At 42.6% G+C, this 44,999-nt stretch carries 33 protein-coding genes and 1 pseudogene (1 of these 34 running past the window's edge); 17 read left to right on the top strand and 17 right to left on the bottom strand.

From position 1 onward, the window contains the following. Positions 1–62 precede the first annotated feature (62 nt). Positions 63–785 carry a GIY-YIG nuclease family protein gene (locus H5181_RS09740; RefSeq protein WP_182750910.1) on the top strand — a complete coding sequence of 241 codons (723 nt, stop codon included), beginning with the start codon at positions 63–65 and terminating at the stop codon, positions 783–785. A 781-nt stretch (positions 786–1,566) separates the two neighbouring features. Here H5181_RS09740 and H5181_RS09735 read toward each other — a convergent pair. Beyond that, positions 1,567–2,661 (bottom strand): GNAT family N-acetyltransferase/peptidase C39 family protein, encoded by a 1,095-nt coding sequence (locus H5181_RS09735; protein ID WP_182750909.1) that lies wholly within the window; start codon positions 2,659–2,661, stop codon positions 1,567–1,569. Positions 2,662–2,736: 75 nt separating this feature from the next. Here H5181_RS09735 and H5181_RS09730 point away from each other — a divergent pair, with 75 nt between their 5' ends. Continuing rightward, positions 2,737–4,188 carry a RimK family protein gene (locus H5181_RS09730; protein WP_011636765.1) on the top strand — a complete coding sequence of 484 codons (1,452 nt, stop codon included), beginning with the start codon at positions 2,737–2,739 and terminating at the stop codon, positions 4,186–4,188. 87 nt (positions 4,189–4,275) lie between these two features. On the opposite strand, the gene H5181_RS09725 is transcribed toward H5181_RS09730, so the two are convergent. Further along, positions 4,276–5,157, bottom strand: a complete 882-nt coding sequence (locus tag H5181_RS09725; protein ID WP_011636766.1) for a GGDEF domain-containing protein — start codon at positions 5,155–5,157, stop codon at positions 4,276–4,278. 162 nt (positions 5,158–5,319) lie between these two features. On the opposite strand from H5181_RS09725, the gene H5181_RS09720 reads away from it, so the two are divergent. The 5 genes from H5181_RS09720 (at position 5,320) to mdoH (ending at position 15,894) form a co-directional block, all read left to right on the top strand. Next, positions 5,320–7,272 (top strand): monovalent cation:proton antiporter family protein, encoded by a 1,953-nt coding sequence (locus H5181_RS09720; protein WP_011636767.1) that lies wholly within the window; start codon positions 5,320–5,322, stop codon positions 7,270–7,272. Between the two features lie 386 nt (positions 7,273–7,658). Further along, a complete protein-coding gene (locus H5181_RS09715; protein WP_182750908.1) occupies positions 7,659–10,871 on the top strand; it encodes a DEAD/DEAH box helicase in 3,213 nt (1,070 codons plus the stop codon). 211 nt (positions 10,872–11,082) lie between these two features. Continuing rightward, positions 11,083–11,430 (top strand): hypothetical protein, encoded by a 348-nt coding sequence (locus H5181_RS09710; RefSeq protein WP_123884105.1) that lies wholly within the window; start codon positions 11,083–11,085, stop codon positions 11,428–11,430. Between the two features lie 736 nt (positions 11,431–12,166). Then, on the top strand, positions 12,167–13,759 hold the full coding sequence (locus H5181_RS09705) for a glucan biosynthesis protein G (RefSeq protein ID WP_182750907.1): 1,593 nt from the start codon (positions 12,167–12,169) through the stop codon (positions 13,757–13,759). Beyond that, complete coding sequence (gene mdoH, locus H5181_RS09700) at positions 13,756–15,894, top strand: glucans biosynthesis glucosyltransferase MdoH (RefSeq protein ID WP_182750906.1); 2,139 nt, start codon at positions 13,756–13,758, stop codon at positions 15,892–15,894. Before H5181_RS09705 ends, mdoH begins: the two co-directional genes overlap by 4 nt. A 149-nt stretch (positions 15,895–16,043) precedes the next feature. Here mdoH and H5181_RS09695 read toward each other — a convergent pair whose 3' ends face one another. Further along, the gene (locus tag H5181_RS09695; RefSeq protein WP_182750905.1) at positions 16,044–17,048 is read right to left on the bottom strand and encodes an NADH:flavin oxidoreductase; all 1,005 of its coding nucleotides are present in this window, start codon (positions 17,046–17,048) and stop codon (positions 16,044–16,046) included. 9 nt (positions 17,049–17,057) lie between these two features. Next, positions 17,058–17,672, bottom strand: a complete 615-nt coding sequence (locus H5181_RS09690) for a LysE family translocator (RefSeq protein ID WP_182750904.1) — start codon at positions 17,670–17,672, stop codon at positions 17,058–17,060. Positions 17,673–17,914: 242 nt separating this feature from the next. On the opposite strand from H5181_RS09690, the gene H5181_RS09685 reads away from it, so the two are divergent. Then, a complete protein-coding gene (locus H5181_RS09685) occupies positions 17,915–18,382 on the top strand; it encodes a DTW domain-containing protein (protein WP_182750903.1) in 468 nt (155 codons plus the stop codon). A gap of 218 nt (positions 18,383–18,600) precedes the next feature. Here the strand turns inward: H5181_RS09685 and H5181_RS09680 are convergent. The 10 genes and pseudogenes from H5181_RS09680 to H5181_RS09640 all read right to left on the bottom strand — a co-directional run. Continuing rightward, positions 18,601–19,134: pseudogene (locus tag H5181_RS09680) on the bottom strand (DUF6445 family protein); the annotation flags it as partial. Positions 19,135–19,146: 12 nt separating this feature from the next. After that, positions 19,147–19,362: a hypothetical protein gene (locus tag H5181_RS20760; RefSeq protein ID WP_259397019.1), complete on the bottom strand. Its 216-nt coding sequence runs from the start codon at positions 19,360–19,362 to the stop codon at positions 19,147–19,149. A gap of 9 nt (positions 19,363–19,371) precedes the next feature. Beyond that, positions 19,372–20,859 (bottom strand): tryptophan halogenase family protein, encoded by a 1,488-nt coding sequence (locus H5181_RS09675; protein ID WP_182750902.1) that lies wholly within the window; start codon positions 20,857–20,859, stop codon positions 19,372–19,374. 42 nt (positions 20,860–20,901) lie between these two features. Then, on the bottom strand, positions 20,902–21,921 hold the full coding sequence (locus H5181_RS09670) for a cupin-like domain-containing protein (RefSeq protein WP_182750901.1): 1,020 nt from the start codon (positions 21,919–21,921) through the stop codon (positions 20,902–20,904). Between the two features lie 5 nt (positions 21,922–21,926). Further along, entirely contained in the window at positions 21,927–22,649 is a 723-nt protein-coding gene (locus H5181_RS09665; RefSeq protein ID WP_101086663.1) for a SapC family protein, read from the bottom strand. Positions 22,650–22,759: 110 nt separating this feature from the next. Further along, positions 22,760–24,334, bottom strand: coding sequence for a tryptophan halogenase family protein (locus H5181_RS09660; protein ID WP_404948500.1), 1,575 nt, complete (start codon positions 24,332–24,334; stop codon positions 22,760–22,762). Between the two features lie 314 nt (positions 24,335–24,648). Then, positions 24,649–27,585: a TonB-dependent receptor gene (locus H5181_RS09655; protein WP_182750899.1), complete on the bottom strand. Its 2,937-nt coding sequence runs from the start codon at positions 27,583–27,585 to the stop codon at positions 24,649–24,651. A 493-nt stretch (positions 27,586–28,078) separates the two neighbouring features. After that, positions 28,079–29,086 carry a LacI family DNA-binding transcriptional regulator gene (locus H5181_RS09650; RefSeq protein WP_041412857.1) on the bottom strand — a complete coding sequence of 336 codons (1,008 nt, stop codon included), beginning with the start codon at positions 29,084–29,086 and terminating at the stop codon, positions 28,079–28,081. A gap of 55 nt (positions 29,087–29,141) precedes the next feature. Further along, on the bottom strand, positions 29,142–30,470 hold the full coding sequence (locus H5181_RS09645) for a glycoside-pentoside-hexuronide (GPH):cation symporter (protein ID WP_011636789.1): 1,329 nt from the start codon (positions 30,468–30,470) through the stop codon (positions 29,142–29,144). A gap of 91 nt (positions 30,471–30,561) precedes the next feature. Next, positions 30,562–31,893: a GH1 family beta-glucosidase gene (locus H5181_RS09640; protein WP_182750898.1), complete on the bottom strand. Its 1,332-nt coding sequence runs from the start codon at positions 31,891–31,893 to the stop codon at positions 30,562–30,564. A gap of 382 nt (positions 31,894–32,275) precedes the next feature. On the opposite strand from H5181_RS09640, the gene fucP reads away from it, so the two are divergent. The 8 genes from fucP (at position 32,276) to H5181_RS09600 (ending at position 41,800) form a co-directional block, all read left to right on the top strand. Beyond that, complete coding sequence (fucP, locus tag H5181_RS09635; RefSeq protein WP_011636791.1) at positions 32,276–33,583, top strand: L-fucose:H+ symporter permease; 1,308 nt, start codon at positions 32,276–32,278, stop codon at positions 33,581–33,583. A 9-nt stretch (positions 33,584–33,592) separates the two neighbouring features. Beyond that, positions 33,593–36,235 carry an exo 1,3/1,4-beta-D-glucan glucohydrolase gene (locus H5181_RS09630; protein ID WP_182750897.1) on the top strand — a complete coding sequence of 881 codons (2,643 nt, stop codon included), beginning with the start codon at positions 33,593–33,595 and terminating at the stop codon, positions 36,233–36,235. A 139-nt stretch (positions 36,236–36,374) separates the two neighbouring features. Continuing rightward, entirely contained in the window at positions 36,375–37,451 is a 1,077-nt protein-coding gene (locus tag H5181_RS09625; RefSeq protein ID WP_182750896.1) for a family 16 glycosylhydrolase, read from the top strand. 402 nt (positions 37,452–37,853) lie between these two features. Next, positions 37,854–38,654, top strand: coding sequence for a 3'(2'),5'-bisphosphate nucleotidase CysQ (gene cysQ, locus H5181_RS09620; RefSeq protein ID WP_182750895.1), 801 nt, complete (start codon positions 37,854–37,856; stop codon positions 38,652–38,654). A gap of 73 nt (positions 38,655–38,727) precedes the next feature. Then, positions 38,728–39,633: a fructokinase gene (gene mak, locus H5181_RS09615; protein WP_182750894.1), complete on the top strand. Its 906-nt coding sequence runs from the start codon at positions 38,728–38,730 to the stop codon at positions 39,631–39,633. Positions 39,634–39,799: 166 nt separating this feature from the next. Continuing rightward, a complete protein-coding gene (locus H5181_RS09610; protein WP_182750893.1) occupies positions 39,800–40,558 on the top strand; it encodes an ElyC/SanA/YdcF family protein in 759 nt (252 codons plus the stop codon). Positions 40,559–40,647: 89 nt separating this feature from the next. Then, positions 40,648–41,355, top strand: a complete 708-nt coding sequence (locus H5181_RS09605) for a DUF2982 domain-containing protein (protein ID WP_182750892.1) — start codon at positions 40,648–40,650, stop codon at positions 41,353–41,355. Positions 41,356–41,386: 31 nt separating this feature from the next. Next, positions 41,387–41,800 (top strand): GFA family protein, encoded by a 414-nt coding sequence (locus H5181_RS09600; protein WP_123776981.1) that lies wholly within the window; start codon positions 41,387–41,389, stop codon positions 41,798–41,800. On the opposite strand, the gene H5181_RS09595 is transcribed toward H5181_RS09600, so the two are convergent. From H5181_RS09595 to galE, 3 genes are all read right to left on the bottom strand, one after another. Further along, positions 41,797–42,156 (bottom strand): polymer-forming cytoskeletal protein, encoded by a 360-nt coding sequence (locus tag H5181_RS09595; protein ID WP_123776980.1) that lies wholly within the window; start codon positions 42,154–42,156, stop codon positions 41,797–41,799. The genes H5181_RS09600 and H5181_RS09595 overlap by 4 nt on opposite strands. 141 nt (positions 42,157–42,297) lie before the next feature. Beyond that, positions 42,298–42,783, bottom strand: a complete 486-nt coding sequence (gene napF / locus H5181_RS09590; protein ID WP_102037486.1) for a ferredoxin-type protein NapF — start codon at positions 42,781–42,783, stop codon at positions 42,298–42,300. Between the two features lie 323 nt (positions 42,784–43,106). Beyond that, on the bottom strand, positions 43,107–44,132 hold the full coding sequence (galE, locus tag H5181_RS09585) for a UDP-glucose 4-epimerase GalE (RefSeq protein WP_182750891.1): 1,026 nt from the start codon (positions 44,130–44,132) through the stop codon (positions 43,107–43,109). 352 nt (positions 44,133–44,484) lie between these two features. Between galE and phhA the strand changes: the two genes are divergently transcribed. Beyond that, positions 44,485–44,999 carry the 5' portion of a phenylalanine 4-monooxygenase gene (gene phhA, locus H5181_RS09580; protein WP_182750890.1) on the top strand. It continues 283 nt past the right edge of the window, so the window shows 515 of its 798 coding nt (coding positions 1–515); its start codon is at positions 44,485–44,487; its stop codon lies beyond the right edge, outside the window.

Raw genomic sequence — 44,999 nt, 5'->3', positions numbered from 1 at the left:
TTCATGGCATTTACTCGTGGTAATTTTTGTTTGGCGATAAATTTGATCACCAAATGCCATGAATGTTCCCACCTAATTTAAAATATCTTATTGTTCCTGTTTGTTATTTCATGGGGATTCGTCAGTATCTGAGTAATGAATACTTAAAGTTAAAAACTGAGGAGTTTCGGTTAAGTTATGAACTAAATCAATTGAATCTAGAAATTAAAGACATTGAACGTGAAGAGGCCAAAATTCTCCGTGAAGCAGAGCGCGAAGAAGGGCGAATAATCGCTGCTGCAGAAAAAGCAGAAAAAGAACGAATTATAATGGAAAAGCTAGTCGCTGAAGAATTGGCTAAATTAGAGTCGAGTACGGAAGAGCAGAGAGCGTTATATAAATTACATCAGCAGGAATTAGAAATTCTTCGTGAAAAAGAAAGACGAGCTATATCTTTAGCCCAACTGACTCGAGCTGGGTATGTATATGTCATATCGAATGAAATGTCATTTGGCAAAGGAGTCTGTAAAATTGGGATGACTAGAAGGGCTGATCCTAATGATAGGGTAAAAGAGCTTGGTGATGCTTCGGTACCTGAGTTATTCGATGTTCATGCTTTCGTTTTTACCGAAGATGCACCCACCCTTGAAAAATATTTGCACAATAGCTTTGCAGAACAAAGAGTTAATTTAGTTAATAATCGTAAAGAATTCTTCTATGTGATGCCCGCAGACGTGATTGAGCAATTAGAACGGTATGATAAATCAATTAATATCAATTACTTTGACGTTAATTTAAATAAATAGACTGGCTATGGTGTAGTCGTATTACTCTAAACCTAAATGTCAGAGTCATAAACAGTCAGTTAGATATTTTCCATAAACGAGTTAGTTTTTTACGGAAATGCATAGATTCAACTCTGAACTTGAGGCCGTTGAAGAAAATAGCGTGAAGCTCACATGGATGTGAGCTTAGCTTTCGCGGTACAGGATGTACCATCGGAAGCGTTAGCATTTTCGAGTAAGGCCGAAGCAGATTCCGAATGCAGGTCAAAGTTAAATCAATCCCCATGGCGACCTTTTCGCAGCTGTTGTTTTGTAAATAGCGAAAATGTTGCGGGGCGGCTGGGAGTTCCAAGAGGGAACAGCCGTTGGTTTCCTCTTGGTCTGGTGTGGGCGAAGCGCCACGACGTTAGTGGCCGCAGGCCATAAGCACAAACAACAAAAAAAACAGCTGGATTCCGGCTCAACAGCATTACCGGAATGACGTGAAATAAAGCTGGATCCCAGTTCAACAACACTACCGGAACGACAGTAAATTTGGCCCGTGCAGGGTGGAACCTTGCGATGTTAATCTGGTGTGGGTGAAGCGCCACGCCGTTAGTGGCCGCAGGCCATAAGCACAAGCAACAAAAGAAACACCTGGATTCCGGCTCAACAGCATTACCGGAATGACGTGAAATAGAGCTGGATCCCAGCTCTATTTCACCATCGAGAGAACGATGGTAAATTTGACCTTGCGATCTAAATTCAAACGAAGTTTGAATAAGTCAGTTGTGGTTGCAGGCCATAAAAAAGCTTAACCATCTTAAGCCAAAGATGATTTAACCACTAAACAAGAAACCTGTTTCTGCTTCCCATATTGCATCACTTGCGCCAGCTCTGACTGACTAATTGGTACATACGCCGCGTTAATCGCATCTTTTTGTGCTTCAACAAACGGGTCGTGAATAAACATAAACTGCTCGTTGTAACCGCTTAATACCACCCAATGTGGGCCTTTCTCACCATTAAAGCGATAAGTACTTATCATCAGCAAAACGGCATAACCACAATCTATCCAATTACGAAGTTGAGCCAAACTTGGTGAGGTATTGTGGATCTCAATACCTTGCGAAATCAATTGTTGGCAAAAGTCGTCATGCACAATCGTGATGACGGCTTTTTTATTACTATCACGAACGCTATCAATAAAAGGAACCGAGGTTGATTGGCTGTACATTTCAATTTGTAAGCCACGCTTAATTGCTGCTAAGGCTAAGCCATGAACACTGCAACCGCCGTGGCCGCTGGTCATAAAAATAGTGGTGGCTTCGCGCCAGATGCTCAGCTCATCAACTCGACTTGGATTATATTGCGGCTTTACCGCACTCATGGCCATCATTAAGCAGGCCGCGCCACAGGTAAATGGGGTGGTTTGTACATACAAAGGCATCTTGATGACTTTGCTTGGCCCTGGTGGGTCTAGGCGTTTGTGCATGCGCAGGCCATCGGCCAAGTCATCATAATAATGCACTAAGGTCTTTAGGACTTTATAACCCATTTTTAAATAAAGATTTTTGGCGGCGATATTGTCGTTTCGTACTTCTAGGCGTAATGTAATGAAACCACGCTCGACCACCGTGTGCTCACATTGTGTGACCAGTTCGAAGGCAATGTTGCGACCTCTAAATTCGCTTGCAACGGCAATAGAGTACAACCTGGCTAGCCGAGTACCACGATGAAACAGCACCAGAGCATAGCCTGCAAGTGTGCCGTCTATTTCGGCCACTAATAAGCTGTCCAGAGGTGAATTGATAAAGCGTTTCATCTGCCGAGAACTGATTTTATCGCCACTAAATGCATTGTTTTCGATGTGGTTTAGTTGCGGTAAATCGCTGGGGGTTGCTTGACGAATAAGCATGAGTCGGCTCGAGTTGGCAAAACATGATAGTGGCTTAATTTACGCGCTAAACCGCACAAGAGGCAACAGATATTTATGGCTCATTTTTTAATTGTCACCGACGATGTTAATGATTGGCGTCCCTATTTGCCCAGTGACCATATGGTCACGGTTCATGATTATTTAGAAATGGGCGCATTTGCAGATCAAAGCGCCATGCAAGTGATTAACTTGTGTCGCAGTTATGATTATTTAAGCACAGGTTATTATTGCTCGCTCATGGCGGAAGCTCGCGGGCATCGAGTGATCCCTCGGGTAATGACCATTAATGATTTATCTCAGGACCGCTTTTTTAGTTTGCCGCAATCAGGCCTAGATAAGTTGCCAGAGTCGGTGAATGAAATCAGCATGAAGCTGTATTTTGGCTATTGTGATAATCCGTCGCTAGACAAGCTTGCGCGTAAAATATTTGAGCGTTTTACTGTGCCTGTATTACAGGTGAGTTTGTTAAAAATGTCAGGTAAATGGCAAGTTAATACCATTGAACCGGCTGCGTTTCAGGATTTAACCGAGCCAGAACAAGATTTATTTGCCAAGTATCTTGAAGTGTTTTCACAAAAAGTATGGCGTTTACCGAAACCGTCGAAACGTTATCGTTACGAAATTGCCATGCTGGTGGATGAGCATGAGAAAATGCCGCCATCAGATAAAGCCGCGTTAAAGTTATTTACTAAGTCGGCTAATCGTATTGGCATGGATTTAGTCCAAATTGGTTCTCATGATCTGGCTCGGTTAAGTGAATTTGATGGTTTGTTTATTCGCTCAACCACTAATATCAGCAACTTTACTTATCGGTTTGCTAAAGCGGCTGAGCAACTTGGGCTAGTGGTAATGGATGATCCTGAATCCATTATGAAGTGTACTAATAAGGTGTTTTTAACCGAGCTATTAAACAAACATAAAGTACCCGTACCCAAAAGTTTGATCTTTAAAGCCTCAGATAAAAACTGGGCCGATAATGTTATTGATACCATAGGATTACCAATTGTACTGAAAGTACCCGACGGCGCATTTTCGCTCGGGGTTGTTAAAGTAAAAGACCGTGAAACCTTACTCGAACAAGCGGCGATAATCTTTGAGCACAGTGCGTTAATTTTAGCGCAGGCGTTTATGCCAACCGATTATGACTGGCGTATCGGCGTGTTAAATCGCCAACCTATTTATGCCTGTCGTTACTTTATGAGTCGCGGTCATTGGCAGATTTACCAACATCATCAAAGTGGTCGCGTCAGCAGTGGTGATTTTGACTGTATCGATTTGAAGATGGTGCCACAAAATATTGTCGATGCAGCGGTCAAAGCGTCTAATTTAATTGGCGCAGGCTTGTATGGTGTCGACTTAAAAGAAATTGACGGTAAAGCTTATGTGATTGAAGTGAATGACAATCCGAGTATTGATCATGGAGTAGAGGACTTGTTTTTAGGTGATTTAGTGTATGACCGCATAATGACTGAATTTTTAAGGCGTATTCAGCTTCGCGGCATGTAATTACCAGGCAATAATCAACCAATAAAAAAAGACCTATTAAGGTCTTTTTTTATTAATTAGTTGTTACTACATAAGTATAAGATTGTGCTAATTAGCGCAAATTCGGTAGCAGTTGCGTCCGGCAGCTTTCGCAGAATACATGGCTTTATCAGCACGCTCATATATATTTTCGGCTTGTTGCTGCGGTTTTGACTCCGCAATGCCTAAACTGCACTGAATATTATATTCGGTAAGCTCTGAATGTTTTGGCATCATATCAATGATACGTTGGCATACTATTGCAGCGGCCTGGGCATCCCCTTGGGTAACGATCACAAACTCATCACCGCCAATTCTAAAGGCTTGGTCTGTATTACGAATGGCTTCATTAATTAACGCGGCAAAGCCCACTAATACATAATCACCTACTTTATGGCCATGCGCATCGTTAAGTTGTTTAAATTTATCTAAATCTAATACAATCAAAGATACTTGGCCTTGTTGGCGATTAGCTCGCGCTAATGCGATGTCGATTGCCTGGCGGTAATAATAACGATTACCTAATTGGGTTAGTGCATCAAACATGGCTTGATTAGACATATTTTGATACTTCAACGCATTATTCAACGGTTGAATTAATATGCCTTCAAGTTGCCCTAAAGTGTGTTTTTGCGCCGAACTAAGTGGTACAGACAACTGATAGGTTATGATAAACGTATCTTGGTTATCGTTAATAGTACGTTGCAGTTCAATACCGTAGTGACGTCCCCAAACAAACTTTTGTTTGTCTAGGCTCAATTGTAGTCCTTTAATCGGCAAATGTTGTCCTAGGATTTTGCCGAAGCAGGCAAAAACTGTCCGAGGATCTAAACTTCCATGTAGTTGTTGAATCACTTGAATAAGGTCCAGTTCGGGTTCCATATTCAAGTAAGCGTCTGAACGGTACCAGTAATCTTCAGGATATAATTCTGTCGCTATTGAAAAATCCATTATATTGGTTCCAGTACGTTACAACTAATTACCGTATTAATAGCAATAATCGTGCCTATGAAAAATTTTCTATAGTTATTAATTGGTTGTTGTTTTACTGTAGTACTAACAAACCCTTTTATTTCCCTTTTGACAGTTTTTTGACAAGGAGCCAAAGCGACAATGGAACACAGCATTTTTATCCATATTTTGTTGATGCTTGTGATTGCTATTGTGGCGATTGCATTGTTACGTCGACTCGGCTTACCGGCCATTTTAGCTTATTTACTCACCGGGGTTGTCAGTGGCCCCAGCGGTTTTCATTGGTTTACCCAATTACAAATGCAATCAGTGGCAGAGTTAGGCGTAGTGCTACTGATGTTTACCTTAGGACTGGAGTTTTCGGTACCAAGGTTGTGGGCAATGCGCCGAACCGTTTTTGGTCTGGGTAGCGCCCAAATGCTGGTAACGGCCTTTGTGGCAGGCGGTATAGCCATGTTGGTTGGGCAAAACTTAGTGGCAGCGGTGGTGATTGGTTCGGCTATTGCGTTGTCGTCAACGGCCATTGTGTTGAAGCTGCTTAATGAACAAAACTGGTTAAGGCGCAGGCATGGCGAGCTGTCGGTCAGTGTGTTGTTATTTCAAGATTTAGCGGTGGTGCCGCTATTGATTTTAATGCCGCTGCTCGCTAAAGGCGGCGCTGAAATGAGCTTCAACAGTATCGCGTGGGGATTACTTACCGGTATTTTGGCGTTTCTAGGGTTAATGTCATTTGGTAAATGGATATTGCCACGTATTTTTGACGAAGTGGCCCGCTCACGTTCAAATGAATTATTTGTATTATCTACTTTAGTTGTCGCTTTAGTGACTGGCGCGTTTACCCAATGGCTTGGGTTGTCGATGGCATTAGGAGCATTTATTGCTGGGATGTTGCTTGGCGAAAGCCAGTATCGACGGCAGTTAGAGGCTGACATCAGGCCATTTCGTGATTTATTAATGGGCTTGTTTTTTATTTCCATCGGCATGTTGCTGGATTTCAATCTAGTGATGCAATATTGGTGGCAAGTATTATTGATTTTGGCTGGGGTGGTACTCACCAAAATATTAATCGTGCACGGTTTGCTCAAGCTTGTGGGTGAAAATACTAAGGTATCACTTAGTACGGCAATCAGTTTGGGGCAAGTCGGTGAGTTTAGTTTTGTGTTACTGGCATTAGCAGTTAATTATCAATTACTCGATACCGAAGTGAGCACTGTGTTAGTGGCCGTAGCCGTGATCTCTATGTCAATGGCGCCTTGGCTTATTCGCCACAGTGTTGATATTGCCAAAAAGGTTAGCGGCAATAAGCTGCCACCTAAAAATGAACCGATAGAAATTGTATTGCCTCATGCTGATGAAAGTGATGTGGTACTGATTTTAGGTTACGGCCGAGTAGGGCAAACGATTGCACGCTTTTTGAAAACAGAAGCTGTGCCTTATATGGTGCTTGATTTAGACCCCACCAGAGTGACAGAAGCGAGAGCCGCAGGCGAAAATATTCATTTTGGTGATGCTTGCAGAATGGCGCTATTGAAGAAGATGGGCATTCGCCAAGCGAGCTTAGTGGTGGTGACATTTTGCGAACCAAGGCAATCTGAAGAGTGTTTAGCAGTGGCGCGTAAACTGGCTCCCGATGTAAAAATATTGGTGCGCACTCGCGATGATGCCAACTTACATGAGCTTAAAGAAGCGGGGGCGACTCAAGTTATCCCTGAGTCACTTGAGGGCAGCTTAATGTTGGTGTCGCAAGTGTTGTTTAAATGTGGTGTCCCCTTAGCGCGGATTATTAAACGCTTGGAATCTGAACGACGTAATCATTACCAATATTTACACGGTTTCTTTTCAGGCACCGAAACTGATTTTACCTTAGATTTACTCCATGCTGTGTCACTGGCTTCAGGTGCTAGTGCGGTGGGTAAAACCGTTGCAGATATTCCATGGCAAGCTTTGGATGTTGAGTTACGAGCTGTGCGACGTAAAGGCGAGGAGATCGATCCACCACCCCCTGAGTGGATATTAAGGCGTAACGATATTTTAATGCTGGTGGGTAAACCGCGCAGTATCGAGAAAGCTGAAGAGTATTTACTGCAAGGTTAAATATAGCTTCATATGATTCTACCAAGCACCATGCTGAAAAGTGATGGTGCTTTTTATTTGGTTTTCTTATTCGTTATTTTCTTCTCGATTACGCAAGGTTAAAAATGGCTTGATAATATTTATCTAAAGTCATTTAAGTTAATGAGTTTTAGTGATGAGTAAACTGTTAGGGATGGTAATTCGTATGATGATCCAGATATTGCTGTATCTGAGCTTTAGCGACCACCTAAGGTGTGTGATCGCGATAATATAGCGTGTTTGAACGAGTTTTTTGTTCGAAAGATCAGCAAAGCCTAGATATTGCCTGCTTTCTTCCATAGAATGGCAAGTTAACTTTTTTATCAGCAGCCATTGTTTATTTTGCTGCGGTTTTATTAGGTGTATTGATGTCGGCGAAACTGTTTAATCTCCCCATTAAGCTTTCATTAGAGATGATTGCGAAACTGTTTTCGGCCACCCAAATTCAAAAAGCGCAAAACTATTTGATCCAAGGTCGAGTTCTAGAAGTTACTGCCAGCAGTAATAATCATGATATTGAGGCCTATGTAGAAGGCTCTGCTGCTGAACCCTATCGTCAAGAAATCACTCTGGTTAATGTTAATCACAAAATTGTGATGCGTTCACATTGTACTTGCCCTGTTAGAACAAACTGCAAACACGTTGCTGCTGCGATGCTGGCACTGGTCGATAAAAAGCCGGTTGAAGAGCAGCGTATCCACCAATGGTTACGCCAACTTGACGAGCAAAAAACGGTTGCCGAGTTTGAAGAAGAGGACGAAGAAAAAGATCGCATTATTTATGTGTTATCCAATGATCCTCATGGTATTTTTGTCGAATTTAAACGCAGTAAATTAAATAAAAAAGGCCAATACAATAAAGGCAGCAAGCTAGCATTAGCCGATATTCGCTATAGCATGCCGTGGTGGATAGACCCTGAAGATAAACAGATTATCAGCTTGTTATTGTCATCAAATAATCATGGTTCTAAAATTTATATTGAAGGTGAGATTTCATTTTTAGCACTGACTAAAATGCTCACAGCCGAAGTGTGTTTTTGGGAAGAAAACCGTATTCCCCTGACATGGGCTAAATCTGTTGTACCTGAATTTGTCTGGTGTGAAATTGATAAAAAACATACCCAAATGCAAATGCGCATGCCTGGGCTGGATAATTGGGAGTTTATTGCTACCGAGCCACCTTTGTATGTTGAATTAGACTATTTGCATCTAGGTAGAATAGAAACTGATTTACCCGTTAAAAAGTTAAGTTTATTGCAACACATGCCGCCAGTGCCCTTGGCTCAAGTAGATGCCATTAGTCATAAAATGCTCCAGCATTTTTCACCTAAAACGGTGCCTGTTCCTAGTGAAATTGATTTTTGCGAGATAACAGACTCACTGTTAACACGCTTAACCTTTACGCGTGAGCTCATTGCCAACAACCCGATTCTGCAACCGGTTATTCGTGTTGATCATTGTTACGGTGAAATTACCTTTAATGCATCGACTAAACCCGAACGCATAAGCTTAGTCAAAAAAAATCAAGTTCAATATCAAGTGCATAGACATGTCGAGCAAGAACTCGCGGCATTACAGTCATTAGCGGATTTAGGCTTAGTGACGCTTGAACCAGACGCTACGCTGGCCAGTTCACAACAACCCTATTATGTCAGTGTCGGGTTATTACCCGAGTCGATTTTTGAATGGTCTGAATTGACCGACAATGGTCTTGATGCGTTAACTGCGCTGGGGATGGAGATTCATTTTGATGATGACTTCGACTTACAAATTACCGATGCACAGTTAGATGTCGACTTAGTTGACGATGATGAGTCTGGCTGGTTTTCGTTATCGCTCAGTGCCGACATCGATGGCCAAAGTGTACCGTTATTAGCCTTAGTTGCTCGTTGGTTGCAGCAAAATGGTGAGCCGGCAGACGATGATGAATTGTTATTACCTGGCCCTAACGGTGGTTTTATTAAAATCAAAGCCAAAACCATTAAGCCGCTGATTAGTATTATCCAAGAATTATTTAATCGTCATTCTGGTGATGTCATTTCGATACCACGCAACCGTGCGCATATTTTGAATGATTTATCTGCCAGTGACGTGCGTTTACTCAATGGCGAACGTGTGCGCAATTTAGCCGCCAAACTCGCAGAGTTTAAAGGAGTGGTTCCGGTTGAGTTACCTGATGGCCTAAATGCGACATTACGTGATTATCAAAAACAAGGTTTTGACTGGTTGTGTTTTCTTAAGGAATATCAACTAGGTGGTATTTTAGCCGATGACATGGGCTTAGGTAAAACCGTACAAGCGTTGGCATTTTTACTCAAAGCCAAGCAAGACGCTACCGAGCGTCGCACCAGTTTAATTGTTTGCCCCACTAGCTTAGTGGGGAACTGGTTAAAAGAAGCTAATAAGTTTGCTCCGTCGCTGAATGTGGTGGTGATCCACGGCAATAAACGCCAACCTTTATTAGATCAAATTAATCAGTTTGATGTGGTCGTGACAACCTATCCATTAATGTTACGTGATGAAGCCATTTATTGTGAATATGTGTTTGAGCATATTATTTTGGATGAAGCACAACAAATTAAGAATGCCCAAGCAAAAGTCACCCAAGTGATTAAAACCCTAAGAGGTCGATTCCGCTTATGTTTATCGGGTACGCCGCTTGAAAACCATTTAGGCGAATTAAAATCATTGATGGATTTTTGTTTGCCAGGTTTATTAGGTCAGCATACCTACTTTAATAAGCAGTTCCGTGGTCCGATTGAGAAGCAGGCCGATGTTGAAAAGTCGCAGTTACTGAGTCAGCGTATTGCTCCCTTTATGCTGCGCCGCACTAAAAAAGAAGTGGTGTCTGAATTACCTGAAAAAACCGTGATTATTCAAACTCTGGAACTTGAAAGAGATCAACGTAATTTGTATGAGTCTATCCGTTTAGTGATGGAGAAAAAATTGCGTGAACTGTTTGCCAAGAAAGGGGTGTCGAGCAGTCATATTGAGTTTTTAGATGCATTGTTGAAATTACGTCAAGCCTGTTGCGACCCACGTTTAGTGAAGCTTGAACAAGCTCAACAAGTTAAAGACAACGCAAAAATGACCTGGTTAATCCAAAACCTGCCTGAAATGATTGAAGAAGGTCGTAAAATCCTTATATTCAGCCAATTTACTGGCATGTTAGCGTTGATTGAAGACGAACTAAAACGCTTAACAATTAGCTACAGTAAATTAACGGGACAAACTCGCGACCGTCAAACCCAGATTGATGCTTTTCAAGAGGGGGATAACTCGGTGTTTTTGATCAGTTTAAAAGCGGGTGGAACCGGGCTTAACCTCACTGCCGCAGACACGGTTATTCATTTTGACCCGTGGTGGAACCCTGCAGCGGAGCGCCAAGCGACCGATCGTGCTCATCGTATTGGCCAGTTAAACCCGGTGTTTGTTTATAAACTGATTGCCCAGGGCACCGTTGAAGAGAAGATTCAAGAAATGCAGCAGCACAAACAAGGTTTGGCTGACAGTATTTTATCTGATGGGACTCAAGGTCCATGGCAGGGCAGTGCGAACGATTTATTAGCATTGTTGAGTTAATCGTTGCGTTAATAGTTGAGTTAATGACACGGAAATCACTTGAACTAGCGTGTAGATTCGCGAAGCTCAAGTGATTTAGCGGTTATCAATTACCCTAGATGAACTCGATAACATTGGCTTAAAAACGTTGGCTCGATACATTTTGGCTCAATAAGCTTTGACTCGATACACTTTGATTAAATAAGCATGGACTCGAAAATGGAGATGAACCTTGGTTGCGGTGTACTTTAAACGTGGCTCATCAGCGCCAAGAAAACGGCGCTCATCCCGTGCAATCCCTGCTGAGCATACTGCTTATTTTGAACAGGTATTTGCCGAGCTTCGGCTTCATCCTGAAAAAATTGCTATTGTTAGACATAATATTGCTGAGTTCCAAGCTCAGCCTTATTTGAAAAAAGGTCTGCACACGGCAATTGATCGGTTACTGTTGGTGTTTGAAGACGATAACGACATCGAACTGTTATATCGGCAAGTGATGAGTGATGATATTGGCCAACGGGTAAGACGCTACCCGCTGATTTTTAAAGGCATCATTTCAATAGATTCAAATGCTGTGTAATCTCATTCAGCGAGTGCTTTATCAAATATAAGCACTAGTGCCATGAGCGTTCAATAAAGCTACCCGTCAGTCGTTTAATAAATGGTTATGCCAAATAGCTTTGCGCTATTCTTGTTCACTTTGCCATTATTAATAACGATGTTGTTTACTGCGCCAAAACCATACAGCACAGCAATCATGCCGTTGCCATTAAATACCTAAACCGATTATCTATATTTTGCCTATAACCCTATTGTCATTGCTCTTTTAGCTTGAGTCCTTTGACCGCTTTTAGTCGTTCCCCCGATACCGTGGTATCTAAAATATTCGTTAGGTTAATTTACCGGATGGCACGCTTCGCTTAGCAGCAATTATTTCGTTGTATTTATTTAGCTGTAATTATTGCTAGTAGTCATCATATGGCTACATATTAGCCATATATTTGAGCGAAATAGGATTGAGCGTTAAACAATATTCATATTGTGGATAAAATACTCAAAATATTTACGTTTGATGGTAATAATAGTTAAGTCGTAATGTTCAAGATGCTTGGGCTTCATCTTTTTAACTAATTGAAGCTATGCTCATCTTGAGAAATATTATCTACACGAGGTCGTTTAAATGATCTTTACTAAAGTCATCTTCGATTAATACCAGCGTTGATTAACACCACCCTAGATTAATATCCTAGGGACAGATCCGTTATTAGTACTATGTTGTGAAACTATTTTGTGAATTTTTAATAAGGAGTTTCAATATGTTAAGGATTGCTAATATATTTTTCAATTTACCCGTAAAACAAATGATTGATGATCGATTTTCTTTGAAAATTTTAGTAAATCTCGTGGTATCACTGTTTTTAGTTTCATCGGTAAGTATTGCTTATGCAGAAACGCCAGTATCCAAAACTGATGGCAAGTCGTTCTCCCATGACAGCGTCGTAGACGTTGCTCGAAAACTGTCCCTGACTCCCTTTATTGAACCCAAAAAAGCTCCTGAAGCGCTGGCTAAAATAGACTATTCAACCTATCGACAAATTAATTTCCAACAACATGCTGCTATTTGGGGTAATGCGCCCACGCCTTTCTCAATACAACTATTTGCTCCCGGGTATATTTATAAACAGTTAGTTGATATTGACGTGGTCGAGAATGGCAAATCATTTCCGGTAGAAGTATCTGAATCATCCTTCAGAGTGCCAGATGAATCAATTGGCAAATTACTGGAGCAAGTCGGTAAATATGCAGGGTTTCGTTTGCATTACCCGATCAATCGCGATGATTATAAAGATGAATTTCTTGTGTTTCAGGGCGCCAGTTATTTTCGTGGGGTCTCTAAAGGGCAAGCGTATGGGTTATCTACCCGCGGACTTGCCATCAATGTTGCCGATCCTAAAGGTGAAGAATATCCTTTGTTTAAAAAGTTTTGGATTGAACGTCCATCCAGCCATCAAAAGGCGATTGTGGTCCATGCGTTACTAGACAGTGTAAGCGTGGCGGGTGCATACCGTTTTGCTATTTACCCTGGCGATCCGACCCGAATGGGTGTCGATGTTAAGCTTTTCCCAAGGCAGGATGTTAAGAATGTGGGTCTGGCACCGTTAACGTCAATGTTTATGCATGGCGGCATAGATCGCGCTGATACTGCTGATTACCGTCCAGCGGTACATGACTCTGAAGGCCTGCTAATGGAAAAAGGCAATAATGAGAAAATCTGGCGGCCACTGAATAATCCTCGTGGATTACAAGTGAGTTCTTTTATGGATGAGAATCCTAAAGGATTTGGTTTGATGCAACCACATCGAAAATTAGATTATTATCAGGACCTTGAAGCAAATTATCATCTTCGTCCATCGGCTTGGGTTGAACCAACGGGTGATTGGGGCAAGGGCAGAGTCGAACTGGTTGAGATCCCATCGGATTCTGAAGCTAATGACAATATTGTTGCCTACTGGAAGCCAGAACAAGGCTTGAAAAAAGGTCAGCCATTCACTTACTCATACCAATTGACCTGGGTGGATCAGATCCCTAAAACCGAAGGCAAAGTAAAAGTGGTTCGAACTGCTGGTGGTCGTAAATTATCGACAGATAAAAATGAGATCGTTATCGATTACAGTCACATTAATGCCAACGATGTCAGTCATATTCGTGTCGATGCCAGTATCAGCAGCGGCGCTATTTTAGAATCACGTATTGAGTCTAATCCCAGTGTTGATGGTGCCAGAGTTTTTATCACGTTCGATCCTCAAGATGCTGAGGTTGCAGAGTTACGTGTACAGCTAAGCAACAAAGATAAACCGCTTGGTATGACATGGCTGTATCGATTTACTGCAGAGGACTGGCCTTTATGATAACAAATGATAATCCTCAGTCGGCTCAAATTACCGATACTGACCATGGTGAACGTGCATTGCCAGAGGAATCGCCACTGGAGATGCATCGTCATGAGGTTTCTGAACCGGGTCATAGATTAACTCCGAATCAACAAACTGTGTGGTTTACGCTGCGCACATTTGTTGCACAGTTATTTGTGTTTATGGTTACAGCAAGCTTATCGACTTATGGCATAAGAGAAATGTATTTGGTGCTTAACACCAATGCTATTACCAGTTTGCAAATGGTTTTTTTGGTGTTGTTTAGCATTAACTTTCTGTGGGTTACTTTTGCTTTTTCACAGGCACTAATGGGTTTTCTGTTGCATCTCAAACCGCGCCTAATTAAAGAGAAGGAGACAGAACCCGATTTCAAAACGGCGGTATTGCTGCCTATTTATAACGAAGATCCGCTGCGTATTCGGGCCACAATAGAGGCGATGAGTGCAGATTTAATCGCTACCGCACCGGGTAAGTATGCTTTCTTTATTCTCAGTGACACTAATCGAGCTGATGCATGGATTGCTGAGGAACAGACTTTTGTGGATCTTATCAATAACAGCCAACCACAGTGTCCGGTTTATTACCGTCGTCGTCACCAAAACAGTGAACGTAAAGCCGGTAATATCGGCGACTGGGTTCAGCGTTGGGGCGGAGATTATGAGGCAATGATAGTGCTTGATGCGGACAGCATCATGAGTGCAAAGTCGATGGTGACATTATCACGTCGTTTAGCTGGCGCACCTGGCGTTGGTCTTATTCAAACCTTACCGACACTGGTGTTTGCCAATACGCTTTACAGCCGTTTGCAACAGTTTGCCAATCAATGCTTTGGTCCTATTTATGCCGAGGGTTTGTCGGCTTGGCATGGTTTGTCATCAAACTTTTGGGGCCACAATGCCATCATTCGAACCAAAGCATTTGCTGAGTCCTCTCATCTACCTATTCTGTCCGGTAAAGCACCTTTTGGCGGCCATGTATTAAGTCATGACTTTATCGAAGCGGCGTTACTGCGTCGTGCCGGTTGGGGAGTGCGTTTTGATACCGATATTGAGGCTTCATTTGAAGAAGCTCCACCGTCGTTAATTGATGTGATGATCCGTGACCGACGCTGGTGTCAGGGTAATTTACAGCATTCAGCATTTATGTTTGCTCGCGGTTTCTCATTGCCGACACGGTTGCATCTTTTGTCTGGGGTGATGTCTTACCTGAGCGCCATTTTTTGGTTAGCGCTAATTATGGTCGGGCTTGCGATTGCGGTTCAGGCGGCATTTATACGTCCAGAGTACTTTGCCAATCCATCGCTGTTTCCAACCTGGCCAGTGTTTGATTCTGAGCGCGCATTAAGCCTGTTTGTGGTGTCAATGGCCATTGTGCTGGCACCTAAAGCATTTGGCTGGTTTGCTGCCTTGATTAATATTCCGCGGTGTTTACGATTTGGCGGGCCAATACTGTTAACTCTGAGTACCTTGTTGGAAATGATCATGTCCGCTCTGTATGCTCCTATTCTGATGGTGTCGCAGTTTGGCGTGGTGTTGTCTATATTTCGAGGCAAAGACAGTGGCTGGATGCCACAATCTCGAGACGATGGTGCATTGAGTTGGATGTCAGTGATGCGTGCTCATCTTGGTCATACCGTGTTTGGGGTTGTGCTTGCTTTGACCGCACTATCGCTCAGTACAGAACTCTTTTACTGGTTATTACCGATTACGATAGGGTTGATGCTATCGATCCCTTTGTCTTGGTTAAGCGGCGGCGCGAGGCGAACTAAATGGATTAAAACGGTCGGATTACTGCGAGCACCTGAAGAAAAAAAACCAGTTAACATTTTGGTTAAAGTGAAGGAAAACGAGGCTAACTTGCCCCATCTTCGACACATGCATCCGTTCAGTCGGTTGGTTAATAATCCTTTATTACTTAAATGGCACCTTGCTCAGTTACCTGATTTAGGTGAGCAAAAGCCGACGTTTTATGCCCCGAGAATTATTGCGGAATGGAAATTAAATCATGCTGAAAGCTTACCGCAATTAGAATCATGGTTGGAACCCGCAGAGGTGATAGCATTATTAAGCAATGCGGATTATCTACAGAAATTGAAAACAATCGGTAACTAATTTCTACAGTATGTATCTGTAACACTTACTAAAAAAGCCCCTCAACAATGCGTTGTTGAGGGGCTTTTTAGTACTTAATAATCAGCAATTAAGATTAGATTTAGGCTCCAGATCATCATTTAGCGCGAGCCATTGCTGACGTTACAGCATTATTTATGTTGAGCCATCACTCGGGTTGCAAAATCACTTGGTCCGGCCAAAATAGCCCGGCCAACTGCCACTAAATCGACTTGCTTAGTCGCTAAAATCGTTTCGATGTAATCAATACTTTCAATGCCGCCGACACCAATGACTGCAGCGGTGGTTGTGCCTGTCAGCGGTGCTGCATCTTCAACTAAAAAGCCCTCGCCGCGTTTGTCTTTAGGGCGATTCCAGCCACCAATGCCTGATGAAACATTAAGTATTTCAACCCCCGCATCAACTAGCCATTGGCTCATTTGGCCCATATCGTTATGGGACAAACCTCCGGGATAACCGTCTTGCCCAGGAATGCGTGTCATTACTGCTAATCTTGGCGTCGCTTGTTTTATTTTACTGACTATTTCGATCAATATTCTGGCGCGATTTTCAAGGCTGCCACCGTACTGGTCTTGGCGTTGATTGGTCAGCGGAGATAACCACTGATTAATGCCGTAACCATGGGCACAATGGAGCTCGACTAAATCAAAACCAGCTTTGTCAGCACGAATGGCAGCACTAACAAAATCCTGCTGCCATTGATTGATATCATCCAATGTCATGGCTCTAGGAGTGGGTAATACACGATCATATGCTGGCACGGTAATGCCTGACGGCCCCATAATATCAGCGCTAATACCTGCACTGTCTTTTCCGCCGCAATGGGTAATTTGTAAGCCTGTTTTTACCCCTGCATTATGTAACGTCGCGGCAATTTGGCTTAAGCCGGGTAAGCAAGTATCATCATGCGCCCCAAGCTGATTAGACTCACTTCGTCCAGCTAAGTTGATATGGCTGTATTCTACCATCACCAACCCTGCACCCGACTGGGCTAAATTATGGTAATGATTGATGGTCGTTTCAGTTGCTAAGCCATTTAAGTCTGCGGTTTGTGACGCCATTGGCGGGACCACTAAACGGTTTTTAAAGGTCAGTCCGTTTGTCAAAGTCAGTGGGGAAAAGCGTAACGCGGTCATTGCAACATCCTATATATTTATGGCGATCAATATGCCAGCAATCAACATAATACTGCCTGCAGTTCGATTCATTATCGTTGCCGCTTTAGGGGAGGTAAATACCTGTTTTGCACTTGATGCCAAATAAGCATAAGTGAGATTAATGGAACCAAAAGCCAAGGTTGCAGTGGCGAGTATGATCATCACATCGGTAAGGTCTACATGGGCCATTGGCACAAAAGCAGGAAAAAAGCTGACGTAAAATATCAACGCTTTTGGGTTGCCCACGGCAATAAGCAGCCCCGTGATTAAATTTTTAAATTGGCTCACTTTAGGTATGGTTGCTAATTGAACGCCTTTGGCCGTTGCACGCAACATACTGAAACCTAACCAGCATAAATAAAGCGCACTGGCGTACTTTATAAGCTCGAAAGCAGGGCCCATGGCATTGGCAATGGCGGCCAAACCGAACAAGGCTAATAGGATATAAGCAAAGTCTCCCATCAGCACGCCAAGGGTAATAAATGCGCCATGCTTAAACCCATTTGAAAATGCTCTTGATACCACGGCAAATACAGCCGGACCCGGCAGTATCGCCAAAATTAACATAGTGAAAAATAATGCAATAACTTGCTGTAGTATCATTAAAAACCTGAACTTGGGTTTATGGGTAGAATACGGTGGTTATAATCGATTAGGTCGCGACACTAAATCGATTTTTCGAGAGTATATCGTATTTTCATATTGTTAATGTATCGGTCTATAGTAAGCAGTCGTTTCAGTTGGTTGAATAGCGTTTATAGACGTTATAATTTTTATTACTTTGGTATTGCGGTATGTCATTACGGCGTTAAGCGGTTTATTTTATAGGTGTTATTTTTAAAATTATGTTGAAAATTATTTTACTAACGCATTCGCGAGAAATGGATCGTGCTAATAATACCGGCCAATTAGTCAAACAGGTTTTAGGCGATAACGCGCGAGTGGTTGAGTGGCACCGCAAACAGCCCGATGCTGAATTATTGGCTGCGATTGAAGCGGGTAAAGTAGGCTTAGTGTTTCCAAGTGATGAAACTACACAAGAGGCTGGCTTGTCATTAGCGTCGCCTGAATATTTAGTAATTATCGATGCCACTTGGCAAGAAGCGCGCAAAATGTTTAATCAGAGCCCTTATTTAAAGGAATTGCCTAAAGTGTCTTTAGTGAATCCACCTAAGTCGATATACCCACTTAGGCGCAATCAAATTGAAGGTGGTTTATGCACAGCAGAATGTGTGGCATTACTGCTTAATCATGCGGGTGAAAGCGCATTATCGACAAGGCTAACCGAGCAACTGATGACATTTGTTGGTTGAGTTTCGTTCGAAGTAAAAAGGTTGTAATTGAGGTGAGTAGATTGCCACCTAGACACCAGAGCAACATTCATTCAACAGCTCAATAAATAGTCGTTCAATAAAGAGCTAAAAAACCTTTTGCGCAACGATTCTCGATCATTTCTATAGCATTGTCAGCTTGTTACGTCTGATGGTTGAATCGTCCGGTGCCGTGGCTTAGCCATAACGAGGTCCCTGTGTTATTTGAAATTGATAAAGATATTCGCGGTAAGTCGTCCTGTTTTAGGACTGCTATCGATGTCGGTTGCTGAGTTGACTAACGTCGAGTGGAGTAGGTTACCGGGATATATGACTAAACGATTTGGCCGATATTGAACCTGATGATAAAGGGTGTAGTGATCATTACTATCGACCACATAATCAGGCGTCAGCGCTTGTTGTGCATCGACAACCGGTTGTGCCTGATTAAAGTAATGGTCAATGTTGTGTGGTGTTATCTGTTCATATTGCGTGGCGTTATGGCGAAAAAATCCAGTATCCCCATGAGAACCATCATTGAGATAGTGCAGAATCGCAAAATAGTGCGGGTCTGGGGTGTCAAAGTGTGGCATGCATTGCAGCGGCAATAAACGTTTTGCAGGATTGTCGATAACCGAAAACACGCATTGTTGGGGTTTTAAGCGTAACGAGTGTGACATCTTGTAGGTATCGTATATTAACTGGTATACCGCATTAATCACGTCTATTACATATTGCTTGGGCAGCGGTGCGCGCTGCCCTGGATACTATGAACCTTGGTCTTGATTAAATTGACTATCATCTATCGCAATATCGATTAGCGGCGAAAGATCAGCGCCAAAGTCATCAATGGTAATCACCGGCGTTTGCTGTAGGCCAATAAACTCAATGTGGGGCGTAAATGGCCCCACCTTGATAATACTCTTGCTTGATAGAGTATTCTTGCTTGATATCGTTTGGTTGTTAGATGACTCGGTTGTCATGTTACAACCTTACATGCTGGCTGATTTACAGTAATGCTGCACAAAATCATGGTGTGCTGGCAAGGTATCTACTTTACGTTTTACCGTTGCTTTAATGCTGTTTAAAAAGCTGGTTAATTCCGCTTCGTCCATCATGTCGACAATAGGATGATATTCTTTCGGCATTAAGCCTTGGCCCATCATCACTTGTATCCACGAGCTTTCACCAAACAATTCATTGCCGTATTTATAGACTTTGCCTGATTGGCTGAACATGTCGATACGATGTTGTAATGAGGCTGGAATTGGCATGTTTTTACAGTAACGCCAAAAGCGACTGTCTTCGCGATCAGTGACCTTGTAATGCAAAATAATAAAGTCGCGAATGTTATCCATTTCAACTTTAGTTTGTTGATTGAATTCAGCAATATCGGTATCTATAATGCCTTGTGATGGGAACAGCTGTAATAGGCGCACTATGCTGCGTTGGATCATATGAATGCTGGTGGACTCTAATGGCTCTAAAAAGCCGGCAGCTAACCCTATTGCTACACAGTTTTTGTTCCAATGTTGACGACGAGTACCCGTTTTAAACTTAATCACCCGTGGTTGATTGATCGGCGCGCCTTCAATGTTATTGAGCAATAATTCAGTCGCATCAGCATCAGAAATGTATTTACTGCAAAACACTAAACCATTGCCGGTGCGGGTTTGCAACGGAATACGCCATTGCCAACCAGACTCTCGGGCAATCGAGCGAGTATATGGAATTGGTTTTTGAACCGCTTCAGTTTGTACTGCTATCGCACTGTCGCACGGTAACCAGTGGCTCCAATCTTCAAAGCCAGTGTTTAAGGTTTGCTCAATTAGCAATGCTTTAAATCCGGTGCAGTCGATAAATAAATCGCCTTCAATTAACTCGCCATTTTCAAGTTTTAACGCGCGGATATTACCCGTGTCGTCGTGTTGTAATACGTCGGCAATTTTACCTTCGATGCGGGTCATGCCATGGTGTTCGGCAAACTTACGCAAAAACTTAGCGTAAAGGCTCGCATCCATATGGTAAGCATGGTTGTAGTCTTGATTGGGTAGCACGGCAAATCGGCCTTGGCGAGCAGCTAAATGCTCGGTGCAATAGTCGCCAATGTCACTAACTAGGCCTTGTTGCTTACCCTTAAGCCAAAAGTGTTGAAAGCCACAAGCCCAGCAGTCTTTACCTAAAAAGCCAAATGAATGCAGGTAGTCTTTGTTGACGTCATGCCAGTTTTCAAACTGGATACCGAGTTTGAAGGTGGCATTTGTGGCTGCCATAACATCTTGTTCTTTTAAGCCCAGTAAACGATGGAAAATATGCAAGGTTGGAATAGTTGCTTCACCGACACCAACAGTGCCAATTTCGTCAGATTCTACTAATATAATTTCAAGATTTTTGCCCAACAGTTTGCTAAAGGCGGCTGCGGCCATCCAACCTGCGGTTCCACCACCGGCAATGACAACTTTTTTGATTGATTTATTCATCTTGGGCATCCTGTTTGGCTTGATATCTTGCTGTGTTCAGCATTATCGTTTTAATTTATTGATTAAGTCTGCGCGTATTTTGCGGGCCGTTAATTCGTCCAATGGCTTAGTTTGCATGCCTTTCACATTGTCGGGAATATGACTGTCATCGACATCATCATGATCGAAAATGTAGTGTTCGAATATCGATTTCCATGCTTGGCGCTGAGCTTTAGGCAGAGAGCGTAAGCTTAATATGCTGTGCAATAAGGCATTGTTAGGCCGGCCTAAAAAGCCTGGAGTATCGCGCCACCAGTGGGTAATGAGTACGTTAAAATCATCGACGCCGCGAACATGGTGCCACCACATGCTGGGAATAAATAACACATCACCAGGGCTTAGCTCTGCTGTTAGGCTGGCGTCTAATGCCTGCTGAAAACGCGGGAAACGTTCAAAGTCGGGGTTCGCCATATCAACGAGACTGATGTCTTGGCCACCGGGTGCCAGTTCCATTGGGCCAACATACAAATTACTAATTTGTTCTGGTGGGAATAGGGTAAAGGTACGTTTTCCGACCACGTTACACGCTAGGTTTAGCGGAAAGTCATAATGAGCAGCGACCTTGGTTTGATTGCCCAACCAAATACTGGTTAAGGGTTGCATGGGCGCTAAATCTAAACTGTTTTGTGCCCCTAAACCGGGTAAACATTGGTGAATGTCGGTCGAGCCCATGTACATTCCGGCAGGCATGTCTTTAATCATTTCTTGGCTTAATCGGTCAAGCAGTTGATTAAAGTCCAATCGGCCAGCTTGATAATTAAAACCATCAAGTTGTTCATTGTAAAACACTCTACCGTGTTGTTCTGGTGGGACATAATACGCTGTTACTGGCATACCTTGATAAAACTGGCGCAGGTAAGTCATTGCGCTTTGTGCTGACTCTAATCCTGCCTGGACTAACGGCCAATGGTGACACAACCCCTTAAATACCATAGGTTTGTCGGCATCACGGATTAAATCAATGACACTCTCTAATGTACATTCATTGATGTGTTCGACGTGCTGAGTCTGGGCCGCTGTCATCACTATTAACCTTGAGCATTCTTGAGGTTAAGTAAGTCTCGTACATTGCTTTGCGAGGCTAATGTCATGTAAATCGCTTGCAAGTAACCTTGCTGATGCAGCTTTGCTAATGCGTCAGCAGACAACCCGGCTAAGGTTTCTTCATTGATGGTGTAAAAACCGATCATCTGATTTTTTTGGCCGTTGTCTAACTCAATATCTAAAGTGAAGGATTCCAGCAATTGATGTTCAATCAAGGCATCGACAAAGCGTTGACCATCTTGTAAACCATGATGGATGACCTCGAGAATTTCGCCGACTTCATCGAGTAATGGCGTGTTACCACCGTAAGGTAAAAACAAGGCTTCACCCTCGGTTTCGCTGACTCTAGGGTGGTCTAAGTCCACATGAATAACGCGTTGCTGACGTTCTACACCATCTTCTAGTACGGTTTGTTGGCCAATTAGAAAAGGTTGGCGACGCACAGTAAGCGGCACGTATGATGCACTCCAACCTTGCTCGCTTAAAAACACGTTGTCATTCTGCTGAAAGCCAAAAAGTGCCACCGCGTAAAATTGGCCTGTGGCAGTATCTTTATGAAAAAAGATAGGATAGTGGGCTTGCACGCTGCGAAATTCTTGCGGGAATGTTACGCTGTACCAAAGGTTATCGCCTAGTGCAGCGGAGCGATGAGTCATCACTTTTACGTCTTTATGTTCAATGCTGTTTAGTAATACATGTTGGCTCATTTTGATGTCCTATCTTGTTCGTTCAAATACGTCGTATTTTTATGATTATTGTACGAGAATCTTGCTTGTAATCTTATTGACGTTGTTATCGTGATTATTTATGTCATGTCTTAAAGCTTAGGGAAACCATATTGCGCCACTTTATCGAGTAACTCGCGATTAGTCGGCAGATTTTTACTAAGTGCTTGGGTGCGTTGCTGGTTTTCATTAAACTGTCGCTGTGCCAATTGCTGCATCGACGGTTTTACATGTGTGGGTAATTGGGTGTTAAAGCCCATCCCATAAAGCACATATTGAAAACTGGCTGCCGGAAATAAGGCTTCTTTATAACTAATATCTTGTTGGCTCGGTGTTTGATAACGCCATAATTCCAGCATGGCTTGTAAGCTGTCGGGTATTGAGTTTGACTCACGATGGTCGCGCCAATAGCGATCTTCTTGACGTTGACTGATGACATAATGCAGTTTTAAAAAATCGATAATTTGTTGCCAATGTTGCTGATAACGCTCGTTAACTCGTGCAGCAATAGTATCCATCATCATGCGGTTTGGCGGTAATTGCTGGGCTAAGGTAGATGCAGTCCATTCGATTAATGCCAAAGCCGACGCTTCTAGTGGTTCAATAAACCCAGCTGCCATCCCGATAGCAATACAGTTATTTTGCCAGCATTTAGCACGATAACCTGGATTAATGGCCAGTTGTCGTGGCTCCAATTTGTCTGCTGCCGCGCCATCAACACCGAGGTAATGAAACAGAGTTTGCTGGGCATCTATATCGTTAGTGTGGCTTGATGAGTATACATAACCGACACCTTTACGTGTTGGTAGGCCAATATCCCAAATCCAACCGTTTGGCTGTGCAGTTGAGTGGGTGCAAGACGCAATAGGGCTATTTGCATCAGAATAGGGGACTTGTATCGCTAGTGCGCGATCATTAAAAAGCACCGATTTTTGGCATAAAAAGGGCACTTGTAAATGTTCACCTAACAGCAATGATTTTGCGCCGGTGCAGTCGATAAATAACTGGCCACTAATTTCGCCATTCTGCTTGGTAATGAGTTTTTCGATGTCACCATGCTGGTTATTAATAATTTGGCTGACATGGTCGCGAATATGGGTGACGCCGAGTTTTTGAGTGCAATGCTCGGTGAGTAACTGGCTAAACTTGGCGGCATTAAGGTGATAGCCGTAGTTATTTTGAAAATGATACTGGGCTGTGGCAATGCTTTTGGGGGCTAAACCAAGCTGAGTTAATACTTGCTGGCTGCAAACGGCTTCGGCAAAGCTGACTTGTTCTGCATGAGGCAACCAGTATGGGCATAAGTCGAGTTCTTGGTGACCGTGAGGCAAACTAAATGGGTGCAAATAACTGTCTGCGACGTTGCTTTGTGGGTCTTTGCACCAATTGATAAACCGAGAGCCCTGTTTAAAGCTGGCATCACATTGGCGAATAAAGTCGTTTTCATCGATACCAATTTTGCTCAGGGTTGAGCGCATCGAAGGCCACGTGCCTTCACCTACGCCAATAGTGGCCACATCCGGTGATTCGATTAAGGTAATATTGAGTTTGGGAGAGTGAGCTAAAACACCTTTATCAACATTATGTTCAGCGGCCAACAAACCGGCAGTTATCCAACCAGCGGTGCCGCCTCCAACGATGATTATTTCGGTTATTGGTTTTTGCATCATCTTTACCTACGCTTTTGGCGTGATTATTATTTTTATTCTGATGAATCTAAAAATCTGATTGCTTATAGAACATGTTAGGTAGCATTCAATAAAATGTAAGCACATTCAAGTAATAGTTTTTTTATGTTTTTGCGTACATGGTTTCAAACTGTTTAACGCAAAAAATAGTAACGTCCTTGTTACTCAATGTATTGCAATAAAAGGAGGTGACAAAAGTTGGCACCTCAACGACCTGAAAGGGTACTTGAGTGAATTCTGTCTAACACTGGAGTGTTAGCCGAAATATCACTCAATGACTATTGCATTATCGGTTAGAAAGTATAACGAGCACCTAAACTATAACGTGCGCCAGTTTCGGTTAGGTTTAACACTTGCTCGTCAGCACGACCGTGAACACGGATGTACTCTTCAGTAATGTTAAGTCCTTCGAAAAACACCGTTAAGCCTTCAACAGACTCGACATCATAGCTAACAGACAAATCGATTTGCGAGTAAGCTTCTGTGTACTGTGGGTTAGCGCCAGTACCTTGACCTGTAGAGTTTAAGAACTCATCACGCCAGTTGTATGCGATACGGGCTTGGAAACCATAATTCTCGTACACGAATACCGCGTTAGCGGTGTCACTAATACCGATTAATGCTGATTGTGCATCAAATGAGAAGTTGTCGTAAGCCTGATCACTATTAACCAAGGTGTAGTTGGCTATTACACCAAATCCGCTTTCGCCGAAGAAGTGTTGTGCCGCAAACTCCCAACCATCAATGACTGAGTTATTAGAGCTGTTTGATGGCGTTGAAATATTAAAGTTCAACAATTCATCATTATTAGCAGCACTGCCGCTAATAATTTGATTCGTGACATCTACAGCAGCATTATCAGCATAATTTGCGAAAATATAATCACGAACAGCCCCAGCTTCGGTTGTACCCGTTGCGGCCACAGCAGCTTTATATAAATCACCAGATGCTGGGTTATAAATGCCGTTAGTGGTTTTAACTGTTTCAGAACTGATAAAGTTTTTAGTGTCTTTACGGAAGTATCCAACAGACACATAGCTTGATGGGGCGTAATACCACTCAGCAGAGAAGTCGATATTTTCTGATTCTAATGGCAACAATGTAGGGTTACCTGCAGAACCACCACCATTACTTCGATTGGCAAGCGTCGCTAATACCGTACCGCCTTGAATATCTGTGTAGCTAGGACGACCAATGGTTTCACTGTATGCCGCACGAAGCATGACATCTTCTACTACTTCAATATTAAAGTTGAAGCTTGGTAGTAAATAGTCGTAATCACCGGTTTTGGTTTCAAATACTTGCTCACCAGTACCCACTAATGCAATTTCAGTTTCAGCAATCCAGTCAGCGCCATTATATCCTGCAACGGCAGCGGTCGAGGTGACATCAGTTTGCTCATAACGAAGTCCGAAATGCACGTCATATGGCATGCCGGCAATTTCATTATCGTAGTTGTACTGTACATAAACGGCTTGTGATTCTTCTTCAGTATAACGATCTGTTTCAGCTGCATAATTAGTAGAAGGGCAGAAGCCATTACCACAATCACCGCTTACTGCAGAAGCATAGTTTGCTGCTGCAAAATCACGTACTGATGCAAAATCCCACATGAAAATGGTATCTAAAACGTCAAAGTTACCGTCTGACAGAGAGAAATCGCCGCCATTAGCGTCAAATTTGTCATGAATGGTATCAGCTGGGAACCATGCATCTTCAAAGTCACCTGCAGAACCTACTCCACCCCAATCGTTACGCTGAACGTTGACGCTTTGTGAGTGGTTGTTAACGTTAGTTAGCGCTACACCAAAGTCGATGCTACCTGCATCTTCAAATAAGTATTCACCGTCAAATTGGTATTGATCAATTTCAGACTTATTACGTGCGTTACCAAAAACAGAACCGGTAAGCATCATGTCTGCAGGTGTCACTGCATTACCACCACCAACAGCAAGTACAGGTAAGTCACCGCTAAAGTCAGTTGCCGCGCTGGTACGCACAAACGCTGCAGTACTTAAATTGTTGTTTGAACCATAAAGGTTATTCGGTTTGTTTTCTGCAACCGAGTTGTGCGCATCAAATGTCAGCTTTAAGTTATCTGTTGCTTGCCATTCAAGGTTAAAACCTAAAGAACCACTTTCGTTACGTACGCCATAGTCACCAGCAGCCATAGATAAATCAGCAGGTGAATCATAAGTTTCAGAGTAAATAAGTGGTGAGGCGATAGGGCCATCAGACCATACGTTTTCAGACGGAACGAAGTTAAACCATGCTGATACGTCATTCGATTGAGTGTCGATGTCGTTACGCATGTAGGTATAGTCTACGCTTGCGACTACACTATCAACCGGGCTGTACTGTAATACTAACTGGCCGTTAGTACGGGTACGTTGTTGTTCCTCAAAACGATAAACAGTGGTTTGCGGAACGGAATAAATATCGCTATCATCAGGACGATTAACTTGGGTGCTGTCTTTAGCCACTCCGCCCCAATCACTGTTGTCAGCAGAACCTGGGAAGCTACGCCAGCCTGTGCCAACCTGTGCTTGTTGGTTACCACTTTCACGCTCTTGGTAACTGGCCGATAGTGAAATACCAAATTTATCATCTGCAAACGTGTTTGAGTACAAACCAGATAATTCAGGGGTTACTGAGCCATTATCTGTTGATTGGTCATCAACCGCTTTTACACCAAAAGTGGCTTTCAATCCCGGAGAGCTGAATGGCTTGTGGGTTAAAATATCGATAGTAGAACCGATACCACCGGTAGAATCTGAGGCTTGGCTGGTTTTATGAACTTCTACACCGCTGATACTTTCAGATGCGATGTTAGCAAAATCAAATGAGCGCGAGCCTGTAGTGACGGGCATTTGACGACCATTGAGGGTGATCAAGTTGTAATCAGGACCAAAACCACGCACTGATACTTTACTGCCTTCACCGTTAGAACGGTCAATCGATACACCTGTAATACGCTGTAACGATTCAGCTAAGTTAGTATCAGGAAACTTACCAATATCTTCAGCAGAAATAGAGTCAACGACTCCACTTGATGAACGCTTCACATCCATTGATTTAATTAAACTGCCACGAATACCAGTAACCGAAATAACTTCGATATTTTCGTCACTGACTTCATCAGCAGCATGAGCTGGTAAGATACTGCTCATACCAAGGACAAGCGATAAACTGGTCGCAAGCTTGGTTTTGTTAAATGTTCTTGTTTTCATCTAGGAAATCCCCATTGACTAGATTTTACTTCTCTCAATATTGCGGGTTAGGCGCAAATCGTTTTTTTTAATTCTCCATCGGCGCGGTAAACATTATTTATAATTAGTTGTCATATAAAACATCAAATGTAAGCGCTTACATAAAACTAGTGTAAAATGTGACCGCAGTCAACAAAAACAAGTTTTAATTATTACATTTCATTAACCGAGATGTTTACTTAATCATACACTAGTTTTTTAGCTGTTGTTTTTAAATGGTTTTCTATTTATGGGTATTTTGCGTAAAAATGTAAGCGCTTTCTTTTGGTGGCGTAATTGTTAATGATTTAATTTGTAAATTGTCTGATAAATCGGCTGACAAAGAGGGATCTAAAACGATTAAGTTGGCCGTTCAATAGATAAGGATTTTCGGGAATCATATTATGCGGGGGCTTTTTACATAAAAAAGCACAAGCAATATACTGCTTATGCTTTTCTGTTTAGGCTAAGTCTATTAATCGTGAGAAATGGCTTGAGATGAACTTCGTATAAATAACTCTGGCTTAAATGAACTCTCAACAATCACTTCTTTGTCATTATAGACTTCTTGAAGAACCCATCGTGCCGCCATTTTGCCCATTTCGTGAATAGGGTTACTCACGGTAGATAACTTGGGAGAAATATACTGTGGGAAGGGGATGTTATCGTAACCAATAAATGAAATGTCATCAGGTACGCGGATTCCGTGTTCTAAACACACCGCAATAGCCCCAGAGGCCATTTGATCATTCGCACACACAACTGCAGTGATGGTTTTATTCATCGACAATAAACGTTCCATCGCCTCACAACCGCCAGCTTCTTTAAAGTCACTTTCAATGCAAAGGGTGTCATCAAAATCGATATTGTATTGTTGCAATGCTCGTTTATGCCCTTTTAGACGATCTCTCACGTCGAGCTTAAACAATGGCCCTGAAATATATGCGATGTCTTTATGGCCAAGTGATAAAATGTGCTCGGTAGCCATGAAACCACCTTGTTCATTTTCAAGATAAACACAGCGTTCTTTGATAGCGTCGATATAGCGGTTAATAAATACCACAGGTGTTGAGCCTTTACTGAGTTCAATCAAGTAATCGTCTGATACAGCCTCAATATCCAAAATAAGGGCATCACAGCCGCGACTCATTAAAAACTCAACCCCTTCTTTTTCTTGCTTCTCGTCACTATGACCAGCAGCAATAATCACGTGCTTGTTAGCTGTTCGAAGGGCGGTTTCAATTTCTGTCATCATAGGACCATAAAAAGGCCCGTCAAGCTGAGACACCAAAACCCCGACACTGTTTGAACAGTTCGAGGCAAGCGACTGTGCAATGGTATTAGGCCGGTAACCTAAGGCTTTCATTGCATCGAGTACTTTTTGTTTGGTTTTATCGCTGACTTTGGTGTTGTTGTTCATGACTCGGGACACAGTCGCCAGAGACACACCAGCCATTACGGATACATCGTAAATAGTTGCCATATAATGAGTATTTAAAAGCCATCTTGGAGCACATGGCTCCAAGACTAACATGCTTTTATTTTGCTTCTCTATTTAATTCTAAGTGAATTTGGTCCACTTTTTGATTATCTAAGGTGTACCAACGCATTACAAAAGCCACCACTAATGAACCAATAGCAGGGTAAATAGTGAATGATAATAATATTCCTTGCTGAGTATGCTCCGTTTGCATGGTATCAGGCTGATAACCATAACCCGCTAATAACCACCCCGCAGAAGCGCCACCAATGGCAACCCCCAGTTTGATAAAGAAAATCACTGAAGAATAAATCATCCCGGTAATACGCACGCCGTTTTTATATTGGCCATAATCGACAACATCAGCCATTTTTGCCCACAATAGTGGGGTGGCCATGTTGAAGGTAAAGCCCCAGATAATAAACATGCCAAAGGCGAGTACGACTTGATCGCTAGGTACAAAGTAGCTCACTACGCACATCGCTGCCGCAAGGAGTTGCAAGGTGATATAAGCTTTAACTTTACAAAAGCGTTTAGCCAAAGGCTCAGCTAAAATACAGCCAAATATATTACCGACCATTCCTAGGGTGATAAAGAGGGTGATGGAGTCTGGCATGTTAAGGAAATATTTAACGTAGTAAATGGCTAAACTGGTGCGTAACACCATGCCTGATAATAAACATACTGCTGCAATAGCAAGGACACGCCACTGGTCATTTTTGAGCATGTCGGTAAAGTCTTTCTTAAAGCTAGATTGTTGATCAACCGGCGGGTGTAGGCGTTCCTTCGTGCCCCAGAAACAGGCTAAAAACATCGCCACGCCTAAGATGCTCATGGCGGTAATCGTCAGTTGATAACCTTTAGCTTGGTCGCCTTCACCTAAGTACTCAACAAGGGGTAAGGTTAAGCCTGAAACGAGTAAGCCGCCCAACATCGCAAATACAAAACGGTAAGATTGTACTGACACTCGCTCTTTTGGATCGGCCGTTAACACGCCGCCTAATGCACAATAAGGGATATTAATGGCGGTGTAGACCATCATAAGTGCGGTATAAGTGACGAAGGCATAAATCATTTTGCCGTCTTCGGTTAAGTCTGGGGTGGTAAAGGCTAAAACACTAATAAAACCAAAAGGCAGGGCAAACCACAAAAGATAAGGTCTAAACTTACCCCAGCGGGTATTGGTGCGGTCTGCAAGTGCGCCCATTAACGGATCGGTAACCGCATCAATTAAGCGTACTGCTAAAAACATGGTGCCGACAAATGCTGGCGAGATACCGAAAATGTCGGTATAGAAAAAAGTTAAAAACAGCATGACTGTTTGGAACACAATGTTACTGGCAGTGTCCCCGAGTCCGTAAGCTATTTTTTCTCTGGTGCTTATCATACATGCCTCAATTATTGTTATTTGTTAAAATGATGCGACTGTTTGAATAGAACAAAGCCGTTTATACAACGGCTTTGTTCTGATTAACATATTATTTTCGTGCGCTAATAAAATCCCTATAAGCATGTGCACTGGCTTTTAAGGTGCGTTTTTGAGTTTCGTAGTCTACATAGACAATCCCAAAACGTTTTAAGTAGCCTTCAGCCCATTCAAAATTGTCCATTAAACTCCATGCAAAATAGCCGACAACATTAACACCTTGTTCAATGGCATTATTTACTGCATTTAAGTGGGCGTTATAGTATTCGAGTCTGTCTTGATCATCCACTTTACCTTCTATCAATTTATCGTCCATTGCTGCGCCGTTTTCGGTAATGTAGATCGGCGGTAAAGGATAAAGTGCATGCAGTGAAGTCAATAAATCGGTAAAGGATTGTGGGTATATTTCCCAGCCGATATCCGTTTTAGGTTTGTCGACCATATCAATTTGGCTAAAACCAGTGGCTGGATCTGCTTTGTACACTGCTCGGGTGTAAAAGTTGATGCCTAAAAAGTCGATAGGTTGAGCAATAATATCAAAGTCGCCTTGTTCAATAACGGGCATATCTTCAGTGGCGAAGTCATTAATAATCTCAGGATAGCAACGGTCAAACAGTGGTTTGATATACCATTGATTAAAGTATTGGTCGGCTTTACTGGCTGCTTCAACATCTGCGGCAGAGTCTGTTGCGCTATAACAAGGCGTGAAGTTAAGCACGATACCATTTTGGCTATTAGGGCTATTTTTTTGCAATACTTTCATGGCTAAACCATGAGCCAATAATAAATGGTGTGCAGATTGACGACCAAATGCTTTAGTGGCTAATCCTGGTGCATGAACACCAATTTCATAGCCTAAATATGAGCTGCAAAATGGTTCGTTAAACGTGGCGTAAGAATACACTCGATCGCCAAATGCTTGAGTGATTTTGTCGGCATAGTCTGCAAACAAATAAGCTGTTTCACGATTTAACCAGCCACCATTATCTTCAATATGTTGTGGTAAATCCCAATGGTATAAGGTCACAAAGGTTTTAATGCCACGACGATTTAGTTCATCAAGCAAATCAGTATAAAACGCGACACCTTGTGGATTGAGGCTTCCATCTTTATGCATTACGCGTGGCCACGAAATGGATAAGCGATAAGCGTCAACGCCCAGCGACTCAATTAAATCGACATCATCACGCCATAACTTTACATGCTCGCATGCTTGCGAGCCGTCAGAGTTATCACGAATTTTACCTGGCGTCGCACAAAAGGTATCCCATATACAAGGAAGACGAGAATCCACTGCGCCTTCAATTTGAAAAGAAGCAGTCGCCACACCAAAGGTGAACGCTTTTGAATGCATTTTGGAATCGGCTGGTAACATAATTTTCATATTTAAATTCACTTAGTATTAATTAATTGTGTCTATTTTTATGACTAACTTATTACGTTGAAACACCCTGATAAAAGGCCTTGTGCTACGTTAGCTACGCAGTAAAAAATAAGCTCTCGCGTTTAAAAATCGTTGACATCAGTTATCGATATGTTAAAAATGAAAGCGCTTACATTGAGATTAGTGATTAATTATCCAAAGGTCAATAATTGATTTGGCTAATTATTAAATCCTCATCTGCTTGCACAAGTGTGGAAATGATCATCAGTTAAATGTCTAGGGTTTACGGGGAATTAACTCTTGGCGTGAGATTATTGGTATCCATTCAATGGCGTTATGTACTGCAACCCAAGATAACTATTAACAACAATAAGGGAATGTCATGGCGACTTCACCGCTTCAACCTGAGTTGGCAAATGCCGATTCCACTCACCAGCAGGGTAACTTTCGTTTTGCCTTGATAGCGTTAACCTCGTTATTTTTTATGTGGGGTTTTTTAACGTGTTTAAATGATATTTTAATCCCTTACTTAAAAAACATGTTCGACCTTAATTACACCCAAGCAATGCTAGTGCAGTTCTGCTTTTTTGGTGCTTACTTTATTGTGTCAATTCCTGCTGGCGCGTTAGTGGGTAAGATTGGTTATCAAAAAGGCATTATTACCGGGTTAGTGATTGCTTGTGTGGGGTGTTTACTGTTTTATCCGTCGGCCAGTTATGGCTCTTATAATATGTTTTTATTCGCGTTTTTTATTCTTGCATCGGGTATTACTATCTTGCAGGTGTCAGCAAATCCTTATGTGAGTGTGTTAGGCCCAGCCGAAACCGCATCGTCGCGGTTGACCTTAACTCAAGCATTCAATTCATTAGGCACCACAGTAGCGCCATTTTTTGGTAGCTGGTTAATTTTGTCGACCGTTGAACATGACAGCAAAGTCACTGAGGTTGGCGAAGTCATCGGTCAGTTGTCTGTGCAGCAGCAAGCGAGTGCAGTACAAACGCCTTACCTTATTTTAGCCGCTGCATTATTCGTATTGGCATTCATTTTTATGTTGCTCAAACTACCTTTGTTGGGCAAGCGCGATACTCAATCAACTGCTGCGGTAAAAGGCAGTGCATGGCAATATCCGCATTTGGTGTTGGGTGCAGTCGGTATTTTTGTTTATGTTGGCGCAGAAGTCGGCATAGGCAGTTTTCTTATTAGCTTTATCACTAAAGATGGCACCGGTGGAGTGTCTGAATCGCAGGCGGCGCATTATATTGCCTATTATTTTGGTGGTGCTATGGTCGGCCGTTTTATCGGCGCTGCAGTGATGCAAAAAATCAAAGCAGGCAAGGTGTTAGCATTCAATGCGTTATGTGCGTGTATTTTAGTTGCAGCGGCAATCTTGAGTGCTGGCACCGTTGCGATGTGGGCATTACTGCTGGTGGGCTTGTGTAACTCAATTATGTTCCCAACCATTTTCAGTTTAGCGCTACAAGATTTAAAACGACACACCAGTCAAGGTTCGGGCATTTTATGTTTAGCTATCGTTGGTGGGGCGGTTCTACCGTTATTGCAAGGCATGCTAGCTGACAGCATGGGAATTCAATTTGCCTTTATTTTACCTTTATTATGCTACGGGTTTATTGGTTATTACGGTTTGATTGGATGTGATGCAAAACGTCCAGTATTCGCAGATAAGGTATAAGGAAAGATCATGAGATTAACTCAATTACCGCTTACTGCTAGCGTCAATAAGCCTACTAAAACAAGCTTAGTTGCTTTAGGAATATTGCTGGGATTAAGTGGATGTGGCGAGAATAACAACGTCAATCAACAAGATAAACAAACTGCAGTTACCCCAGCCATGGTTGATGATACAGCGGCTAAATCTTCGTTAGCCATTTGGCCTGATCTTAAGCCTGCTATCGCCAAAGATACGGCCTTAGAAGCTAAAATCGATGCCTTAGTCGCTAAAATGACCATTGAGCAAAAAGTCGCGCAAATGATCCAACCTGAGATCCGTGATATTACCGTTGAAGACATGCGTAAATATGGTTTTGGTTCGTACCTTAACGGTGGTGGCGCATACCCTAACAATGACAAACACGCGACACCAGCAGATTGGATTGCGCTCGCTGAGTCTTTGTATCAAGCATCAATTGATGACAGTGTTGATGGGATTAATATTCCAACCATGTGGGGCACCGATGCCGTACACGGTCATAACAATGTTATCGGCGCGACGTTGTTTCCGCATAACATTGGTTTAGGGGCAGCGAATAACCCTAAGTTAATTGAACAGATTGCCGCTATAACGGCAAAAGAAGTGATGGTGACCGGTATCGATTGGGTATTTGCACCCACAGTTGCCGTAGTGAGAGACGATCGCTGGGGTCGAACTTATGAAGGTTATTCAGAAGACCCACAAATCGTCAAAGCCTATTCTTACGCCATCGTTGAAGGTCTACAAGGCTCAGTTAATGGTGACTTTTTATCTGATCAACATGTGATTTCAACCGTTAAGCACTTTTTAGGCGATGGCGGCACTGAAAATGGCATCGATCAAGGCGATAATATTGCCAGCGAACAAGACTTATATGACATACATGCACAAGGCTATGTGGGGGGACTCAATGCTGGGGCACAAAGTGTTATGGCATCATTTAACAGCTGGCATGGGGTTAAAAACCATGGCAATAAATATCTGTTAACCGATGTGCTTAAAGATAAATTACATTTCGATGGTTTTGTTGTGGGTGATTGGAACGGTCACGGACAAGTCGCTAACTGTACCAATGAGTCGTGTGCGCAAGCCGTTAATGCCGGTTTAGATATCTTTATGGTGCCAACGGCGGCGTGGAAACCTTTATATGAAAACACCATAGCGCAGGTAAATAATGGCGACATTAGCCAAGCGCGTATTGATGATGCGGTTAAGCGTATTTTACGGGTTAAGTTCCGTGCGGGTTTATTTGATAAGCCAAGCCCTGCCAATCGTCCATTATCGGGCAAAACAGAATTAATTGGCCAAGCAAGTCACCGTGACGTTGCCCGTCAAGCCGTTCGTGAGTCATTAGTGCTGCTTAAAAACAATCAAGGTTTATTGCCTTTAGCACCAAACGAAAAGGTGTTGGTGGCGGGGGATGCCGCGGACAATATCGGTAAACAATCTGGTGGTTGGTCAATTACGTGGCAGGGCACTGATAATCAAAATAGCGACTTTCCTGGTGCGACATCAATTTACGCTGGTATTAATAAATTGGTGGCTCAAGCTGGCGGTAAAGCAACATTGAGTGTTGCAGGTGAATTTGATCCACAGCAGAAACCTGATGTTGCGATTGTTGTGTTTGGTGAAGAGCCGTATGCAGAAGGTAACGGCGACATTGATAACTTAGAATATCAACGTGGAGACAAGCGTGACCTTGCTTTACTGCATAAGTTAACAGCGCAAGGTATTCCCGTGGTATCTGTGTTTATCAGTGGCCGCCCTATGTGGGTTAATGCTGAGTTAAACAGCTCTGATGCATTTGTCGCCGCTTGGTTACCAGGCTCTGAAGGTCAAGGCGTAGCAGATGTTTTATTCACTCAGGCTGATGGTAAAGTTTCGCACGATTTTGTCGGTAAATTATCATTCTCATGGCCTGCGACACCACAGCAAACTCAAGTGAATGTGCCATTAGCTCAACACAATACGGAACAAGCACAAGCTGATTATCAGCCGCTTATACCTTATGGCTATGGCTTAACATATCAATCTACTGCCAGTGATGCGGTTGTGTTAGATAATTTGTCGGAAGACAATTTAGCTGCAACGCAAACTCTAGTCGACTTACCTTTGTTTGAGCGTGCAGTGAAATCACCGTGGTCAATGTACATTGCTAACGCGTCTGAGCGTCAAGGGTTAAGCAGTAGCGTTGCGCAAAACAGTGCACTAACCATTCGTACTATGGATCGTGTCGTTCAAGAAGATGCGCGCTTAGTGTCTTTTAATGGCAGCGAGCAAGGTACCGTAGGCTTAATTAGTAATTTTCCACGTGATTTAAGGGCTTACAGTAATAGTGATGCCGCGTTATCTGTGAGTATTAATGCAACTCAAGCACTGCAAAAGCCGTTATGGCTTGGTATGGCATGCGAAGGTGATTGCCGTAAGCAAATTGATATTGCCACGCAGGTGAATGCTCAAGTCGGGGAATGGCAGAGTTTAAGCTTCTCATTGGCATGTTTTGCTGATGAACCAATGGACTTTGCTAAAATTGTCATGCCATTTTACCTTGCCACCGACGCGGCAGCTGAAATTCGTTTCAGTGATGTGGTTATTCAAGCTGCATCAACAGAAAATACCATCAAATGTAACTAACTTATCGCGAATTAGCCCTATCTGAGTCATCTGATAGGGCTAGTTTCACTAACGTTATATCGTAATAGTTGGCGACGTTTGTTGTTTGTTTTACTACAGCGTTAGGCAAAGAAAAAACGGTAAATGGGTAAGAACAACAATGCAAAATCTCAATAAACATCATTCATTTGTATCCAGCTTAACCGCGTTAACTTTGTCGGTCATATTTCTGTCTGGCTGTAGTGCTGATGATGCAACAGAACAAGCAACAGATACCGTGATAACCAATATCGAAACTTCAGGTTGGCAACTGGTTTGGCAAGATGAGTTTGAGGGTAACCAAATAGACACAACCAAGTGGAGCTTTGCTGTTGACTGTTACGGTGGCGGCAATGATGAGGCTCAGTGCTATACCGCACGGTCTAAAAATGCTGCAGTTAGTGGTGGTCTTTTATCGATTACGGCATTACGAGAAACCTTTTCTGGGCCTGCTGTAAATGATTCTGATCCAAGCTATGACGTAAACGATACATCGAAAACATTAGATTACACCTCTGCTCGTTTAGTATCGAAAAACAAAGGGGATTGGAAATACGGCCGTTTTGAAATTCGCGCAAAATTACCACAAGGTCAGGGAACTTGGCCTGCGATATGGATGTTACCGACGGATTGGGTATATGGCCCTTGGGCTGGTTCAGGTGAAATAGACATTATGGAGGCCGTAAACCTCAAGGTTGTTACCGACGGTAAGACGCCAGAGTCTGCAGTACATGGCACATTACATTACGGTAAACAATGGCCCAATAATGTTTATACAGGGCAAGGGTATCATTTACCCAATGAACTCAATCCTGCGGATGCCTTTCATGTTTATGCTGTTGAATGGCAGCAAGATGAAATTCGTTGGTATGTTGATGATGTTCACTTTGCCACACAACAATCCTCTGGTTGGTACAGTCAATACATTGATGGCAATGGTGATTTGGTTAATGCCCTTGATGATGCACCGTTTAACCAGCCATTTCATATGCTACTCAATCTTGCTGTAGGTGGAGCATGGGCTGGAACCGTGAATAACACAGGTATCGATGAGTCAGTTTTTCCGCAATCGATGTTAGTGGATTACGTGCGTGTATATCAATGTGCTATTTCGCCGAGTTCGGGAGCAGGTTGTGAGACTATTGATAATAGTGTTGTACCCGTAACGGGTAAAAAAATGCCTGATATTGTTGAGTGAATCGGTTTACTTTATTCACTTTAGTTGTGTGAGGGGCGACAAATATAAATACACCATAAAGGGTGTTTAAAAATACGAATGTTAAGCGGGTTGCATCAACCATAATGTTGAGCCTGTTAAGTTACTATTGTTAGTTGTTAATTGTTCACCCAGTAGCTGAATACGAATGCAAAGATGCACTGTTTGCTTTGAGCCACGCTGCGGTTAGCTTAGTATCGAGCAGCATTTGTGGTGTTTCGGGGATATTGAGTCAACGTGATGGCTTTGTCACTTAGGTTTTTTAAGTCGTTTTTGATTGAAGTGCAATCAAATTATTATCAATCTATGATGCTAACAATGGCATAATGTCATATCGATACTGTGTTGATGTTTAACGCGATATGAATTTGATAAGGAATTGATTTGTCTAACATTGTATTTTCTAAAACAGACTTACAGAAGATAGTGGCTCTTGCCAAGCAAGCAGGTGAAGCCATTATGCAAGTTTATGCTCAAACTGATTTGCAGATTGAGGTTAAACAAGATGATAGCCCTGTTACTGCAGCCGACATTGCCAGCCATAATGTAATTGTTGCCGGCCTTAAACAGCATTTCGCTGAGATTGCTGTAATGAGTGAAGAAGCGGCTGATATCAGCTGGGCAGAACGACAAACGTGGCAAACGTATTGGTTGATCGATCCGCTCGATGGCACCAAAGAATTTATTAAACGCAACGGTGAATTTACGGTCAATATTGCGCTTATTCACCAAGGCAAAGCGATTGCTGGTGTGGTGTATGCACCAGTATTAGGCAAATGTTATAGCGGCATTGTTGGTCAAGGTGCGTGGCTTGAACATAATGGACAAGTATCGGTATTGGATATTAGTGACACAGCAGTGCAATCGCCACCTATCGTAGTCGGAAGCCGCTCTCACGTTAGCCCTGATGTTGCCTCGTATTTACAGACTATTGGCGAACATCAAATGTTAAGCGTCGGCAGTTCATTAAAATTTTGTATGGTGGCCGAAGGCCAAGCCGATGTGTACCCAAGATTAGGTCTAACCAGTGAATGGGATACCGCCGCAGCGCAAGCAGTATTAGAAAGTGCTGGTGGGCTGGTGGTTGAATATCCAGCGCTTACACCGCTGCAATACAACCAAAAAGAAAATATTTTAAATCCGTATTTTATTGCCGCATCGTCGGCATGGTTTGCACGCAAATAGCGCTAATCGTTATCAGCCTTTGTAAACCAAATATGGAACCCCAATTAATAATAAGCAAATGGAGTGACAAGTTATGATGCGCATGGGCGTCGATCTCGGTGGTACAAAAATTGAAATAGTGGCTTTAGCCGATGATGGATCTGAAATATTCAGAAAGCGCATTCCAACGCCAAAAAACTATCCTGGTACCATAGAAGCGATTGTCAGCTTAGTGGCTGATGCAGAATCAGAAACGGGTCAAACCGGCTCTGTTGGTGTTGGCATTCCAGGTGTTGTGTCACCGTTTACTGGCTTGGTAAAAAATTCAAATTCAACGTGGATTAACGGCCATCCGCTTGATAAAGATTTAAGTGAAGTATTAAACCGTGAAGTACGCGTTGCCAACGATGCTAACTGTTTTGCAGTCTCTGAAGCCGTTGATGGCGCAGCCGCTGGTAAAGGGGTTGTGTTTGGCGGCATTATTGGTACCGGTTGTGGTGCTGGCATTGCGATTAACGGCCGTGTACATGGCGGCGGTAATGGCATTGGCGGCGAGTGGGGGCATAACCCATTACCGTGGATGACAGCCGATGAGTTTAATACCACCACTTGCTTTTGTGGTAATCGTGACTGTATTGAAACCTTTATTTCTGGCACTGGTTTTGTCCGTGATTTTCGTGAAGCGGGTGGCGATGCCACCAGTGGTATTCAAATTTCTGAAATGATGCAACAAGGCGACCCGTTAGCCACAGTGGCATTTGAACGCTACATTGATCGTCTAGCGCGGTCACTCGCACACGTGATTAATATGATGGATCCAGACATGATTGTATTAGGTGGCGGTGTATCAAACATCGAAGCTATTTATACTGAATTGCCTAAAGTGCTACCCAAGTATGTTGTGGGCCGTGAATGTGGTACCCAAGTGGTTAAAAATAAGTTTGGCGCATCATCTGGTGTTCGCGGTGCTGCATGGTTGTGGGGCAAAGACGAGAAGTAGTCTTCATTCAACATCAGTTAACAGTAATCTCGATTAATATCGCTGAGAACGTATTTTGCAAACCCACTAAAACGGCACCTAAACAGTGCCGTTTTTGTTTTGAGTTTGTTTTAGGCGGCTATAACGATAAACTAGCCGCAATAATGATAAACAAAGTGAATGATTCATGTTTTGGCTTAAAAAACTCTTGTCACAATTGGTTATGCCAATTCCTTTTAGCATAATGTTGTTAGTTCTGGCTGTCATTTTATGGCGAACGAATCGTGTAATGTTACTGCAGTTTGGCCGAATGCTCTTGGTTACCGCTATCGTGGTGCTAACATTAACAAGCCAATCGCAAGTGAGTTATTTTTTAGCTAATTCATTAGAATCGCAACATAACGTTAATCATCAACCGATTGCTGGTTCTTGTGTTGTGATGGTATTAGGTTCAGGTAATAGTGAGCAACAGGGTCATACCGCAGTGCAGCAGCTATCATCAACAGCACTGGCTCGTTTAACCGAAGGCGTTCGTCAGTTCAGGCTGGGCCAGCAATGCACTTTAATTGTGAGTGGTTGGAGTGGTGGATACTTGAAGACAGCTCATGCGACCATTATGGCTCAAGCTGCAGAAGAGTTAGGGATCCCCAAAGCCAGCATTGTGGCCTTTAATGAACCCAAAGATACCATTGAAGAGGCTCATGCTTTACAACAGTTAATTGGGCTGCAACCATTTCTATTAGTGACTTCAGCAACTCATATGCCGAGGGCGATGATGATATTCACCTCATTAGGGATGCAACCCCAGCCTGCACCGAGTGATTTTATTGCACATCAAGGTTTCTGGTGGCGTTTAGATGCAGATCAACTGCTAGCATCGCAAAAATCAATTCATGAATATGTTGGCATGCTGTGGCTTCATATTAAAGACATGGCTGCTGATTAAATGATTTAGTGAAGATTAAATGTATTCGCCAAGAGGCTTAAGCCGATGTTTCAAACCTTATTTATTCTATTCAGTTTAAAGGACAAACCGTGGTCAGTGACGAGTTATTAATTAGCCCTTTTGCCAAACGAAATGGCATAACCTTAACGGTAGTTGGTGCCATTAGTTTAATGGCTAGCTTGATTATTTTTATAGGACTTAGCGGTTTTTTTGCCGTTGGAATGTTGTGCTTTGCATTAGGCTCCGTGGCACTTATTTTAGGTGTCGCTAAAGTGTATCAGCCAGCGGTTAGTTTTAAGCTAACTGCTGCAGGAGTGGTATTTTTTCATCGCCGCGGCCAAGTGTTTATTGAATGGCATAATATTCAACGAGTTGATTGTGCGAGAGTAAATCAAAACTTGGAGTTGATTGAGCTACCTTATATTGGCGTTAAGCTTAAACAGATTAATCCCATTTTAGACTGTATTTCACCTCGTCTTGCCACTGGTTTACTGACCGAACAGCGGCCATTACTCATGACGGCGGCCACCCAAGATGAAGATTTACAAAGTTTAGAAGGTTATTTGGGGGCTGAATTTACGCCGCTAGTGGTAAACGGTGAGCGTTACCGTGGGGTATTGGCAATGTTTGGTCATCGCTGTCAAACGTTGAACGAACAGTTGGGTTACCATGTGTATTTATCGATTGATAGTTTAGACCGAGAACCGAAAGAGTTTGTTGCCTTGTTGCGCCAATGGCAACAGCAAGCCCTGCTGCAAACTCAGCAGCACACGGTATCTGCGACAGATATCGAATGACACGACTCATAATCAATTAGCAGGTGTTCAAATGGTATTACAAGGCGGTTGTTTATGCGGTGCGATACGTTACCAAGTTAACGGTATGCCATTTGATGCCGATCATTGCCATTGTAATCAATGTCGTAAAAGCGCTGGTGCGGTAGTAATGAGTTGGATGGATTTTCATCGTGAACAAGTGCAGTGGTTGCAGGGGCAAGTAAATGAATTTGCTTCATCAGAGAACATTCGGCGTGGCTTTTGTCAGCACTGTGGTTGTTCATTGACTTACCGACATTTGGATTATCCACAATACACTTCATTGTCGATAGCCTCTTTAGACCAACCAAACCTAGTACGGCCGACTTATCATATACACACTGACGAGCAGGTTAGTTGGTTAAAAATAGATGACTCTTGTTCGCGCTATCAGGCAGGTAAAACAGCTGTTAAACAGCCAGATTAACTTTCTGAGGGAGTATTCGTAAGGGGCGCTCTGTGACGATAACCCAAAAATTGGCCGCCATCTAAAATTTCAATATTTTCACAATAAGCATCGCCTTCAAAAATACCTTGTTCATGGAGGGTGATTTTTTTACAGCGTGCTTTACCTGCTAATTGTCCCGCAATCATTAACTCTCGACATAAAATATCACCATCGACAGTGCCATTAGGCTCAATAGTCACATTGCCCTGCGCTTTGATATCACCACTAACATGGCCTGCAATTAGCACATCACCACTGAAAATGAGTTTACCGGTTAAATGGCATTCTTGGGCGATAAAACTGAGTGGATTAGCAGGTTGCTTTTGACGAAACATCTTAGTGATCTCATGTTTGTATTATGTCGGTAATATAGCGTGATAGGTTAAAAAACAAATCAAAACCGCTAATCGTATTTGTAAAACGTTAATTTTTTGTAGATGAATTAGCTTTGTAGATAAACTGGCTTTGTAAATAAATTAGTTTGGATGACCTATAAGTATCGCATCAGCAGGGCAAGGAGATACGCAAGCACCACAACCAGTACAGGCATCAGTATCTATCACGGGTTTAGGCACTTGGCCTACAGCCATGATAAAGCTAATTGCGCGTGGGTCGCAGGCATCTTTACAGCTCTGACACCAAACCCCTTCATGGGTTAAACAGTTGTCTTTTATCGCAGCCGTAATTGACCAAGGTAAGGATTGGTCGCGATCAAATACAGGCTCTGGGCACACATCAACGCATTGTTCACAGAAGGTGCATTCATCTTTAGTGAAATCTATTTCAGGAAAACCACCTTCACCGCGTTTAATTATTTGGGTTTCGCAGGCGGTAATACACTTGTCACAGCGTGTGCAATTGTCAGTAAACTCTTGATCCGTTTTGCTCCAAGGCGGGCGGGTGACATTGGATTTTCTGCGACTAAATAGATTACGACGACTTTGATTAATACCTTGGTTCATTTCGGTTCCAATTGAGCTTAAATATATTTGCTGCAGCCAATATTAGCATTAACTGCAGCACAAAATTGTTAAGCGCTTGGCAATAAATACCAATAATTAACTGTTCATTCAGCGAGGATTTTCCGCCTTATAGGCAAGTAATAGGATTGTAGGCATAGTGTCCTCCGTCAAAATACTATTAAGTAGCATAGAAGGCGCATAAACTCGCCCTTCGGGAGTCACTCAGGCTTTCCATTTTTATGTTGCATTATTTCATAAGGGAATAACCATTCTTTCAACAATGCGCCTTAAACTGAAAAACCTGAGTGGCTCTGATTGGTCACTTAATTATTGGCGTTGGTATTATACCCATCAGGATTATTTGATTGCCATTTCCAACTGCTATTTGCCATATCTTCAACGGTATGGGTTGCACGCCAATCCAATTCAGTAGCGGCAAAGCTTGGGTCGGCATAACACGCTGCAATGTCACCAGGGCGGCGAGGACTGATTTGATAAGCAATGGTTTTCCCGCAAGCTTTCTCAAATGCCTTGACCATGTCTAACACGCTGTAACCTATTCCCGTGCCGAGATTATAAGTCACTAAACCAGGTTTGGTTTGCAGTTTTTTAAGTGCTTGTAAGTGACCCATAGCTAAATCAACAACATGAATATAATCACGTACACCTGTGCCATCTGGTGTGTTGTAATCATCACCAAAAACGCTTAATTGTTGACGTTTACCAACAGCAACTTGGGCAATAAATGGCATCAAGTTATTAGGGATATCGTTAGGGTCTTCGCCAATCAAGCCACTTTCGTGAGCACCTACAGGATTAAAGTAACGTAAACGAGCTATATTCCAGCTGTTATCCGAATTATGTAGGTCAGCTAAAATATTCTCAACCATCAATTTTGACTGACCATAAGGGTTGGTTGCGCCCGTAGGAAAATCTTCTTTAATGGGCAAGCTAGCAGGGTCGCCGTAAACGGTGGCCGATGAGCTGAACACTAGGTTTTTAACGTTATTTTCAGCCATGACTTGGCATAAAATGATAGTGCCAGTGACGTTATTTTCGTAATATTTCAATGGTTGTTCGACTGATTCACCGACCGCTTTTAATCCTGCAAAATGAATGACGGATTCGATGCTGTGATCGGTAAAAACTTTTTGCAATAAGGCTTTGTTTAGAATGTCGCCTTGATAAAACGTGACATCTTTACCCGTAATGGCTCGAACCCGCGCCAATGCTTCAATACTGGAGTTTGATAGATTGTCTACGATGACCACTTCCTGTCCGGCCTTTAATAGCTCTACTACGGTATGTGTACCAATATAGCCAGCGCCACCGGTTACCAAAATTGTCATAGTTTAATCGTCCTGTGAATTAATGAATCAAGTTATAAGGCTGGTTGATTTTTGGTGATCAACATTTATCAGCTTAGTTAGAGAAAGGGCCTCTCATGTATTGTAAATTATCACAGCTCAATCGTCAGTTAAATTATTGATAGAACGTTTAAATTAATACTGGTTAGCTTGCCTGAAAATAGATTCAAAAGTGGTTCGAAAACAGCTTGATAGAGAGTGATAAAATGACGGTTGTATTTATTTGTTTACGATTAGCACTACATCATGGCAGGACAATAAACTGTGAGGGAGTTAACAAAACATCAGCCTTAGCACACTATGTAGGGAGTGAAGTTGACGTAAAGTGGAACCTATGAGTACAGCAACAAAGTATATTGCACACCAACCTGATGCCCAAGGTTACATTGATTACTCAGAGCATGAGAATCAATTATGGCAACAATTGTATCAGCGCCAAGTAACGAATATGCCGGGCCGTGCATGCCAAGCCTACTTACAAGGTCTAGATGCATTAGGCATGTCAGTTGATCGCATTCCACAATTGCCTGAAATCGATAAAGTGCTGCTTGATGCTACAGGTTGGAAAACCGCTGCAGTGCCAGCACTGATTTCATTTGGTCGTTTCTTTGAGTTACTGGCTAATAAAGAGTTTCCAGTTGCAACCTTTATCCGCAGTAAAGAAGAGTTTGATTACTTACAAGAGCCTGACATATTCCATGAAATATTTGGCCATTGTCCACTATTAACCAATCCATCATTTGCGCATTTTTCGCATATGTATGGCCAGTTAGGACTAGCTGCATCGAAAGAAGAACGCGTATTTCTGGCACGATTATATTGGTTTACCATTGAGTTTGGTTTGGTTCA

Origin of the sequence: Shewanella sp. SG44-2, from assembly GCF_014164215.1 — a bacterium.
GTDB lineage: Bacteria > Pseudomonadota > Gammaproteobacteria > Enterobacterales > Shewanellaceae > Shewanella > Shewanella frigidimarina.
Note: the sequence above shows the minus strand (reverse complement) of the source record. Positions and strands in the feature narration are given on the sequence as shown.

What these genes read in the sequence shown, in the direction of transcription:
- H5181_RS09625 (WP_182750896.1), top strand. Translation starts at nt 36,375, where the DNA reads ATGCAAAATCTCAATAAACATCATTCATTTGTATCCAGCTTAACCGCG.
- mak (WP_182750894.1), top strand. Translation starts at nt 38,728, where the DNA reads ATGATGCGCATGGGCGTCGATCTCGGTGGTACAAAAATTGAAATAGTG.
- mdoH (WP_182750906.1), top strand. Translation starts at nt 13,756, where the DNA reads ATGATAACAAATGATAATCCTCAGTCGGCTCAAATTACCGATACTGAC.
- H5181_RS09685 (WP_182750903.1), top strand. Translation starts at nt 17,915, where the DNA reads ATGTTGAAAATTATTTTACTAACGCATTCGCGAGAAATGGATCGTGCT.
- H5181_RS09670 (WP_182750901.1), bottom strand. Translation starts at nt 21,921, where the DNA reads ATGACAGCGGCCCAGACTCAGCACGTCGAACACATCAATGAATGTACA.
- H5181_RS09640 (WP_182750898.1), bottom strand. Translation starts at nt 31,893, where the DNA reads ATGAAAATTATGTTACCAGCCGATTCCAAAATGCATTCAAAAGCGTTC.
- H5181_RS09655 (WP_182750899.1), bottom strand. Translation starts at nt 27,585, where the DNA reads ATGAAAACAAGAACATTTAACAAAACCAAGCTTGCGACCAGTTTATCG.
- H5181_RS09660 (WP_404948500.1), bottom strand. Translation starts at nt 24,334, where the DNA reads ATGCAAAAACCAATAACCGAAATAATCATCGTTGGAGGCGGCACCGCT.
- H5181_RS09630 (WP_182750897.1), top strand. Translation starts at nt 33,593, where the DNA reads ATGAGATTAACTCAATTACCGCTTACTGCTAGCGTCAATAAGCCTACT.
- H5181_RS09705 (WP_182750907.1), top strand. Translation starts at nt 12,167, where the DNA reads ATGTTAAGGATTGCTAATATATTTTTCAATTTACCCGTAAAACAAATG.
- fucP (WP_011636791.1), top strand. Translation starts at nt 32,276, where the DNA reads ATGGCGACTTCACCGCTTCAACCTGAGTTGGCAAATGCCGATTCCACT.
- H5181_RS09715 (WP_182750908.1), top strand. Translation starts at nt 7,659, where the DNA reads ATGTCGGCGAAACTGTTTAATCTCCCCATTAAGCTTTCATTAGAGATG.
- H5181_RS09650 (WP_041412857.1), bottom strand. Translation starts at nt 29,086, where the DNA reads ATGGCAACTATTTACGATGTATCCGTAATGGCTGGTGTGTCTCTGGCG.
- H5181_RS20760 (WP_259397019.1), bottom strand. Translation starts at nt 19,362, where the DNA reads ATGACAACCGAGTCATCTAACAACCAAACGATATCAAGCAAGAATACT.
- H5181_RS09675 (WP_182750902.1), bottom strand. Translation starts at nt 20,859, where the DNA reads ATGAATAAATCAATCAAAAAAGTTGTCATTGCCGGTGGTGGAACCGCA.
- H5181_RS09665 (WP_101086663.1), bottom strand. Translation starts at nt 22,649, where the DNA reads ATGAGCCAACATGTATTACTAAACAGCATTGAACATAAAGACGTAAAA.
- H5181_RS09725 (WP_011636766.1), bottom strand. Translation starts at nt 5,157, where the DNA reads ATGGATTTTTCAATAGCGACAGAATTATATCCTGAAGATTACTGGTAC.
- H5181_RS09695 (WP_182750905.1), bottom strand. Translation starts at nt 17,048, where the DNA reads ATGACCGCGTTACGCTTTTCCCCACTGACTTTGACAAACGGACTGACC.
- H5181_RS09740 (WP_182750910.1), top strand. Translation starts at nt 63, where the DNA reads ATGTTCCCACCTAATTTAAAATATCTTATTGTTCCTGTTTGTTATTTC.
- napF (WP_102037486.1), bottom strand. Translation starts at nt 42,783, where the DNA reads ATGAACCAAGGTATTAATCAAAGTCGTCGTAATCTATTTAGTCGCAGA.
- galE (WP_182750891.1), bottom strand. Translation starts at nt 44,132, where the DNA reads ATGACAATTTTGGTAACCGGTGGCGCTGGCTATATTGGTACACATACC.
- H5181_RS09645 (WP_011636789.1), bottom strand. Translation starts at nt 30,470, where the DNA reads ATGATAAGCACCAGAGAAAAAATAGCTTACGGACTCGGGGACACTGCC.
- H5181_RS09735 (WP_182750909.1), bottom strand. Translation starts at nt 2,661, where the DNA reads ATGCTTATTCGTCAAGCAACCCCCAGCGATTTACCGCAACTAAACCAC.
- H5181_RS09595 (WP_123776980.1), bottom strand. Translation starts at nt 42,156, where the DNA reads ATGTTTCGTCAAAAGCAACCTGCTAATCCACTCAGTTTTATCGCCCAA.
- H5181_RS09720 (WP_011636767.1), top strand. Translation starts at nt 5,320, where the DNA reads ATGGAACACAGCATTTTTATCCATATTTTGTTGATGCTTGTGATTGCT.
- H5181_RS09730 (WP_011636765.1), top strand. Translation starts at nt 2,737, where the DNA reads ATGGCTCATTTTTTAATTGTCACCGACGATGTTAATGATTGGCGTCCC.
- H5181_RS09690 (WP_182750904.1), bottom strand. Translation starts at nt 17,672, where the DNA reads ATGATACTACAGCAAGTTATTGCATTATTTTTCACTATGTTAATTTTG.
- H5181_RS09600 (WP_123776981.1), top strand. Translation starts at nt 41,387, where the DNA reads ATGGTATTACAAGGCGGTTGTTTATGCGGTGCGATACGTTACCAAGTT.
- H5181_RS09610 (WP_182750893.1), top strand. Translation starts at nt 39,800, where the DNA reads ATGTTTTGGCTTAAAAAACTCTTGTCACAATTGGTTATGCCAATTCCT.